Source organism: Luteimonas colneyensis (assembly GCF_014836665.1).
Classification (GTDB): domain Bacteria; phylum Pseudomonadota; class Gammaproteobacteria; order Xanthomonadales; family Xanthomonadaceae; genus Luteimonas; species Luteimonas colneyensis.
This window is the reverse complement of sequence record NZ_JACSQJ010000001.1, coordinates 491,235-545,179: the sequence shown is the minus strand read 5'-3', so window position 1 is coordinate 545,179 and position 53,945 is coordinate 491,235. Positions and strand designations below refer to the sequence as shown.

55 protein-coding genes, 1 tRNA gene and 1 pseudogene (2 of these 57 cut by a window edge) are annotated in these 53,945 nt (G+C 71.6%); 33 read left to right on the top strand and 24 right to left on the bottom strand.

What is annotated here, in order from left to right; translation table 11 throughout:
* Positions 1–330: the 3' portion of a PH domain-containing protein gene (locus tag H9645_RS02455; protein ID WP_191728131.1), read on the top strand. Its footprint begins 48 nt before the window's first position; the window shows 330 of its 378 coding nt (coding positions 49–378); its start codon lies off the left edge, out of view; it ends in the stop codon at positions 328–330.
* Here the strand turns inward: H9645_RS02455 and H9645_RS02450 are convergent.
* The 4 genes from H9645_RS02450 to H9645_RS02435 form a co-directional block, all read right to left on the bottom strand.
* The gene (locus H9645_RS02450; RefSeq protein ID WP_191728130.1) at positions 327–2,303 is read right to left on the bottom strand and encodes a hypothetical protein; all 1,977 of its coding nucleotides are present in this window, start codon (positions 2,301–2,303) and stop codon (positions 327–329) included. The genes H9645_RS02455 and H9645_RS02450 overlap by 4 nt on opposite strands.
* A gap of 201 nt (positions 2,304–2,504) precedes the next feature.
* Entirely contained in the window at positions 2,505–3,290 is a 786-nt protein-coding gene (locus H9645_RS02445) for an oxygenase MpaB family protein (RefSeq protein ID WP_191728129.1), read from the bottom strand.
* Positions 3,287–3,979, bottom strand: a complete 693-nt coding sequence (locus H9645_RS02440) for a Rossmann-fold NAD(P)-binding domain-containing protein (RefSeq protein WP_225217915.1) — start codon at positions 3,977–3,979, stop codon at positions 3,287–3,289. Before H9645_RS02440 ends, H9645_RS02445 begins: the two co-directional genes overlap by 4 nt.
* 19 nt (positions 3,980–3,998) lie before the next feature.
* Positions 3,999–4,436: a VOC family protein gene (locus H9645_RS02435; protein ID WP_191728128.1), complete on the bottom strand. Its 438-nt coding sequence runs from the start codon at positions 4,434–4,436 to the stop codon at positions 3,999–4,001.
* Positions 4,437–4,636: 200 nt separating this feature from the next.
* On the opposite strand from H9645_RS02435, the gene H9645_RS02430 reads away from it, so the two are divergent.
* Both H9645_RS02430 and H9645_RS02425 read left to right on the top strand, forming a co-directional pair.
* Positions 4,637–5,803: a GGDEF domain-containing protein gene (locus tag H9645_RS02430; protein ID WP_191728127.1), complete on the top strand. Its 1,167-nt coding sequence runs from the start codon at positions 4,637–4,639 to the stop codon at positions 5,801–5,803.
* 67 nt (positions 5,804–5,870) lie between these two features.
* Positions 5,871–6,707, top strand: a complete 837-nt coding sequence (locus tag H9645_RS02425) for an alpha/beta fold hydrolase (RefSeq protein WP_191728126.1) — start codon at positions 5,871–5,873, stop codon at positions 6,705–6,707.
* Between the two features lie 99 nt (positions 6,708–6,806).
* Here the strand turns inward: H9645_RS02425 and H9645_RS02420 are convergent, their stop codons facing one another.
* Positions 6,807–8,906: a tetratricopeptide repeat protein gene (locus H9645_RS02420; protein ID WP_191728125.1), complete on the bottom strand. Its 2,100-nt coding sequence runs from the start codon at positions 8,904–8,906 to the stop codon at positions 6,807–6,809.
* 116 nt (positions 8,907–9,022) lie between these two features.
* Here H9645_RS02420 and H9645_RS02415 point away from each other — a divergent pair, with 116 nt between their 5' ends.
* The 10 genes and pseudogenes from H9645_RS02415 (at position 9,023) to H9645_RS02370 (ending at position 15,009) form a co-directional block, all read left to right on the top strand.
* Complete coding sequence (locus H9645_RS02415) at positions 9,023–9,718, top strand: hypothetical protein (RefSeq protein ID WP_191728124.1); 696 nt, start codon at positions 9,023–9,025, stop codon at positions 9,716–9,718.
* Between the two features lie 138 nt (positions 9,719–9,856).
* The gene (locus H9645_RS02410; protein ID WP_225217914.1) at positions 9,857–10,810 is read left to right on the top strand and encodes a glutaminase; all 954 of its coding nucleotides are present in this window, start codon (positions 9,857–9,859) and stop codon (positions 10,808–10,810) included.
* A gap of 141 nt (positions 10,811–10,951) precedes the next feature.
* The gene (locus H9645_RS02405) at positions 10,952–11,782 is read left to right on the top strand and encodes a hypothetical protein (RefSeq protein WP_191728122.1); all 831 of its coding nucleotides are present in this window, start codon (positions 10,952–10,954) and stop codon (positions 11,780–11,782) included.
* Between the two features lie 21 nt (positions 11,783–11,803).
* A complete protein-coding gene (locus tag H9645_RS02400) occupies positions 11,804–12,163 on the top strand; it encodes a hypothetical protein (protein WP_191728121.1) in 360 nt (119 codons plus the stop codon).
* Between the two features lie 19 nt (positions 12,164–12,182).
* Positions 12,183–12,551: a YajD family HNH nuclease gene (locus H9645_RS02395; protein ID WP_191728120.1), complete on the top strand. Its 369-nt coding sequence runs from the start codon at positions 12,183–12,185 to the stop codon at positions 12,549–12,551.
* Positions 12,552–12,658: 107 nt separating this feature from the next.
* The gene (locus H9645_RS02390; RefSeq protein ID WP_191728119.1) at positions 12,659–13,099 is read left to right on the top strand and encodes an HhH-GDP family DNA glycosylase; all 441 of its coding nucleotides are present in this window, start codon (positions 12,659–12,661) and stop codon (positions 13,097–13,099) included.
* Positions 13,100–13,220: 121 nt separating this feature from the next.
* Complete coding sequence (locus tag H9645_RS02385) at positions 13,221–13,826, top strand: hypothetical protein (RefSeq protein WP_191728118.1); 606 nt, start codon at positions 13,221–13,223, stop codon at positions 13,824–13,826.
* 109 nt (positions 13,827–13,935) lie between these two features.
* Positions 13,936–14,250: a hypothetical protein gene (locus tag H9645_RS02380; RefSeq protein ID WP_191728117.1), complete on the top strand. Its 315-nt coding sequence runs from the start codon at positions 13,936–13,938 to the stop codon at positions 14,248–14,250.
* Between the two features lie 52 nt (positions 14,251–14,302).
* Positions 14,303–14,476: pseudogene (locus H9645_RS02375) on the top strand (DUF1428 family protein); the annotation flags it as partial.
* Between the two features lie 62 nt (positions 14,477–14,538).
* The gene (locus H9645_RS02370) at positions 14,539–15,009 is read left to right on the top strand and encodes a YehS family protein (protein WP_191728116.1); all 471 of its coding nucleotides are present in this window, start codon (positions 14,539–14,541) and stop codon (positions 15,007–15,009) included.
* A gap of 47 nt (positions 15,010–15,056) precedes the next feature.
* On the opposite strand, the gene trmY is transcribed toward H9645_RS02370, so the two are convergent.
* Together trmY and H9645_RS02360 are read right to left on the bottom strand one after the other, a co-directional pair.
* Positions 15,057–15,665, bottom strand: coding sequence for a tRNA (pseudouridine(54)-N(1))-methyltransferase TrmY (trmY, locus tag H9645_RS02365; RefSeq protein ID WP_191728115.1), 609 nt, complete (start codon positions 15,663–15,665; stop codon positions 15,057–15,059).
* A gap of 8 nt (positions 15,666–15,673) precedes the next feature.
* Positions 15,674–16,396: an rRNA pseudouridine synthase gene (locus H9645_RS02360; protein ID WP_191728114.1), complete on the bottom strand. Its 723-nt coding sequence runs from the start codon at positions 16,394–16,396 to the stop codon at positions 15,674–15,676.
* A 350-nt stretch (positions 16,397–16,746) separates the two neighbouring features.
* Between H9645_RS02360 and lplB the strand changes: the two genes are divergently transcribed.
* The 4 genes from lplB (at position 16,747) to H9645_RS02340 (ending at position 19,589) form a co-directional block, all read left to right on the top strand.
* Positions 16,747–17,079 carry a lipoate-protein ligase small subunit gene (lplB, locus tag H9645_RS02355; protein WP_191728113.1) on the top strand — a complete coding sequence of 111 codons (333 nt, stop codon included), beginning with the start codon at positions 16,747–16,749 and terminating at the stop codon, positions 17,077–17,079.
* Complete coding sequence (locus tag H9645_RS02350) at positions 17,076–17,864, top strand: lipoate--protein ligase family protein (RefSeq protein WP_191728112.1); 789 nt, start codon at positions 17,076–17,078, stop codon at positions 17,862–17,864. The genes lplB and H9645_RS02350 overlap by 4 nt, the downstream gene beginning before the upstream one ends.
* A 95-nt stretch (positions 17,865–17,959) precedes the next feature.
* Positions 17,960–18,652: a DUF5666 domain-containing protein gene (locus tag H9645_RS02345; RefSeq protein ID WP_191728111.1), complete on the top strand. Its 693-nt coding sequence runs from the start codon at positions 17,960–17,962 to the stop codon at positions 18,650–18,652.
* A 22-nt stretch (positions 18,653–18,674) separates the two neighbouring features.
* Entirely contained in the window at positions 18,675–19,589 is a 915-nt protein-coding gene (locus tag H9645_RS02340) for a pseudouridine synthase (protein ID WP_191728110.1), read from the top strand.
* Between the two features lie 13 nt (positions 19,590–19,602).
* On the opposite strand, the gene fabR is transcribed toward H9645_RS02340, so the two are convergent.
* Positions 19,603–20,238 (bottom strand): HTH-type transcriptional repressor FabR, encoded by a 636-nt coding sequence (gene fabR / locus H9645_RS02335; RefSeq protein WP_191728109.1) that lies wholly within the window; start codon positions 20,236–20,238, stop codon positions 19,603–19,605.
* 106 nt (positions 20,239–20,344) lie between these two features.
* Between fabR and H9645_RS02330 the strand changes: the two genes are divergently transcribed.
* The 3 genes from H9645_RS02330 (at position 20,345) to H9645_RS02320 (ending at position 22,142) form a co-directional block, all read left to right on the top strand.
* On the top strand, positions 20,345–20,722 hold the full coding sequence (locus H9645_RS02330) for a hypothetical protein (protein WP_191728108.1): 378 nt from the start codon (positions 20,345–20,347) through the stop codon (positions 20,720–20,722).
* A gap of 95 nt (positions 20,723–20,817) precedes the next feature.
* The gene (gene gntA, locus H9645_RS02325; RefSeq protein ID WP_191728107.1) at positions 20,818–21,522 is read left to right on the top strand and encodes a guanitoxin biosynthesis heme-dependent pre-guanitoxin N-hydroxylase GntA; all 705 of its coding nucleotides are present in this window, start codon (positions 20,818–20,820) and stop codon (positions 21,520–21,522) included.
* Positions 21,519–22,142 carry a DUF1989 domain-containing protein gene (locus tag H9645_RS02320; protein WP_191728106.1) on the top strand — a complete coding sequence of 208 codons (624 nt, stop codon included), beginning with the start codon at positions 21,519–21,521 and terminating at the stop codon, positions 22,140–22,142. The genes gntA and H9645_RS02320 overlap by 4 nt, the downstream gene beginning before the upstream one ends.
* A 42-nt stretch (positions 22,143–22,184) precedes the next feature.
* Here H9645_RS02320 and H9645_RS02315 read toward each other — a convergent pair whose 3' ends face one another.
* Positions 22,185–22,928 carry a DNA-formamidopyrimidine glycosylase family protein gene (locus H9645_RS02315; RefSeq protein WP_191728105.1) on the bottom strand — a complete coding sequence of 248 codons (744 nt, stop codon included), beginning with the start codon at positions 22,926–22,928 and terminating at the stop codon, positions 22,185–22,187.
* Between the two features lie 182 nt (positions 22,929–23,110).
* Between H9645_RS02315 and H9645_RS02310 the strand changes: the two genes are divergently transcribed.
* Both H9645_RS02310 and H9645_RS02305 read left to right on the top strand, forming a co-directional pair.
* Positions 23,111–23,674 (top strand): DUF4142 domain-containing protein, encoded by a 564-nt coding sequence (locus H9645_RS02310; RefSeq protein ID WP_191728104.1) that lies wholly within the window; start codon positions 23,111–23,113, stop codon positions 23,672–23,674.
* Between the two features lie 204 nt (positions 23,675–23,878).
* Positions 23,879–24,640 (top strand): outer membrane protein, encoded by a 762-nt coding sequence (locus H9645_RS02305; RefSeq protein ID WP_225217913.1) that lies wholly within the window; start codon positions 23,879–23,881, stop codon positions 24,638–24,640.
* Positions 24,641–24,698: 58 nt separating this feature from the next.
* On the opposite strand, the gene H9645_RS02300 is transcribed toward H9645_RS02305, so the two are convergent.
* The gene (locus tag H9645_RS02300; RefSeq protein ID WP_191728103.1) at positions 24,699–25,874 is read right to left on the bottom strand and encodes a DUF3667 domain-containing protein; all 1,176 of its coding nucleotides are present in this window, start codon (positions 25,872–25,874) and stop codon (positions 24,699–24,701) included.
* Positions 25,875–25,971: 97 nt separating this feature from the next.
* Positions 25,972–26,454 (bottom strand): lipocalin family protein, encoded by a 483-nt coding sequence (locus tag H9645_RS02295; RefSeq protein ID WP_191728102.1) that lies wholly within the window; start codon positions 26,452–26,454, stop codon positions 25,972–25,974.
* Positions 26,455–26,570: 116 nt separating this feature from the next.
* Here H9645_RS02295 and H9645_RS02290 point away from each other — a divergent pair, with 116 nt between their 5' ends.
* The 3 genes from H9645_RS02290 (at position 26,571) to H9645_RS02280 (ending at position 29,920) form a co-directional block, all read left to right on the top strand.
* Entirely contained in the window at positions 26,571–27,623 is a 1,053-nt protein-coding gene (locus H9645_RS02290) for a S66 peptidase family protein (RefSeq protein ID WP_191728101.1), read from the top strand.
* A 49-nt stretch (positions 27,624–27,672) separates the two neighbouring features.
* Entirely contained in the window at positions 27,673–28,230 is a 558-nt protein-coding gene (locus H9645_RS02285) for a DUF3228 family protein (protein WP_191728100.1), read from the top strand.
* A gap of 142 nt (positions 28,231–28,372) precedes the next feature.
* Positions 28,373–29,920 carry an N-acyl-D-amino-acid deacylase family protein gene (locus H9645_RS02280; RefSeq protein WP_191728099.1) on the top strand — a complete coding sequence of 516 codons (1,548 nt, stop codon included), beginning with the start codon at positions 28,373–28,375 and terminating at the stop codon, positions 29,918–29,920.
* A 5-nt stretch (positions 29,921–29,925) separates the two neighbouring features.
* On the opposite strand, the gene H9645_RS02275 is transcribed toward H9645_RS02280, so the two are convergent.
* Genes H9645_RS02275 through H9645_RS02265 form a run of 3 tightly spaced genes read right to left on the bottom strand, consistent with a single transcriptional unit; the run spans position 29,926 to position 33,061 of the window.
* Positions 29,926–30,987, bottom strand: a complete 1,062-nt coding sequence (locus H9645_RS02275; RefSeq protein ID WP_225217912.1) for a glutathione synthetase — start codon at positions 30,985–30,987, stop codon at positions 29,926–29,928.
* Positions 30,984–32,186, bottom strand: a complete 1,203-nt coding sequence (locus H9645_RS02270; protein ID WP_191728098.1) for a peptidase MATCAP family protein — start codon at positions 32,184–32,186, stop codon at positions 30,984–30,986. Before H9645_RS02270 ends, H9645_RS02275 begins: the two co-directional genes overlap by 4 nt.
* 17 nt (positions 32,187–32,203) lie before the next feature.
* Positions 32,204–33,061 carry an N-formylglutamate amidohydrolase gene (locus H9645_RS02265; protein ID WP_191728097.1) on the bottom strand — a complete coding sequence of 286 codons (858 nt, stop codon included), beginning with the start codon at positions 33,059–33,061 and terminating at the stop codon, positions 32,204–32,206.
* Positions 33,062–33,326: 265 nt separating this feature from the next.
* Here H9645_RS02265 and H9645_RS02260 point away from each other — a divergent pair, with 265 nt between their 5' ends.
* Positions 33,327–33,545, top strand: coding sequence for a hypothetical protein (locus H9645_RS02260; RefSeq protein WP_225217911.1), 219 nt, complete (start codon positions 33,327–33,329; stop codon positions 33,543–33,545).
* 38 nt (positions 33,546–33,583) lie between these two features.
* Complete coding sequence (locus H9645_RS02255; protein WP_191728096.1) at positions 33,584–36,082, top strand: diguanylate cyclase; 2,499 nt, start codon at positions 33,584–33,586, stop codon at positions 36,080–36,082.
* Between the two features lie 45 nt (positions 36,083–36,127).
* On the opposite strand, the gene H9645_RS02250 is transcribed toward H9645_RS02255, so the two are convergent.
* Entirely contained in the window at positions 36,128–37,720 is a 1,593-nt protein-coding gene (locus tag H9645_RS02250) for a M20/M25/M40 family metallo-hydrolase (protein ID WP_191728095.1), read from the bottom strand.
* Between the two features lie 175 nt (positions 37,721–37,895).
* Here H9645_RS02250 and H9645_RS02245 point away from each other — a divergent pair, with 175 nt between their 5' ends.
* A complete protein-coding gene (locus tag H9645_RS02245; protein WP_191728450.1) occupies positions 37,896–38,777 on the top strand; it encodes an acyltransferase in 882 nt (293 codons plus the stop codon).
* A gap of 39 nt (positions 38,778–38,816) precedes the next feature.
* On the opposite strand, the gene H9645_RS02240 is transcribed toward H9645_RS02245, so the two are convergent.
* Complete coding sequence (locus tag H9645_RS02240) at positions 38,817–38,978, bottom strand: hypothetical protein (protein ID WP_191728094.1); 162 nt, start codon at positions 38,976–38,978, stop codon at positions 38,817–38,819.
* A gap of 331 nt (positions 38,979–39,309) precedes the next feature.
* Between H9645_RS02240 and H9645_RS02235 the strand changes: the two genes are divergently transcribed.
* The 5 genes from H9645_RS02235 (at position 39,310) to H9645_RS02215 (ending at position 43,845) form a co-directional block, all read left to right on the top strand.
* On the top strand, positions 39,310–40,170 hold the full coding sequence (locus H9645_RS02235) for a phosphate/phosphite/phosphonate ABC transporter substrate-binding protein (protein ID WP_189494701.1): 861 nt from the start codon (positions 39,310–39,312) through the stop codon (positions 40,168–40,170).
* A gap of 10 nt (positions 40,171–40,180) precedes the next feature.
* Positions 40,181–41,299, top strand: coding sequence for an acyl-CoA dehydrogenase family protein (locus H9645_RS02230; RefSeq protein ID WP_191728093.1), 1,119 nt, complete (start codon positions 40,181–40,183; stop codon positions 41,297–41,299).
* Positions 41,300–41,316: 17 nt separating this feature from the next.
* The gene (locus tag H9645_RS02225; RefSeq protein ID WP_191728092.1) at positions 41,317–42,528 is read left to right on the top strand and encodes a diiron oxygenase; all 1,212 of its coding nucleotides are present in this window, start codon (positions 41,317–41,319) and stop codon (positions 42,526–42,528) included.
* A 79-nt stretch (positions 42,529–42,607) separates the two neighbouring features.
* The gene (locus H9645_RS02220) at positions 42,608–43,033 is read left to right on the top strand and encodes a hypothetical protein (protein ID WP_191728091.1); all 426 of its coding nucleotides are present in this window, start codon (positions 42,608–42,610) and stop codon (positions 43,031–43,033) included.
* Entirely contained in the window at positions 43,030–43,845 is an 816-nt protein-coding gene (locus H9645_RS02215) for a DUF2071 domain-containing protein (RefSeq protein ID WP_225217910.1), read from the top strand. Before H9645_RS02220 ends, H9645_RS02215 begins: the two co-directional genes overlap by 4 nt.
* A 53-nt stretch (positions 43,846–43,898) precedes the next feature.
* Here H9645_RS02215 and selD read toward each other — a convergent pair whose 3' ends face one another.
* The 8 genes from selD to fdnG form a co-directional block, all read right to left on the bottom strand.
* Entirely contained in the window at positions 43,899–44,957 is a 1,059-nt protein-coding gene (gene selD / locus H9645_RS02210) for a selenide, water dikinase SelD (protein ID WP_191728090.1), read from the bottom strand.
* Positions 44,958–44,976: 19 nt separating this feature from the next.
* A tRNA-Sec gene (locus H9645_RS02205) sits at positions 44,977–45,072 on the bottom strand.
* 40 nt (positions 45,073–45,112) lie between these two features.
* Positions 45,113–47,053: a selenocysteine-specific translation elongation factor gene (gene selB / locus H9645_RS02200; protein ID WP_191728089.1), complete on the bottom strand. Its 1,941-nt coding sequence runs from the start codon at positions 47,051–47,053 to the stop codon at positions 45,113–45,115.
* The gene (gene selA, locus H9645_RS02195) at positions 47,050–48,504 is read right to left on the bottom strand and encodes an L-seryl-tRNA(Sec) selenium transferase (RefSeq protein ID WP_318240477.1); all 1,455 of its coding nucleotides are present in this window, start codon (positions 48,502–48,504) and stop codon (positions 47,050–47,052) included. The genes selB and selA overlap by 4 nt, the downstream gene beginning before the upstream one ends.
* Positions 48,483–49,412: a formate dehydrogenase accessory protein FdhE gene (gene fdhE / locus H9645_RS02190; RefSeq protein WP_191728088.1), complete on the bottom strand. Its 930-nt coding sequence runs from the start codon at positions 49,410–49,412 to the stop codon at positions 48,483–48,485. The genes selA and fdhE overlap by 22 nt, the downstream gene beginning before the upstream one ends.
* Before the next feature lie 116 nt (positions 49,413–49,528).
* Positions 49,529–50,188 carry a formate dehydrogenase subunit gamma gene (locus H9645_RS02185; protein ID WP_191728087.1) on the bottom strand — a complete coding sequence of 220 codons (660 nt, stop codon included), beginning with the start codon at positions 50,186–50,188 and terminating at the stop codon, positions 49,529–49,531.
* Entirely contained in the window at positions 50,181–51,149 is a 969-nt protein-coding gene (fdxH, locus tag H9645_RS02180; protein ID WP_191728086.1) for a formate dehydrogenase subunit beta, read from the bottom strand. Before fdxH ends, H9645_RS02185 begins: the two co-directional genes overlap by 8 nt.
* A 10-nt stretch (positions 51,150–51,159) precedes the next feature.
* Positions 51,160–53,945, bottom strand: the 3' portion of a protein-coding gene (gene fdnG / locus H9645_RS02175) for a formate dehydrogenase-N subunit alpha (RefSeq protein WP_191728085.1). 283 nt of this gene lie beyond the right edge of the window; only the last 2,786 of its 3,069 coding nucleotides appear in the window; its start codon lies off the right edge, out of view; its stop codon occupies positions 51,160–51,162.

Genomic DNA, 53,945 nt, shown 5'->3' with positions numbered 1-53,945 from the left:
GCACAGATCCAGCAGGAGTTCGCCAAGGTGCTCGTGCCCGGCGAGCGGGTCGAGCACGCCTACAAACTGATCCGTGATTACTTCGTCTTCACCGACAAGCGCTTCGTGATCGTGGACAAGCAGGGACTGACGGGCAGCAAGGTCGAGTACCACTCGATTCCCTACCGGAGCATCACCCACTTCAGCGTGGAAACCGCCGGATCCTTCGACCTCGACGCTGAACTGAGGATCTGGATCTCGGGCATGCCCGCGCCGGTGCAGAAGCAGTTCAACAAGCAGCTGAGCATCTACGAGGTCCAGGCGGTGCTGGCGTCCTACGTCCTGCGCTAGTCCGCCCGCAGCAGGCCAGCGCTCTGCTCCCCGCCGCGCTTCGAGCCGGCAGGTGGAAGCGTGCGATGTCCTGTGTACGGCCTTGTCGCGCCGTCGGCCTCCACGCCTTCCGGCATCTCCCGGCGCTCGTGGAACTGCGGTCGCGAGTAGACGGCGGGCGGGAGGACGTTGCCGTCGATGTCGGTGCCGCCGGGGGAGTACATCTCCTCGATGCCGTGGATGCGGTCGCCGACGCGCGCGAGCGGGCGGAAGTAGCGCACCACCTCGGGCCGGCATTCGGAGGACGGCGCCAGGCAGGTCGGACGGGAATAACGCGTGGAGTACAGACGGCCCCACGCCGTGGTCCAGCGCTCCACAATGCCGGTATAGCCGGCCTCCCACGTGACGGAGCGGCCCGATGTGTCGCGCAGGATGCGGACCTCGCTCGCCCCGCTGTCGATGGTCGGCGTGGTGATGGCATCGAAGGTAGCGTACCCCCAGGCACCGGGGACGGTGCGGGCGCCATAGGTGTCGGTGACGCCGACGCGGATCATCGGGCTGTACCCGGCCAGGCTGGCATATCCGGTTTCGCGCTCGGCATCGCTGACATGGACGACACCCAGGGCCGTACGGTCACCGCCGTCGAGCACCCAGTAGCGCGTGCGTTCCTCGCCGGCCTGCACGTGCATGGCGCCATCGGTCCCCATCGTCCATGCGAACGGCAGGCGTCCGTGGGCCTGGATCGGCTGGAAGTCGTCGTCGACCTTGTGGCCGAGCTCGAGGATCTCGCCGCTGCCATTGCGCGCGAAGCGGTGCACGGCGTAGCCACAGTCGCCCATGGGGACGCCGTTGTGCTGGCCCGCGGTGCTGCAGAAGATGGGCAGCGCCCGCTCGCCGTGGAAGCGGCGCGCATCGGTCAGCAGGCCGGTGCGGGCCAGGTCGAAGGCCGGCATGAACTGGGTCCAGCGCTCGACGTAGCCCTCAAGGTAGGGGCAGTCGGGGAAGCTGACTTCGCTCTCGCTGGTCACGCGCCAGATCTCCATGCCGTCGCTGGCCCACTGGCGCTGCAGCACGGTGCCGGTGGCCTTCCAGTGCCGCTCGGTCCAGAGCTGGCCTGGGCCCGGGCAGCGGTGATGCGGGTTGACCAGGGCGATCTCCCCGTCGGGCACCATCACCAGGGCATCGCCGTCCGCGTGACCCAGGTACGAGACGCCGAGGCTGCCCGAAGGGGCGTGCATCCTCAGCGCGTCGCCTTCGTGCTCGACCACGAGGGCGGTGGTCGGTGTGGGCCTGCCCACGTCCAGCAGCGGGCCGACCAGTGCGAAGCGCTCGGGCAGGCCGGCAGCGTCCATCTCCGCCGCCGGAATCAGGTCGAGCGCGGCCGACTCGTCGTTGAGCAGCGTGTAGTACGTCGAGGACAGGTACTCCACGAACGCAGGACGATCGCGCAACAGGGCCAGGCCGGTGTCGTGGCTTGGCGGCAGCAGGGTCGGATCGGCGGCCAGGCGGACGAGGACCGTCGCCGAGCTGCCGAGATTGCCTCCGGCCTGGCGCACCGCGTTGCGGAATTCGCCGTCGTTGCGCGCCGGGCGCCCCAGCATGGTCTCGGTGGCATGCTGCAGGGCGGTGCTGAACGCCGAGATGCGCGTGCACTCGCAGTCATCGCGGGTCAGCCGGCCATCGGCACCGGCCATGCGCGCCAGGCTGGCATACGAGCCCAGCGGCGACACGAAGTGGATGCCGGGCTGCACGTACTCCAGCGTGATCATGCCGGAGGTGGAGGCCGGCACATCGATGGCGAAGCCGTCCGCGGTCGCCGCAACCTGCTGCACGAGCTGTCCGTCGACATGCACCCTCAGCATTCCGCTGGCGCCAGGTGCCACGCCGACCACGTCGCCCTGGACCTGGATGACCGGTGTCGCCGCCGGGCGCCTCCGGACCTGGGCCTCGACCTTCGCCGGAGCGGTCAGCGGAGCCGGCGCCCGGGCCTCCATGCGTCCCACTGCTGCACCCACCAGGATGACACCGGCCAATCCCAGCCAAACGATCGCTCTCGCCATGGAGTCCCCCCTGGACATGATGGCGCCCCGGCGCCGAAGGCCATCATACCCGCGGTGCGCGGCCGATCCCGTTGCATCGCAAGCGTGATGCGTGCCGCCATCGCCACCTGTGCGGTCGAGCCGGACGGGTGGGGTCTACTGCTCGACCTGCGCCAGGTAATGCTTCGCCGGCCAGTGCCGCAGCACCCGTGGCGTCATCCAGTAGAGCCTCGGCGCCCATCGCGTGAACCGCTGCCAGCGCCGCTCGTCGCGTGCGCTCCACGGCAGGCCGAACATCGCGCGCAGCCCGGGTGGCAGCAGGCCGCGGGTCACGAAGCGCTGCAGCGGCATGGCCGGACGCAGGTACCAGGGCGCGTGGCCGCCGTCGAGCACGGCGTGCATGTAGCGGCGGACTTCGTCGTCGACCGACAGCTGCGCCACCTGCGCGTCCCACCAGCGGTCGAACGCGGCCGCATCGGGCGGCCAGCGGCCGTCGTCGACCTGGAGGGTGCGGCCGAAGGCCCAGGCCTCGCGGTACAGGGCGTCGCGTCGTTCCTCGGGCACGGACCCCTCGAAGAGGCGGTAGACGTCCAGCGCGCCGCGGTAGAGCGTGGCCGCCACCCAGAGCTGCAGGTCGGGGTCGAACGCGCTGTAGCCCGGGCCCTTGACCGGCACGTGCGCGCGATTGACGTGGCGCGCGATCGCCGCGCGCTGGGCGTCGCTGCCCAGGGTGACGGCGTAGACGTAGGCCATGGTGGCACGCAGGCGTTCGAGCGGCCGCTCCAGGGTGGCGCTGTGCCTGGCCACGCCGCGGCCGACGCCGGGTCGCGCCATCTGCCAGGCGACCGTGGCGCCGGCACCGAAGTAGATGTAGGCCTCGCGATTGATGCTCGCGAGGGTGGGGGGAGCGGGGTCGCGCCGCGGCGACGCGCGTGCGGTCATCGTGGACGGGTGTCGGCGCCAGCCCGGAGGCCGCCACCCCCCAGACGGTTGATCGCGGCGTTCTCCACCACCGCCGGCGGCTGCGCCATCGCCGCCAGCGCCAGCATCGCGCGGCCGACGTGGGCGGTACTGGTCATCAGCGACGGCATCGCGCGCACCCCCAGGCCCATGGCCGGGGCGGCCAGGGCGTAGAACGGGCGCATCCACGCGTGGGGGCTGCGCTCGCCGTGCGCGGGCTGGATGCCGCCGGGGCGCAGCATCACGGTGGTGATGGGCAGCGCCTGCAGGGCGGCTTCGGTCTCGCCCTTGATCCGCAGCGGCATGATGCGGCTGTCGGGGTCCGCCTTCGCACCGGAAACGTAGAGGAAGCGCCCCCTCGGATTACGCGCCGCATACGCGCGCGCCACCTGCAGCGTGAGGTCCAGCGTGACGTGCCGGTAGTGCGGCTCCGGCGTGCCCAGGGGCGGCGCGCCGGCGCAGTAGAAGCAGGCATCCCAGGGCGCGAGCCGGTCGGCCACGGACGCGAGGTGGTCGAAACCGGCCACGACGATGTCGTCCACGCGCGCATCGGCGTGCTCCAGCGCCCGGCGGCCCAGCACGCCCACCCGGGACACGCGGGCGTCGGCCAGGGTCTCCACCAGCACGCCCTGGCCCACGAGTCCCGTACCGCCTGTCATGAGGATGCGCATGGTCGTCAGGCCGGCGCCTTCAGCCGGCAGCCGGCGCCTGACCACCCTCGGCGCGCATCCCGCAGTTCACCATCCACGCCACGCCGAAGCGGTCGATGCACATTCCGAAGCGTTCGGCCCAGAACGTCTTCTCGAGCGGCATGGTCACCTTTCCGCCTTCGGAGATGCCGGAGAACAGGCGCTCTGCCTCCGCCACGTCCTTCGCGTTGATCGACAGCGAGAAGCCGCCGAACGGCGTGGCGTACTCCGGCGGGCAGTCGGCGCCCATCAGCAGGGAGCCGTCGGGGAAGCGCAGCGTCGCGTGCATGATCCTGCCGCCGTCCCCGCCCGGCGCCTGGTCGGCCATCGGCGATTCCGCCCAGGTGTGCGAGAACAGGCATTCGGCGCCGAGCGCGCGCTGGTAGAAGTCGAAGGCGGCCCTGCAGTCGCCGCTGGGGAAATTGAGGTAGGGGTTCATGGTGGGCGGTCCTGGTGGCGACGGCGAAGATGCCGAGTCTAGCCACGTCCGCCGGCGTGAGGTACCGGCGCGCGGGGCGCTTCGGGGCCGGCGCACGGCCCGTGCGCCACGCACTGCTGGCACGCTCGCTTGTTGCGTGGGACTGCGCGTCCTCCACGGAGGGCCTCTCGGGCGGCATCCGTCGCCATCGGTCCTGTGTCATGCACGCCGTCGATATGCCATTCAGCTACGTGATCGGCGGCTTCGGCCCCTGGGCCGCGGCGCTGATGATGCTGGCCGCGGTGCAGAGCGAATACCTGCACCGGGGCGCATTGTCGCGCTGCGCGCTGGGGTTCGCCCTGCTCGGGGCGGGCCTGGTGGCCAACGGTTGGTCGGATCCCGCGGCGCGCTGGCCCATCCTCACCCTGGCGCTCGCGGCGGTCGTGGGCACGGCGGTGATCTATCGCGCGCTGCGCCAGCTCGTGGGCGCACGGCCGACCCGCATGCCCCGGCTGGCCCTGGAGGTCGCCCTGCCGTGCCTGGCCCTACTGCCGGCCTGGACCGCCGGTCCACGCAGCTTCGCGCTGACCTTCCACGTGCTGTGCCTGGCGGTGTCGCTGGGCATCGCCTGGACCGTGCGCCGGGCGCTGGTGGCACCACGCAATACCGCCGAGGCCGCGGTGGCGGTGATCCTGCTGCTGTATGCCGGCACGTGGGTGTACGCGCTGTACGCGATGCTGCGCCACGACGGTCCGGAACACCGGCACCTGCTCTATGTCGAGCCGCCGTTCCTGGCCGGCTATGCCGTGCTCTACGCACTGCTGCCGCTGCTGGTGGGGGTGCTGGTGTTCAACCTGGCCAATGCGCGGCTGCACCACCGCCTGCGCCGGCACGCCAATACCGACGACCTGACGGGCCTGATGACGCGGCGGGCGCTGCTGGAACAGGCCGGGCCCTGGCAGGACGACGTGCTGGAGCGCGGACGCCAGCCGGTGGTGCTGCTGCTGGACGTCGACCACTTCAAGCCGATCAACGACACCCACGGCCACGAGCGCGGCGACGAGGTGCTGCGCGCGGTGTCCGACCGGCTGGCGGGCACGCTGCGGGCCGGCACGCCGCTGGCGCGCTGGGGCGGGGAGGAATTCCTCGTGCTGATGGACGTGGCCAGCCTCGACCAGGCCGCCGCGGCGGCCGAACGCATGCGCGCAGCGGTGGCGGAGCGGCCGTTCGCGTCCGGCGAGTCCCGCCTGAAGGTCACCACCAGCATCGGCGTATCGGCATGGCCGGCCGGGGTCGACCTCGCGCAGGCCGTGGCCAACGCCGATGCCGCCCTGTACAGCGCCAAGCGCGAGGGCAGGGACCAGGCGCGCATGGCCGGCCCGGCCTAGCGGCAGAGGCCGCCGCCACCGCCCGGTCGCGTTGGAACCTCAGTCCGCCAGAAGGAGGCTTCGCGCCATGCCGTCCATCGCCCCGTGCCGCCTGCTGCTCGCCGCGCTCTGCCTGTGGTTGCCTTCGGTCGACGCCGCCACGTCGCAGACGGTCCGCGCCAATGGCGTCGAGATCGCCTACGACGAAACCGGCAGCGGCGCGCCCCTGGTGCTCATCCACGGCTTCGGCGACTGTGCCGCGGCCTGGGAGCCGTTCACCGCGGAGTTCGCGAAGCACTACCGCGTGATCTCGATGGAGCTGCGGGGGCACGGGGCGTCGGGTGGGTTCGACGGGCCGTTCCTGTTCGAAGCGTCCGCGGGCGACCTGCTGGCGCTGCTCGACCACCTCGGCCTGGAGCGCGTGCGTGCGCTGGGCATCAGCGCGGGCGGCATGACCCTGCTGCACGCGGCCGTGCGCGAGCCCGGGCGGATCGAGGCGATGGCCGTCATCGGCGCGGCGCACTACTTCCCCGAGCAGGCGCGCGAGGTGATGCGCGGCGTCCCGGGCAACGTCCCGCCGGACGTGCGCGCGTCCTTCGACGAATGCGCCAGCCGCGGCCCGGCGCAGGCCGCCGGCCTGCTGCAGCGCTTCCATGAGCTCAAGGACAACCACGAGGACATCGAACTCCTGCCGGCGGAGCTGGGCACGATCGCGGCGCGCACGCTGGTCGTGCACGGCGACCGCGACGTGTTCTTCCCGGTGGACATCCCGGTCGCGATGTACGGCGCGATCCCCGGTGCGCAGCTGTGGATCGTGCCGGGCGGCGACCACGTGCCGATCTATGGCCCGCACCGGGCGCACTTCGTCGAGACCGTGCTGCGGTTCCTGGCGGAGCCACCCGAGGGCCCCGGCGCGCCGCCGTGAAGCGGCCGCGCTCCGCTGCACGCGGACGGAGGGCCGTGCCGACCAGGTGACGTGCGATGCGGAAGATCCGCTGCAGCTGATCCTCATCCGCCCGGCGCGTCACTCCATTTCCGGGTTGCGCATCGGCGCCAGCGTCGACAGGTCGGCCCCGGATTCGATCTCCGCGATCCGCGCCTCCATCAGGGCGCGGAGGTCGGCATCCAGCGGCATCTTGGTCTGCGCCAGCGGCCGCCGCAGCGCGCGGATGGCGGCCGCGCCGTCGCCCAGGCGGATGTGTGCGTTGGCCAGCTCGATGCCGAGGCTGGCCGACTGCGGGTAGTAGCCGGCGACTTCCTCCAGCCGACGGGCAACCAGCGCCCAGTCGTCGCCCTTGTGCTTGTGGATGTATTCGAACACCTGGCCTGCCAGGCTGCCCGCGCGCGTGCGCGGCAGCACCTGGCGACCGCGCCAGACTTCCGCGAAGCCGAACTGCGCCACGCGCTCGAGGCCGTGGAAGACCTCGTCCGGATTCCAGTCCCACGACGGCCAGGGGCGATGGTCGGCCCGCGTGTAGACGAACCAGCCGTCGTAGACGCCGTCGACGTTGGCGTCGTCCAGGCTTTCGACGCGCCGCCGGTAGTTGAAGCCGGCCGCGCGCATCTGTTCCTCGCCCACCCAGTAGTTGGTGTACATCGGCAGCCCGGAGGGCCGGATCACGCGGTCGTGGAAGGCGCGCAGCTCGCCGAAGCGCTGGCCGAGGTCGCGGCCTTCGTTGGCGAAGTAGTCCCAAGCGCCATCGGTGCCACCCACCAGTTCGTTGTGGTATTCCCAGGCGCGCTTCTCGCCCAGCGTCATCGCCAGCGTCGCGCCCAACAGCAGCGCCACCGTGGCCAGGCGCGCGCGCGCGAACGGAGGCGGCGCGCGCCGGGTCCAGGCCAGCGCGACCGCGCCGCCGGCCGGGATCGACAGCGCGACCACCAGTGGCATGGCGTGGCGGATCCCGCCCCAGCTGCCTTCCGATCCGAGCAGTGCGGCAAGGTAGGCGGCATTGCCGCCGAGCACGCTCCACAGCACCCACTGTGCGCGCCGCGGCAGCCCGGCGCGCCGCAGCACGATCATGGCGGTGCCCAGCAGCGCGAGCAGCATCAGCGCCAGCGGCACCTTGGACAGGATGATCGCCGGCCAGGAGAACCATGGCGCCTCGCCGTCGTACAGCCTCCCCCAGATCAGGTGCTGGCTGATGCCGCGGCCCTCGATGCCGGTGCGCACGGTGTCGGCCAGTCCCCACAGGTAGCTGCGCGGCAGCACGTGCAGGCGATCGGCCAGCGCGATGCCTTCGCGCCAGGCCGGGCTGCCGACCTCGGCGATCTTGTCGGCGAGGTCGCGGTTGAAGCCATCGCTGCCGTCGGGTCCGGCGTGGAAATGGAAGCCGTACTGCGCCCACAGCACCGCCAGGCCCAGCAGCCCCGCGAGCAGCAGCCTGCCCGCGCGCGCGAGGGCGTCGCGCGGACGCCCGTGCAGGGCCGGCCACACAGCGGCCACCGCGAGCACGGCGACGATGCCGGCGATGCCGGCCAGCGCCGAGTGCTTGGCCCCCAGCGCCAGGCCCAGCGCGAGACCGGTGGCAACGACCCAGCGCCACCGCCAGTGCGCCGCCAGCAGCCCGCCGCAGACCGCGGCGACCAGCAGCGCCAGGCCCAGCGGCAGGTCGGTCATCACCACCGGCATGTGCGCGGCGACCGTCGGCTCGATCGTCAGGAACGCCAGGCTGCCGAGCGCCCACGGCAGGCCGAACGCGTGCCACAGCAGCAGGCCGAGAGCGAGCAGGAGCAGCCCGTGCAGGGTCCACATGGCGGCGCGCGCGATGCGCTGGGCGCGCGCCGGGTCGTTGTCGAAGAACATGGTCTCCTCGACCAGGTCGCGCTCCTGCAGCTTCTCCTGCAGCGCCGGCACCGGGCGCAGCCGGAAGTCACCCGGCATGGACGTGCCCACCCACAGTTTCGCCAGCGGCGGGTGCTCGGGATTGAGGCGGAAGTCGCCGGTGCGGACGTAGGAGGTGCCGGCGACGATATGCCAAGGCTCGTCGACGGTGAACGAATCCAGCCGCGTGCCCAGATGCGAGCGCGCGATGCCGAGCAGGATCAGGACGACCAGCGCCAGCGCGCCGGCGATGCGGCGGAGGGCGTGGCGGGACGGGGCAGGTCTGGAGGGGGTCGGCATGGGAGCGCCTGGACTGGCCGGTCTGGCAGGAGCAACGTGCCGTGGCGGCGCCGCCGGTCATGCCGTTCGCGCGCCCGGCGGGGGGCGTTCCGCCGGCGCACGCTGGACTCGCGGCCATGTCCTCCGACGACCATCCGCGCCAGGGCGGCGACGCCGGCATGCCGATCCTCGAGTTCGCCCGTGCCACCTTCCTTGCCGGGCGCAACACCACGGTCCGCCGGGGCACGCGCTGGCACGGCGTGCCCGCTGCGCGGCTGCGGCTCGCCGACGGTGGCCTGTCGCCGCCGGTCGCGCTGGAGACCGTGCTGCGCGTGTTCCGCGAACTGGACGAGGCCGACCTGCGCTTCGAGCACGATCCGGCATGCCGCACCCCGACCGGCCTGTCCGCCGCGCGAATGGTGCATGTGGGCGAGGTCTCGGAGCTTCCGGATGCGGAACTCGGCCACGCACTCGAGGCCATGACCAGGCCGCGGGACCCGACGCCCCGCCTGCGGGTGTACAACACCGTGGGCCATCTCTCCGACCAGGTCGGGTCCGCCGCAGCCTACGGGCGCTACATCGCGCGTGCCGCGGATCTCGAGGGTGTCCGCCGCGCCGCGCTGCTGGCCGCCACGCTGCGCGAGGAAGGCGTGCCGCGTGGCGACGTGGCCGCCGCCGTGCGCGCCGCGCCGCTGCGCCAGCCGCATGACGATGCAGCGTTCGAATGGGACGTGGCGGGAAGCACCATCGTGTTCCCGGGGCTGGAAGCGGGCCATCGCGGGCGGCACGCGCTGCTGCTGCAGCCGGCCGTCAACGCCGATCGAGGCTCCTGACTCCGGACGCCCGGTGGTGCGTGCGTGTGCGCCGCGTGCACGCCGCGCGCGCGGCGCAGCGGCGCGGGTGCTGCACAATCACCCGCCATGCGGGCAGTCCGGCGCCACGCCGGATTCCGCCACGGACACCAGGACGCCATGCGCAAGCTTGCACCCAATCCCAAAGACCTCGGCCGCCTCGACCTCGTCGACATCCTCGGCACCATCAACGAGGAGGTGCGGCGGCGCTTCGGCGAAGGCGAGGTCGCCGACTACATCCCGAAGCTGGCCGAAGTGCCGAAGGATCGCTTCGGCATGGCCCTGGCGATGCTCGACGGCACGGTGCACGAGGTCGGCGATGCGCGCGAGCGCTTCTCGATCCAGAGCATCTCCAAGGTGTACACGCTGACCCTGGCGCTGGAGGCGGTCGGCGACGCCCTGTGGACGCGCGTGGACCGCGAGCCTTCGGGCGACCCCTACAACTCGCTGATCCAGCTCGAGCTGGAGAAGGGCATCCCGCGCAATCCGTTCATGAACGCCGGGGCGCTGGTGACAGCGGACGTGGTGCTGTCGAACTTCGACGATGCCGAACGTACGCTGCTGGGCTTCATGCGGGCGCGGTCGGGCAACCCGGAGGTTGGTACCGACGAGGTGGTCGCGAAGTCCGAGCGCGAGAGCGGCCACCGCAACGTGGCGATGGCGAACTTCATCCGCAGCTACGACAACCTGCGCAACGACGTGCAGGACGTGCTGGACTTCTACTACCTGCAGTGCTCGCTGTGCATGGACTGCGTGGACCTGGCGCGCAGCGTGCAGTACCTGGCCGACGGAGGCCGCTGCGGGGCCTCGGGCGAGGCGGTGACGACCGCGGAGGGCGCCACCCGCATCAACTCGGTGATGATGACCGCCGGCACCTACGACGCCGCCGGCGACTTCGCCTACTACGTCGGCCTGCCCGCGAAGAGCGGCGTGGGCGGCGGCATCGTCGCGGTGGTGCCGCGGGTGATGGGCCTGTGCGTCTGGTCGCCCGGACTGGACGATAAGGGCAATTCGCTGCTCGGCCGCTACGCGCTGCACCGCTTCACGCGGATGACGGGGCTGTCGGTGTTCTGAGGAACCGTCGGCGTGATGGAGGGAGCGACCCGCCCCGGCGCGCGCCGTCTCCTGAATGGGCGCCCCTCGGGTCATCCCCGGATTGATCGGGCGGGACGCGCCGCCTAGCGTCGGATCATTCCCCCGACGCGGACGGCCATCATGACCTTCATCGACACCGCTGCACGCATGTCCAACGCCGCGCTTGATGCGGCCGCCAGCTGGCGCGACGACGTGGCGTCGACGTCGCTGCAGCGTGCCCCGGTTGCCGACGGCGTCGGGCGCATGTTCGACGCGATCCAGCGCGGCGACGCTGCGGGCGGCAAGGCAGTGGACGCGGCCGCCAAGCCCGACAAGGCCGGCGGGCGCGAGCTGGTGGCCACCGAGGACAGCGTGGACGTCGGCGGCCATCGCGACGCGTACGAACTGCGGCTCTACCGCGAGGCGGACGGCACCTACACGCTCGAGCTGCACATGAAGATCGAGTTCAACTTCGAGGACGGCGCCAACGGCCTGGACTGGACGCCGGAGGAGAAGCAGGCGTTCATGGAGGACTACGTGCGCGAGGTCGAGAGCGCGTGGGACGGCCACTCGTTCACCACCGACGACGGCCGCGAGGTCACGCTGGACATCCAGCTCGAGGTCAGCGAGCAGGAAAGCGGCTTCATGGGGCGCATCCGCGACTTCATGGATCCGAGCGAGAACTACAACATCAACGTGCTGCGGATCCCGGAGGGCGACTTCCACCGCAGCTCGGTGGGTCCGGGCAACGTCTCCCACCTGGACAGCGAAGACAACCGCGCCGTGCCCAAGGGCGCCAGCATGGACCAGGTGGGCACGGCCCACGAGTTCGGCCACATGATCGGCCTGCCGGACGAATACCATCCCGGCCACGCCCACGAGTCCGACACCGACAGCATCATGAATTCCGGCATGGAGGTGCGAGAGCGCCACCTTGACCTGGTGGAGGATTGGGTGGAGAACAACAGCTGATCCCCGCCCTGGACGCATCGCATGAAGCCCATCGCAGTGGTCTGCGCCCTGGCGCTGCTGGTAGCCTGCGGCAGCCAGGTGATCGGAGGTGGCATGGCCACGGACAGTGAGTTCGACGGTGCATGGGAGCGCGTGCGCGGCGCGACGGATGCACAAGAGCAGGGCGACGCGGTGGCGGCCTTCCTGCGCCGCAACGAGGAGGCTGGCGCGCCGGCGCTGCAGGTATCGGTGCATCGCCGCGACACCGGCGCCAAGGCCGCGATCGACGATGCGCTCTGGCAGGATCCTTCGCAGTACGAAGTCACCCTGCGCTACGGCACGCGCAGCCACGTGTTCGTGCCGCTGTCATCGGCAAGCCTGCAGCCGCTGTTCCGCGAATAGGCCGTTGCGGCCTCCTTCCATGCCCACGCCCGACAGCGCCCGCCTGGACCGCATCGTCGCCGACGCCCGGCGCGCCGCCGAACGGCGCGGCCACGGCTATCGCGAGCGGGCGCTGAAGATGTATCCGTGGATCTGCGGCCGCTGCGCGCGCGAGTTCACCCGTGCCAACCTGCACGAACTGACCGTGCACCACCGCAACCACCACCACGACGACAACCCGGCCGACGGCAGCAACTGGGAGTTGCTGTGCCTGTACTGCCACGACAACGAGCACTCGCGCCAGCTCGACCATACCGGCGTCGCCGCCCTCGATGCCGAGGACGCGCCGGCCGCGGCGACGTCGACCCCGTTCGCGGGCCTGGGCGCACTGCTCAAGCGCGGCTCATGAAGCGGGCGTGACACGCGCCGGCCGCGTGGGCCGCAAGACGTGCCGCCGCCAACACCTGGAGTGCACCGCGGGCGTGCTTGGATGCCGTCCGCCCCAGGAGACCGTGCATGCGCCGCCAGCTGCTTCCCCGAGACCTCGGTTTCGATGTCCTGCCCCGGGACGAACCGACGCTGTTCAAGTGGTTCCTCGCCAGCTTCCTTTTCGGCAACCGGATCTCGCAGGCGGTCGCGGCCGACACCTGGCGCCTCATCGTCGTGGAGCACGGGCGCGACACGCCGGCCAGGCTCTGCGAGTGCTCGCACGCGGAGCTGGTGCGCATCCTGGGGGAGGGAGGCTACCGGCGCTACGACGAGTCCACCGCAACCCGCCTGCAGCGGCTGTGCCGTACCCTGCTGGATCACTATGACGGGCGCATCCTCGGCATCGCCGAGGTCGCCGGCAGCCGCGAGGAGTTCGAACGCCGCCTGCTCGAGTTCCGGGGCGTCGGGCCGGTGACGCTCGCCATCTTCATGCGCGAGGCCGGGCCGGCGGTGTTCGGGCCGGCATGACCCGGGCGAGCGGTGCGGATGGCCGCGGAGCGTCCGGCTTCGTCCCCGCTTCACCTGGCCTCCCTCATGCCTTCATCGGGGGCGCGCACGCTGGGCCCCCATCCAGGCTGAGGAGGCCGCCATGTCCACCGTCCTGAAGCCCTCGCCCCGCCGACGCGGCCAACGCCTGCGCGCCCTGGTCTGGGGCGGCGCCGCCGGGCTCCTGCTCCTGCCGGCGGTGGCGATGCACATGGGCGCCCCCGGCCTGCACTGGACCGGCAGCGACTTCGCGGTGATGGGGCTGATGCTCGCGACGGCCTGCGGACTGTACGAACTGGCCACGCGGCGCAGCGCGAGCACGGCGTATCGCGCCGGATTCGCGCTGGCGGTGGCGACGGCGTTCCTGACCGTCTGGACCAACCTGGCGGTGGGCATGTTCGGCCGCGAGGACGATCGCTTGAACCTGGCGTTTGGCGGGGTGCTCCTGGTGGCCGTGGTGGGGGCGCTGCGGGCGCGGCTGCGCGCACGGGGAATGGCGCGGGCGATGGCGGCGACAGCGGCCGCGCAGCTGCTGGCGGCGCTGGTCGGCCTGGGCGTGGGGCTGGCGTCGGCGGGCCGCGCGCCGGACGCGCCGTCGCTGGTGCGCGAAGTGCTGCTCGTGGCTGCGTTCGCGTTGCCCTGGGCGGGCTCTGCGCTGCTGTTCCGCCGCGCCGGCGACGCAGGACGTCAGTTTCCGCCGCGCGGGTGATCCCGCGGCGTGATCCGGTCGCGCGCGCGGGCGCGTGGACGGGCGCCGCGCTGGCACATCTCCTGCTTGGAGCTCCGATGAAGGAATGGAGCGGGACGCAGGGCAAGGGATGGCGACGTCGATGTGGAACCTGGTGGTGGCCGGCGTGGCCGCCGGACTCCTGGCCGCGTGCGCCCGGGGCGAACCCGCGCCGTCGCGGCAGACCGGAGCCGACGGCGTGGTGGACGACGCGGCCCGTGCCGCGCGGACCCATCGCCACGCCGCCCGGCCCGATGAGCCGTCCGCGCGCACGGCGCTGATGTACCGGCCCGGGCCGATGCGCGCGGTGGCCGCGGCGATGCGCGCAACGCAGCGGCGGGCCCAGGCGGCGGCGGGGGCGAAGGGCGGGGCAGCCGCCAGGCCGGGTCGCGTCCGGGGCTCCTGACCCGTCGCGGCCGGCCGCTGACAGACGCCGCCGCCGTGCCAAGCGCGCAGTCAAGCTGGAGGAGGGCGAGCAGGTGGTCTTCTCCTGGGTGACCTGGCCGGACAAGGCCACCGCCGACGACGCCTGGGAGAAGATGCAGAACGATCCCGCGATGGAGGAGTTCGACATGCCCTTCGACGGCCGGCGGATGATCTGGGGCGGATTCGAGGCGGTATTCGAACGCTGAGCCGCGGCCACGCCGCGCGCGGGCGCCGGTAGACTGCACGCCTCTCCACGCGTGCCGGTTCCATGATCAACAACGACGTCCTGCGCAGCATCCGCTACATGCTCGACCTGGGCGACCAGCACGTGGTCGAACTCGCCCGCCTGGCCGACCCGGCGTTCGCGCTGGACAAGGACGAGGTGCGCGCCTTCCTGCTGAAGGAGGACGAGCCCGGCTACCAGCCCTGCAGCGACGCCGTGCTGGCGCACGTGCTCGACGGGCTGATCGTGCACCTGCGCGGCCGCGACGACAGCGTGGCGCCGCGCCCGGTGGAGAAGCGCATCAGCAACAACGTGGTGCTGAAGAAGCTGCGCGTGGCGTTCGAACTCAAGGACGTGGACATGCACCAGGTGTTCGCCGACGCCGGCTTCCCGGTGTCGAAGCCGGAGCTGTCGGCGCTGTTCCGGCAGCCGGGGCACAAGAACTATCGGGCCTGCGGCGACCAGCTGCTGCGCAACTTCCTCAAGGGGCTGACGTCGAGGGTGCGGGGGAGCTGAGGGGTCCGGCGAGGATGTCGCGGGGTGGGTCGCGGCTGTAGCCGCTCCTACAGGGGAGCGGGAGCCGAGTGGTCCAGCGCGTGGTGGATCAGGACCACGCACTGCGAGGCGAACAGCATGGTCGGGCCGAGGCTGACCTTCTTCGCGCCCAGGCGCTCGAGGCCGGGGATCACCTTCTTCGGCATCGGGATGTGGTCGGTCAGCAGGAAGCAGGGATTGGCGTCGAACGCCTGCGCGTGGATCGGTGCGCCCTTGCGGTCCATCAGGAACAGCTGGTGGTCCACGGACAACTGCTGCACCAGGCGCTCGAAGCTCAGGGTCTGCACCGTGACGCCGGCCTCCACCGGGCGCGTCTCCTCCTTGCCCATGCCGCGGGAGGCGTCCAGCGCGTGCGCGACCCGGGCGAGCAGCCGGCGCTCGTCGAAGCCGCCGATGTCGCGCATCGCGTTGGACTCGAAGCGGATCGTCCGCGAGAAGTCGCGGGTGCTTTCCAGCACCAGGTAGACCACCACGTCCGCACGGTGCGACTGCGCCACGAAGATGGCGTTCATGAGCGTGTGCGCGAGGATCTCGGTGTGCGCGGCCTCGCCGATGGAGGCCAGCAGCGCCTGGCTGTCGGTCGGGGCCGCGCGCGCGCGGAGGACGAAGGTGCGCACTCCGGGCCTCAGAAGCGCTCGCCGACGGGCAGGTAGCGCCATTCGCCGACCGGCATCTTCGCCAGCGCCACCTTGCCGATGCGGATGCGCCGGATCGCGACCACGTCCAGGCCCACCTGCGCGCACATGTGGCGCAGCTGGCCGCCCTGCACGCCCTTGATCGCGAAGCGCAGGCGCACCTCGTTCTGCCAGCTGACCTTGCACGGGGGCAGGGCGCGGCCGCCGTAGGAGAGGCCGTGCTGCAGCCGGGCCAGTCCGTAGGGCGCGATCTCGCCGGCGACCTCGACCACGAACTCCTGTTCGATGTCGTCGCGGTCCTCGGTCAGCCGCCGCCACACCCGGCCGTCCTGGGTCAGCACCACCAGGCCGCTGGCCTCGGCGTCGAGCGGCATCAGCGGCGTCAGGCGCTGGAAGTGGCGCTGCAGCAGGCGCACGCCCGACGGGTCGTCGGCCCAGCGGCTGTCGCGCACCACCAGGTCGGCCGCGGGGCGCGGCCCGCTGATCGCGTCATGGCCGGCGGGCTTGTGCAGCAGGATGGTGGCCGGCTCGATCGCCTCCTGGCGGGCGGCGGGATCGAGCACGACCGTTTCGCCCGCCACCGGCATGGCCGGGTTCTCGACGACGTGGCCGTCGACCGACACCCAGCCCCCCTTGATGTACTGCTCCGCCTCGGTCCGCGAGCAGCCGGTCAGGGCAATGAGGCGTTTCGCCAGTCGAACCGGATCGGACATGGGCCAGTGGCGTCGAACGGGGGCAGGCAGTGTACCCGCTGGCAGGCGCGCGGCCCGGCGACCGGCGGCGGCACATGGACGGGCCAGGGCGGAACAGGGCGGAACAGGCCCGGCGTGGCCGGGCGTTCCCATCGGTGACGCCGTGCCCCTCAGGCGGGGGCGAACGGCTTGGCCGCCGCCTTCTCGCGCTTCTCCGCCTTCTTTTCCTTGGCGGTCTTCAGCGGCTTCTTCTTCTGTTCCTTCTTCTGGTTCAGGCCCTTGCTCATGCTCGTGCTCCTCGCGCTGGCGCCGGATTGCGGCGCAATCCCCGCCCGCAGTATGCGCCCGCGGGCTTTGGATAGACTGCGCGCATGGACAGGTCCCGCGACGCCGCCCACGGCGAGTACAAGATTCCCGGCGGCAAGCTGGTGGTGGTCGACCTGGCGGTGTCGGGCGGCCGGATCGCGGCCATGCAGGTCAGCGGGGATTTCTTCCTCGAGCCTGCGTCCGCGCTGGATTCGATCAATGCGGCCCTCGTCGGCCAGCCGGTCGATGCCGGCGAGGCCGCGCTGGCGGCCGCGGGCGCCAGCGCGCTGGATCCGGACGCGCAGCTGTACGGCATCACGCCCGAGGGCGTCGCAGTCGCGGTGCGCCGCGCGCTCGCGCTGCCGGGCGACGTCGCGGACGGTGGGGGTAGCGCATGAACGCCCCCGTACGCAGCGACTGGCGCGACCACGCCTGGCAGCTGGTGCACGCCGGGCCGCAGGCGCCCGCGCTGCACATGGCGCTGGATGACGTGATGCTCGACGACGTGGCCGCGGGCCTGCGCCCGCCGACGCTGCGGGTCTGGGAATGGGCCGGCCCCGCGGTGGTGATGGGGCGCTTCCAGTCGCTGCGCAACGAGGTCGACGCCGCGGCCGCGGCGCGCCACGGCATCGAGGTCGTGCGCCGGATCAGCGGCGGCGGCGCGATGTTCATCGAGCCGGGCAACACCATCACCTATTCGATCGTGGGCCCGGAGTCGCTGGTGGCGGGCATGTCCTTCGAAGAGGCCTACGCACACATGGACGCGTGGGTGATCGAGGCGCTGGCCGGGCTGGGCATCGAGGCCTGGTACCAGCCGCTCAACGACATCGCATCGCCGGCCGGCAAGATCGCCGGCGCCGCGCAGACCCGGCGCCGCGGCGCGGTGCTGCACCACGTCACCATGGCCTACGACATCGATGCAGTGAAGATGCTCGACGTGCTGCGCATCGGCCGCGAGAAGCTGTCCGACAAGGGCACCACCAGCGCGGCCAAGCGCGTCGATCCGCTGCGCAGCCAGACCGGGCTGCCGCGCGCGGAGGTGATCGCCCACATGATCGGGACCTTCCGTCGCCGCCACGGCGGGCTGGTGTGCGGCGAGCTGCGTGACGACGAGCTGCAGCGCGCCGGGCTGCGGGTGCGCGAGCGCTTTGGCACGGCCGAATGGACGGCGCTGCTGCCCTAGGCCGGAGCGTCGCGCCGCAGGCCCGGTCCGGCTGCTAACCCGGAGTTCACGGGCGCGGACGCATATGGGCCTGACCACCGGACTGGAGCATGCCCATGACCCGCACCCTTCGCGGCACCGCCATCACGCTGGCCTCCGGCGCGCTGCTGCTGGCGGGCTGCGCCAGCACCGGCGGCTACGGCGCCCCGGACGGCCATGGCTATCCCGACCAGGGCTATCCCGACCGGGACTATCCGTCGCCGTACGCCAGCCGCGTGCAGGGCACGGTCGACCGCATCGACACCGGCCGCGACCGCATCCTGCTCATGGTCGACGACCCGCGCAGCGGCCGCGGGCTGCAGCGCGAAGTGCGATACGACCAGCGCACGCGCCTCTTCTACCAGGGCCGCGAGAGCGCGGTGGAAGGGCTGGAGCGCGGCGACGTGGTGAGCATCGACGTGGTCGAGTCGGGGCGCGAGTGGTGGGCGCGTTCGATCGACGTGGTGCGCAACGTGCGCGACGGAGGCTACGGCGGCGGCTACGACCCGGGCTACGGCGTCGGCGACACCCTGCGCGGCTCGGTGTCGTACGTGGATGCGCGCGCGCGGATGATCCGGCTGGACGGTGCGGATTACGGTGGCCGCGTGCACGTGGCCTACGACGACCGGACCACGGTCGAGTACCAGGGCCGCCGCTATCGGCCGGAGGACCTGGAGCGCGGTGACCTGGTGCGCGTGCAGGCGCGGCGGCTCGGCCGCGACCAGTGGCTGGCGGAGCGCATCATCGTCGAGCGTTCGGTCGGGTACTAGGCGCTGCGGCTAAGCTGCGCGGATGAGGACGCGCCCCACCCGCGACGGCATTCCCGCCAGCCGCCTGCAGCTCCCGCCGGGCCCGTGGGCCACCGTGTTCGAAGCGCTGTGCGCGCGTTTCCCGCAGGTGCCGCAGCACACCTGGCACGACCGCTTCGAGCGTGGCCGCGTGCTGGATGCCGAAGGTCGCGAGCTGCCCGCCTCGGCCGCCTGCAGGCCGGGCGCGGAGGTGCACTACTTCCGCGAGGTCGCCGACGAACCGGCCATCCCCTTCGTCGAGACCATCGTGCACGCCGACGCGCACCTGGTGGTCGTCGACAAGCCGCACTTCCTGCCGGTCGCGCCCACCGGCGCCTGGGTGCGGGAGACGCTGCTGACCCGGCTGGTGCAGCGGCTCGGCAACCCGGCGCTGGTGCCGCTGCACCGCATCGACCGCGAGACCGCGGGACTGGTCATGTTCTCGGCCGATCCCGCAAGTCGCGGACGCTACCAGGCACTGTTCCGCGAGCGCCGGATCCGCAAGCGCTACCTCGCGCTGGCGCCGCCGCTGCCCGGCCTGTCGTTCCCGCACGTGCGCCGCAGCCGGCTGGAGCGCGGTGAGCCGTTCTTCCGGATGCGCGAGGTGCCCGGCGAGCCCAACAGCGAAAGCGTGGTCGAGGTGGTCGAGCGTGGCGACGCGTCCTGGCGCTACCGCCTCGAGCCGGTGACCGGGCGCAAGCACCAGCTGCGCGTGCACATGGCGGCGCTGGGTGCGCCGATCCTGGGAGACCATACGTATCCCGCGCTGCGCGAACGCGGCGACGACGACCACGCCCGTCCGCTGCAGCTGCTGGCGCAGGCACTGCACTTCGAGGATCCGCTGACCGGTGCACCACGCAGCTTCGTGGCACTGCAGGGGACGTGCGCGCTGCGACGTGCAGTGCCGGCGGCTCCCTGACCCGGAACCGCGCTCAGCGGTGGCCGGCGTGCATCCGGCGCGCGCCCACCACGATCATCCGGACCATGGTGGTCAGGGCGTCGATCTGTTCCCGGTCGCGCTCGGGCGGCAGGTCCATCGCGCTTGCGCCGACGGCGAAGACCAGGCGGGTGATGGCGCGCGCCACGAGGTCGGGCGCGTGCAGCGGCGTGCCGGCGGCATCGGCGAGCCGGACCAGGTCCACGCACAGCTCCTCCTCGAAGAAGCGCAGCTGGGCGTCGACGGCCTGCTTGTAGGCGTCGGATCCGGCCAGCCCTTCGCGAAGCAGCAGGTGCAGGAAGCGGTCGTCGGCGCGCAGCCGCTCGAAGAAGGCCTCGACCGAGCCGCGGACCACGCCGTGGCCGCTGGTGGCCCGGTGGCGCGCCTGGCCGATGACCGCGCGCAGCGAGGTGCCGGCGCGTTCGATGAGGGTGACCGCCAGTTCGTCGATGTCGCGGAAGTGGCGATAGAAGCTGTTGGGCGCGATGCCCGCCTCGCGCGTGACCTCGCGCAGTCCCAGCGTCGAGACGCTGCGGTTGGGGCCGAGCAGCGCCAGCGCGGCGGCGATCAGGTCTTCGCGCGTGATCGAGGGCCTGCGGCCGAGGCGCTTGGGGGAAACAGGGTCGGGCACGGCAGAACGTCCGGCGAGGTGCGCCCATGATCGCGCACTTGCCGCCTTGACGCCGCCTGCGCGCGCGGACGCTAAGCTCGCGCCACCGTCGATCCCGGGAATTCCGATGCTCCTCGCTGCCCTGCCTCGCCATCCCGCCCTTGCCCTCGCCGCGACCGTGCTGCTCGCATCCTGTGCCACGACCGGGCAGGCGCCTTCAGCCGGCGCCGCGCAGCTGGAGGGCACGATCGTGTCGATCGACCTGCAGCCCTGGACCTACGACGGCAACGCCGTGATCCAGGTCGACGCCGGCGACCGTGGCCACGTGCCGGTGGAGCTGCCCGCGCGCTGGAACCTCTGCAAGGCGGCCGCCGTGGACGCGCAGGCCCTGAGCGTGGGCATGCGCGTGCAGGTGGTGGGCGAAGCATCCACGGATGGCGGGGTGGTGGTGTGCAGTGATGCCTCCCACAGGCTTTCGCCAGTGGGACCGGCGGCCAGACGGTGAATCGAGGCTGACCCACCTCCTTGCCGGGCGCGCGTGGGTGGTTCGCCACCGGTGGACTCACCTTACGCTCGCGCCGCCACCGCTAGGGTGGAGGAATGAAGACCCTCCCCCTGCAACGCCCCGTGCACCGCGGCGGCCACCTGACACAGACCTTCCTCGACCATGTCGCCGATCCCGCGTTTCCCTGCGTGGGGTCCAAAGCGGCGCTTGCGCGAGGCGCGATCGAGACGCTGGAACTCGACCGCCTCGGCGAGCGCGACAACGACGCTCCACTGCTTGGTGCGCTCGCGGCCTTCGGTCGCCACCTCGACGCCGAGCGCGATGGCGCCACCACGGTGAGGTCGTTCGCCGCGCTGTTCGACGGCCCGGGCGACACCGGGGAGCAGCGCTTCGAGGCCCTGCTCTGGTCGCAGCTGCAGCGCCTGCACGACCTGGATGCTGCGCGCGGGACCCGCTGGGCACCCGACGTCACGCCCGATCCGAGCGACCCGCGCTTCAGCCTGAGCCTCGCGGGCCATCCGTTCTTCGTGATCGGCCTGCATGGAGGCGCTTCGCGCCTGGCACGCCGCCTGCCGTTCCCGGCGTTGGTCTTCAATTCCCATCGCCAGTTCGAGCAGCTGCGCGCGGACGGCCGCTACGCGAAGATGCAGGCCGCCACGCGCGGGCGCGACATCGCCCTGCAAGGCTCGATCAATCCCAACCTCGCCGACTTCGGCCGTGCGTCGGAAGCGCGGCAGTACAGCGGCCGCGCGGTCGATTCCGGCTGGGTCTGCCCGTTCCGCGCGAGGTCCAGGCGATGACGGGCGCGGCGCAGGCCGGGGCGGTCGAGCGCATACCGCCCTGTTCGGGCCGAGCGATCGAACTGGCGGCCGGCGACGAGCTCGTCGTCATCGACCCGATGGGCCAGCAGGTCAGCGACCTGACCGCCTTCGCCCGCGACGACCTCGAGGAATACCTCTCCTCCGGCCGGTCGATCGACTACGCGTCGAAGCTCTGGCTGAGCACCGGCGACATGCTGTACTCCAACCGTAGCCGACCGATGTTCACCATCGTCGAGGACACCTGCGGGCGCCACGACTTCACCCTGACGCCGTGTTCGAAGGAGATGTTCGAGAAGCTTTACGGCGAGCAGCCAGGCCGTCCGGGCTGCGAGGGCAACCTTGCGGCAGCGCTGGCCCCGTGGGGCATCGGGCGCGACCGGGTGCCGGTGGCCTTCAACATCTTCATGCACGTCACCATGGACCCCGCCACCGGCGCCGTTGCCGTGCTTCCGCCGCTCAGCCGCCCTGGCGACCACATCCGCCTGCGTGCCGAAATGCCGCTGGTGGTGGCGATGACGGCCTGTTCGGCCGGGCAGTCGAACAATTTCAGCTACAAGCCGATCGACTTCCGGGTGGAGCGCGCCGACGCGCGCGCCTGACCGGCGGGTGGATGGTCCGCCGCGGTCGCGAACCGCGTGACTTCAGCTGCCGTCGTACAGCCTCTGGCAGGTGTCGCACCAGAACGCGCGGCGCCTGGTCTGGCCGAGGTGCTTGCGATACGACAGGCGGGTGCCGTCGCGCGGGCAGGTCGTCTTCGTATGAACCTGGTAGTGCTTTTTCAGCTCGAAGGCCTTCTTCCAGCGGTAGAAGTCGAGGCTGTATTCGCGCGCCTGGGTGACCAGCTCACCCAGCTTGCGGGGCGGCAGCGCGCCAACCGGGCTTTCCGGGTGCACGCGGATGCGATGCAGTACCTCGTTCTTGATGATGTTGCCGACGCCGGCGAACACGTCCTGGTCGAGCAGCGCGTCGGCGGCGATCACCCCGGGCTCGGCGCGCAGCTTGCGACGCGCGGCGCCGGCGTCCCATGCGTCGGCCATGACGTCGGCGCTCCAGTCGTAGTGGGCGTCGAGGTCGCCCTCGAGGAAGCGCACCGAACAGGCATAGAAGTTCAGCGTCTCGCCCTTGCTGAAGCCGAGCGACAGCCGTGGCGGACGCTCGCGTTCTTCATCGATGCGCCAGCTGCCGAACAGCAGGAAGTGGATGCGCAGGCCGAAGCCGTCGAACTGCAGCAGGAAATGCTTTCCCCAGCTGCATACGGCCAGGACCTTGCGCCCCTGCATGCGCGCGATGTCCTGCGTACTGTTGCCCGAGACCCGCAGGACCTTGCGACCTGCGAACTTCGCCGCGGCCTCGCGGAGGATGACGATGGAAGGGCCTTCGGGCATGTCCGCAGTATCGGCGTGGCCGATGAGACATGCGTCAACGCGAGCCGTGTGAAGAATGCGCGAGCGTCCTTGCGGGGACTGTTCATCGTCGTCGCGGCGCGGATAACGGCGGCTTCACGCCTCACGAATCCACCGGCTGGTGTTCTGGTTGTCCCCACCGCAACAAGTCCCAGGAGACCTCCATGCTCGGACGACTCATCAAGCTCGGCGTCGTCGCCGGTGCCGGTTACGCCGCCTGGAAGGCGCTTTCGAAACAGCCGCCGAAGCAGTCCTTCTTCCAGCAGGCGCTGCAGTCGGGCATCGCCGACGTCGCCGCGGCGCAGTCGGCCCAGCTGCGCGCGGCCTCGGCGGACGTGCGCGCGTTCGCGCAGCAGCTGGAGCACGACCAGGGCGGGCATAACCGCGACCTCGCCGACGCGTCGGGCCTGGACCTGGCCGAACCGGACGACCGCCAGCTCGCTGACCTGCACGCGATCGACCTGCTGCAGGGCGAGGCCTATGACCGCGCCTGGCTGAAACACATGTCGAAGTGCCATCGCAGGACCATCCGCCTGTACGAGCGCGAGGTCGAACGGGGTGGCGCGGGCGGGCCACTGGCCGAGGAAGTGCTGCCTAGGCTTCGGGCCCACGCCGAGCGCATTGGCCAGCTGCAGGCGCCGGCGGCGGGGGGCGATGCCGATGCGGTCGTCGCGTCTGCTGAGCCGACGGAAGCGGTCGGCTACGATGGACCGCGCGCGGTGATGTGACGGCGGCGGCGCAAGACCGGGGCGGCCAGGCGCGGCGCTCAGGGCGCGGCGTGCATGACCTGCTACGACGCTTGTTGCCATCGTGGGTCCAGCGCCGCCGCCCTGCGCAGGGCGGCGGCGCTGGCACGTCTCCTGCTTGGATGCGGCTGCACGCCAGGAAGGCAGGCATGCCGACCGTGCACGACATCCATTGAAGGGGACGACATGAAGTACAGCAGACAGGCGGCCGCGACGGCCGCCTTTATCGTGGCCGCCATGGCCGCATCCGCGTCGGCGAGCGCCCAGACCCGACCCGTGGAGGCCTGGCAGCCTCCCGCCCGGCAGGAACCCGATCCGGCCAAGCGCATCCCGGCGCCGGTCGAGACCGCGCCCACCGCCACTGCTGCGCAGGCGGCGCCCGCCGCCGCCACCGCCGCGCAGGTGGCGCCCGCCGTCCACGTCGACGCGCCCCCGGCCGCTGTCCAGGATGCGGGATACGCCTACGAAGAGGGTCGCGGCGGATTCTTCCTGGGGGCCAAGGGCGGCCGCGGCTGGGTCTACGACGACATCGACCAGTCGGCCCGCGAACTCAACGCCGGCTATCGCTGGCAGGCGGGTTCGGTGACCCTGGTCGGGATCGAACTCGCCCGCGGTGAACTCGGCGCGGCGTCGGAGGGCGGCTTCGAGGTCGCGGAGGTGGACTACGGCAGCATCGGCGTCAACGCCCGCTTCAACTTCGGACGCAGCAGCCCGGTCTACGCCCTGGTGCGCGCCGGATACTGGAGCGCCGAGGAGAAGGGCGACTACGGCATGGACGTCGACGGCGGCTACTTCGGGCTCGGCCTGGGCGTCGACATCAACCGCCACGTCAACCTCGGCCTGACCTACACGAACTACGTGTACTTCGACAGCTACTACTGGGGCGATGGGTACTACGAGGTCAACCGTGCCGACACCCTGATGTTCGGGGCCGAAGTCCGGTTCTGAGGGGGGGCGGCGGGCCTGCTGACGGGCCCGCCGCGCGGCGGGGCCGCGCCCGCCTCGATCAGGCCGTGGTCAACCGGGCCAGGAACACCAGCATCGTCGCCACCAGCAGCATCATGAAGTAGATGGTGCCGATCACCAGGTACTTGAGCAGGGTCAGCCACCAGGCCTGGCCGTAGACGCGCTTCTGCATCAGCAGCAGGTAGAGCGGCATCCACACCATGACCGCGGCGGAGCACGCGCGCAGGGCCAGGCTGCCGGCGGTCGATGCGACCCAGCTGTTGGCCGCCGAGAGCACGAAGGCCAGGGTCAGCATGATCAGCAGGAAGATGTGGCTGTACAGCGCCACGACCAGGTGTTCGAGATAGACGCGGCCAGTGAACAGGTAGGCGATCCTGAGCAGGAGCGCGAACACCGGCACCAGCAGGAACAGCGCGGACGGCGCGGCGGCCATCATCTCCTGCACCCACCTGTCCGCGCTGCCGTCGCCAAGCGACTGCATGTTTTTTTCGAGGTTGCCGAGCTTGCGGTTGAGCCAGTCGTTGGCGAACCCGGGCCACCAGCCGACGATGAAGGGATTGTCCGTGGGATGCCATTCGCCGCGATGGCCGAGCATGTTCAGCTGCAGGCGCCGCGGCGTCCGTGCGGCGGGCGCGCTGCCGGCGTCTGCGTCGGCGCCGGCCTGCACCGGCGGCTTGCCTTCGAGCTCGAGGATGCGGTTGGCGGCGGCGCTCTGGATGCGCACTTCGGCCACGACCAGCGCGGGGTCGACGCCCGGCGTGTTGCCGGCTTCGATGCGCGCCTGCTCGATGCCGGCCAGCAATCCGTCGCGGACGCGCTCGACCTCCGCCACCGTCGTGGCCGAGGCGATGCCCTCGACGGCGTTGGTGTCGATGCCGCCGTCGTCCACGTGCACGACCACCGCGCCGACGAAGAAGGTGAGCACGCTGAGCACCACGAACATGCGCAGCGGCGCGATGTAGCGCGCGCGATGGCCCGCCAGGTAGTTGATCGCGACCTTGCCCGGCGACCACAGGTCGCGCAGGGTGCGGAAGACGCGCCCGTCGAGATGCCAGAACGCCTCGAAGAACTCCTCGACCGCATGGCCGAGGTGCCGGATCGGGTTGTGCACGGACTGGCCGCAGGCATGGCAGAACTCGCCATGCAGGGTGGCGGCGCAGTTCTCGCAGCGGGTGGGCGCGTCGTGCGCGACCGGATCGGCTGCCTGCTTGCTCACGCGTCTGTTCCCGGTGCCGTCGTCTGGGCGGGGCGTCACGATAACGGCGCGGGCCTCCGGGCGCCAGCGTCGGGCGCGCTGGCGCGGGTGCGGGAACTCAGGCGCTCTGCGGGGTCTCGATCAGCGGCGAGAGGTCGAAGCCCTGCGCGCGTGCGAGCGCAAGGTAGCGCGCACGGGTGGTCGGCTCGATCCGCGGCGTGCGCGCCAGCAGCCACAGATACTTGCGGTCCGGGCTGCCGACCAGCGCGACGCTGTAGTCCGGCTCGAGGCCGATGATCCAGTAGTCGCCCTTGGTGAAGGGGATCCAGCGCAGGCCTTCAGGCAGGAAGCTGACCTCGAGGCGGCTGGCGGAATCGTCCAGCGCCGTGGCCTCGCCGATGGCCTCCTCGATCTCGCCCCGCCGGCGCATGCGGTTGCGGACCTCGACCTTGCCGTCGTCCTTGAGCGAGTAGGTGGCGGTGACGTCGGTCGCGTCCTCGGGCTCGTGGCGCATGGGCAACCTGGCGATCTCGTACCAGGTGCCCATGTAGCGCTCGATGTCGACGCTGGCGACGGTGGCGAGTTCGGGGTGGGAGGTCATTGGGGGGCCTGTGCGATGCGAACGGGAGGGACAGGCTAGGGCGGTGCCCGTGAACACGCCGTCCCGCGGCGGCGCGTGCCGCTACACTGCGGCGCTGGCACGTGCAGGAGCGGGACATGGACAGGCGGAACTTCCTCGGTGGCGTCGCGCTCGCGGGCCTTGCGCTGCCTCTTGCCGGCATCGCGGGCGGTGTCGCGGACGCGCCGGCGGCGTCCCCCGGGCGCCTGCTGCCCGTGCCGCTGCGCCGCGGCGACACCGTCGCCCTGGTCAGCCCCTCCTCGGCAACCGACGAACGCCTGAACCTGCAGCTCGCGCGCGAGGTCATGGAAGCGCTCGGCTTCCGGGTGAAGACCGGTGCGCACTACGCCGCGCGCCGCGGCCACCTGGCAGGCGACGACGCCGCGCGCGCGGCCGACCTCAACGCCGCGTTCGCCGATCCAGGGGTGCGCGCGGTGGTCGCGGTGCGCGGTGGCTCCGGCGCCGCGCGCCTGCTGCCGCTGCTCGACTACGACGCCATCCGCGCCCATCCGAAGGTGCTGCTGGGCTATTCCGACATCACCGCCCTGCACAGCGGCATCCACGCGCGTACCGGGCTGGTGACCTTCCACGGCCCGAACGGCACCGGCAGCTGGAACGGCTTCAACGCCGACCAGTTCCGACGCCTGTTCCTCGAGCGCGAGGCGATGGTGTACCGCAACCGCGTCGAGGCCGGCGACGAGCTGGTGCCGCGCCGCAACCGCACGCTCACCATCACCGGCGGCCGCGCGCAGGGCGAGCTGGTCGGCGGCAACCTGACGGTGCTCACGGCGCTGGCGGGATCGCCGTACCTGCCGGACTTCCGCGGCAAGGTCCTGTTCCTCGAGGACGTGTCCGAAGCGCCTTACCGCATCGACCGCATGTTCAGCACGCTCAGGCTGATGGGCGCGCTCGATGGCCTGGCGGGCTTCATCTTCGGCGAGTGCACCGACTGCGACCCGGGCGACGGCTACGGCTCGCTGACCATCGACGAGATCCTCGACGACTACATCCGTCCGCTCGGCATCCCGGCCTATCGCGGGGCGATGATCGGCCACATCCGCGAGCAGTTCATCGTGCCGGTGGGTGGCCGGGTGGAAATGGATGCGGACGACGGCAGCTTCCGGCTGCTGGAGCCGGTATTCCGGGACTGATCCGCCGCGCAGCCGGTCGCCCGGCGCGCGGGCCGGCTAGTATCACGGCATGTCCATCGTCCTCACCGGCTTCGCCCGCACCCGCCTGTTCCCGCGCGAATCGCGGCGCAACACCATCCAGGACTGCACGCCGGAGCAGTTCGAACGCCATCTCAACGACGTCGCGCCGCTGAAGGTGCTCGACGGCTACGCGCCGTTCTGCAGGCTGCACGTGCACCGCAACTGGACCTCGACCCGCTGCCTGGCCGTGCCGGTCACCGATGCCAACCGCCACCTGCTGCGCTCGGCCTACGAGGCCCGCACGCGCGACGAGCTGCCGGTGCTGGTGCGCTGGTTCGAAGGCCTCGAGCCGCCGGTGGCCGACTACCTGGTGGTGATCCTCTACAGCCGCGAGCAGATGGCGAAGGAGGGCACGCCCATCGACGCCGACTGGGGCGTGGTCGGCTGCATGTACACCGCCGAACCCGAGGAAATCCCGATGGCGCCGATCACGATGATGCGCAACGCGCTGGGCGTGGAGGAGGGCGGTTCGGGTGTTCCGATCGATCGCGAGGCCTACCGCCGCGCCGTGGCGTTTTGGGACGCGCACGCCAACTGGCGGGGCTGACGGCCAACCCATAGGCGGGGCCTGCAGCGGGCCGGCACCCGATGTGACCCGGCCGCGCCTCGGCTAAGGTGGGCTCCGGTCCACCAGGAGGGGCGGCACGATGTGGCAGCGGACGTGGTCCAGGCGCGGGGTGCTGGCGTCGATGGCGGCAACGGCCGCCTGCCTGGCGCTGCCGGGGATGGCCGGCGCGCGCGGGATGCCGGTGGCCGGCGCGGGCGTGCTGCTGCGCGACGTGCGGCTCATCGACGGCAGCGGCGCGCCTGCGCGAAGCGCCGACGTGCTGGTGCGCGGGAACAGCATCGAGCGCATCGGCCGCGTGCCGGCGGCCGACGCACGGGGACTGCGCGTGGTCGACGGCGGCGGTCGCGTGCTGGCGCCCGGCTTCATCGACCTGCACACGCACGGCGATCCGCTGGAGGTGGCGTTCGCGCCGTTCCTCGCGATGGGCGTGACCACGGTGGTGCTCGGCCAGGATGGCGGCAGCCCCGCGCTGCCCGACACCGCGCGCGAGGCGGGCAGCCTCGCCGCCTGGATGGACGCGGTCGAGGCCGCCACGCCCGGCGTCAACGTGGCGACGCTGTCCGGCCACGGCGCGCTGCGCCGCCGCGCCGGCATCGACGACGGCACGCGCCGGCCTTCGGACGCGCAGCTGGCGCGGCTGCAGGCGGTGCTCGACGCCGACCTGCGCGCCGGCGCCTTCGGCCTGTCGACCGGGCTGGAGTACGTGCCCGGCCGCTACGCGGAGATGCGCGAGCTGGCCTCGCTGGGCCCCGTGGTCGCGCGCGCCGACGGCGTGGTGATGAGCCACATGCGTTCGGAGGACGCCGGCGACGTGCGTGCCTCGATCCGCGAACTCATGCAGGCCGCGGGGCCGGCGCGCGCCCACGTGTCGCACCTGAAGATGGTCTACGGCCAGGGCGAAGCCGCCGCGGAGGCGCTGCTGGACTTCCTGCGCGGGCTGCGCGGCACCGGCAACAGCCCGACCGCGGACGCCTATCCCTACGAGGCGAGCTACACCGGCATCGGCATCCTGTTCCCCGAGTGGGCGCTGCCGCCGAACGACTATGCGGCGGTGGTGGCCGCGCGCGGCGACGAGCTGCGCGCGCACCTGGCCGCGCGGATGCAGCAGCGCAACGGCCCCGGCGCGCTGCTGTTCGGCACCGGGCCGTACGCCGGCCGCACGCTGGCGCAGGTGGCGGAGGCCGAGGTCCGGCCCTTCGTCGAGGTGCTGGTGGCGCAGGGTCCGGGCGGCGGCCAGGCCGCGCACTTCGTCATGGACCGTGCGCTGCAGGACCGCCTGCTGCTGGAGCCCTTCGTCGCGATCGCGAGCGACGGCTCGCCCGGCGGCAGCCATCCGCGCGGCGCGGGGACCTTCGCGAAGTGGATCGAGTCCTTCGCCACCGCCGAGGCACGGGTGCCGCTGGAGGAGGCCGTGCGCAAGGTGACTTCGCTGCCGGCGTCGATCCTCGGGCTGCGCGACCGCGGCCTGGTGCGCGAGGGCGCGAAGGCGGACCTGCTGCTGTTCGATCCGGACCGCGTGCACGCCCGCGCCGACTACGTGGACCCCACGGCGATGGCCGAAGGCTTCGACCTGGTGCTGGTGAACGGACAGGCCGCCTTCGAGGCCGGCGTCGCCGGTGCGAACGCCGGCCGCCTGCTGCGGCGTGCCGCCACGCCCGCCAGCGCCTGAGGCCGCTACATCACCGCGAGCTCGGCGTTCGACAGGATCCCACGGTACTGCTCGCGCAGCCGCACCTTGCGCGCCATGTCCGCGATGATGGCGCTGCTGAAATCGACGCCGGTCAGCTCCTCGGCCATGTTGATGCCGCCGGGCGTGTCCACGTTCACCTCCATCAGCTTGTCGCCGACGATGTCGAGGCCGGCCAGGTACATGCCGTCGCGGATCAGCTTCGGCGCCACCGCTTCGGCCAGCCGCAGCGCGTCGGCGTCGGGCTCGGCCAGCTCGATCTTGCCGCCGGCGCTGATGTTGCTGCGCGCGTCGCCGCTGTCGTTGTAGCGGCGGAAGCAGGCGTAGCGCCCGTCGACGCGCAACGGCCGGCCGTTGAGGGTCAGCAGCCGCAGGTCGCCCTCGGCGGCGCCTGGGAGGTACTCCTGCGCGATCGCGTAGCCGTCGCGGATCACCGCCTCGATCATCTGGTTGAGGTTGGCGGCATCGCCATCCTTCACCACGAACACGCCGTGTCCGCCCGAGCCCTGCAGCGGCTTGATCACGCCGCGGCCGCCGTGGGTGGCGATGAAGGCGCGCAGCTCGTCGGCGTCGCGGCTGATGCAGGTGACCGGGCGCACCTCCTCGGGGAAGTGCTGGAAATAGGTCTTGTTGGAGGCGTTGGTGAGGTGGAAGGGATCGTTGAGCACGATCACGCCGCGCCGCGTCACCAGCTGCGCGAACAGCAGGGCGCTGTTCGAGGCCCATGGTCGCTCAACCAGTTCTTCGGCCGGGTCGCTGCGCAGCATCAGCACGTCCAGCTCCTCGACGTTGATGCGCTGGGTGGCGGCCTCCTCGCCCTGGATCTCGTCGAGCAGCGCCTGGTCGTCGGCGTAGCTGTCACCGGCGGGCAGATGCGCCATCGCGCAGACGGAGCCGTTGGCGTCATAGATGAAGTCGGCCAGGCCGATCAGCGCCACCTGGTGGCCCTGGTTGGCCGCGGTGCGCGCCAGGCGGATGGTGGTGTAGTTGTCCTGTTCGGTGGCGACGTCGTTGACGACGAAGCCAAGCCGCAGGGGGCGGTCGCTCATGGCACGGATTCCTCGGGGGCAGGGGAAGGGGGATGGACGTGGTGCAGGTCGGCGACGCCAACCTGCCGTCCACGCGCCAGCACGTCGTCGAAGCCGTCGGCCAGCGCGTAGCGGGGCAGCAGGGCGGGCGGCAGCACCCAGCCGGCGGCCGCGAGCTGCTCCAGCACCGCGAGATGATCGAGCGCGAACTTGCCGGAGAACAGCAGCTCGAAGCTGCCGCCTGAGCGCAGGTGCCCGAGCAGGTCGCGCAGGCCGCGCAGGTAGACCGCGTCCTTGGTGAGGCCGCCGCCGCGGAGCGCGCGCACCGCGATGTCGAAGGCATCCGCGGTGGAGAATCCGTGCGCATCGTGCAGGCAGGCGAAGACGGCAGGGATGTCCTCGCCGTGGATCGCCATGTCGGCGGCCACCACGCGCGCGGCCAGCACCCGCAGCCGTTCGCCCGGCAGGTAGCCGGACAGGTACTCGGCCAGCACGCCCAGCCCTTCCTGCAGCGGGTCGTAGCGCGCAAGCCCCACCGAAAGCTGGCGCAGCGGCTGCTGCAGGCCGTTGTGGCGCGTGAGCACGTGGGTGCCGACCTCGTGCTGCACCAGCGGCTGCAGCCGCGCGCGCGGCAGGCGCAGGCGGGCATCGAGGTAGAGGCGGCCGTGGGACACCATCATCAGCGAGCCGATGTCGGCGTCGACCACCACGTCGAGGCTGAAGCCGGGCGCGCGCCCGCGGTACCAGTCCACTTCGTCCTCGACCGCGGCGACCACCGCGTCGACGCCGGTGTCGGCTTCCAGCGGCTCGCTGTCGGCGACGGTGGCGAGGATGTCGCGGGCCAGCGCCAGCAGCCCGGCCTCGACGCCGCCGAACAGGTCGATGCTCGCGCCGACGAAGCCGTCGGTGCCGCGCAGGCGCACAAGTTCGATCATGCGCGCGAGTTCGCGCTGCTTCTCGCCGAGCACGCCGGCCAGCAGCGGCGACTCGATCCGCTCCACCGGCAGCGCCAGCAGTTGCTCGCGCATCGCGTCGAGGCCCGCCGGCGGCTCGGCATAGCGCAGCGGGGCCACCCGCCGGCGGCCGGAGGCTTCGAAGTCCTCCCAGAGCGCGTCGGTGCCCAGCGGCGTGAGCGCGATCAGCCAGTCCAGCCCGGCGTCGAGCTCGATCAGCGCCGCGTCCACCGCGGCAGCGACCGGCGGCAGGGGACGTGGCTTCACAGCGTCGTGCTCCGCGCTCACCCGACGGCCCTGAAGTCGTCGCGGACGGCGTCGACCGCGGCCTGCAGCCCGTCGCGCATGGCGTACAGCGCGGCGATGTCCGCCTGGCCGCTGTGCTCGTCCATGAAGATCTTCTTGTATTCGGGCGAGATCGTGCATACGCGGTGGCCCCAGCGCGCGTATACCCATTCCGGGAAGTCGCCGCCGGTGGGGAAGCGCACGTTCGCGCGCACGTCCGGCACGCGGCCGGCGATCGGCGTGGCGCGCAAGGCGTCGGCGAAGCGGGCGGTCACGTCGCCCCAGCGCGCTGGATCGGCCGTGGTCAGTCCCAGTTCGATGTCCGGATTGTCGTCCTGCGGCGCGGCGCCGGCATCGGGTCCGTCGCGGCGGTGGTTATAGCTGTGGATGTCGACCAGCAGCACGGCGTCCCAGCGTTCGAGCAGGTGGTCGAGGAGCTCCGCGAACATCGAGCGGAACCGGTCCCAGCCGGCGAGTGACTGCGCGATCTCGGCCTCGGGCAGTGGTCGTCGCCACACCTCCAGGCCCCAGCAGTCGTCCGGTCCGGCGTACACCGCGCCCTTGCGGGGCCGGTTGTGGTCGAGCTCGAAGCGCGAGGTCGGGACCTGGACGCGTACGTCGCCAACGGCGGTGAGCAGGCCGGTGAGCGGATCCTCCTCGCGGAAGCGTGCCGCGTCGGACAGCGCCAGCAGGGGCCGCAGCGCGGGCCGGATGCGGTGGCCATCGTGGATCGCGGTGGCGACGACGGGGCCGTCGGACACCGCGATGTTCCATTCGCGTGTCGCGGGGGTGGGGATCGGCAGGTCGTCGCCGGCGAAGTAGCGGCCGCGCGCGGCGGTGATGTCTCGCAAAGCCATGGCGCCGATGCTCGCAGCGCCGCAATGATCATGCCGTGACCATCGCGCCGCGTGCCCACGCGCCGGGCATGGAGCGCCTGCGAGCATGCCCCCATGTCCGCACGCACGCATGCGCTGCCGATGGCCGCGATGCTGGTGGTCGCGATGCTCGCCGCTGCGACCGCCGGGAGTCCGCCTTCGTGTGCTAATGTCGGCGGATGCCGAGGGCCGGGAAGGGGCTGGGGAGTCCCGGAGCGGCCATGGATGTTCGCACATCAACGGGGACATGAAGATGCTGACGCTGCTCGACCTGATGAGGAAGCTTGCGAGTGATGCCGCGCTGGCCGCGGAGTACGAGAAGGACCCCGCCGCCGTGGTAAGCCGCGCCGGCCTCACGGACGAAGAGCAGAAGGCCATGCTGGCGAAGGACTACGCGTCCATCAAGAAGCTGACCGGGCTGAGCGACGGCCAGTTCGCGACCAACCACATCGTCAAGGCGTACTGACCGCCGTCTTCGCCGCCGTCCGCCGACGCCCCGCGCCCATGTGCCGGCTGGCCCGCATTGCCGCCGTCCTCGTGCTGGTGCTGGCAGCCGCGCCGGTGCTTGCCGACGACGGGCTGGAAGCGGAGGTCGCGGAGATCGAGCGGCTGGCGATCTCCACGCACTGGCGTGAATCCGATCGCAGGCTCGACGACCTGGCTTCGCGCCTGGATGAACTCACGCCGGAGCAGCGCGCCCGGATCGAGTTCGTGCGCCTGCGCAACCTCGGGCTGGCCGGCAAGGAGCCTGCCGCGCTGCAGGGCTTCTCCCGCCTGCTGCAGCAGGCGGAGATGCCGGCCGCGCTGCGGGTGCGCGCCTACACCACCGCGATCAGCATCGCCGCCAACGTCGAGGACTGGCCGCGGGCCTTCGGCTGGCTGAGCGAGGGCCTGGAATACCTGCCCGATGCGCCGGAAGGCGCCCCCGGCCTGCTCGGAGCCGCCAGCTACCTGCATACGCTGGTGGGTGAGATCGGCAAGGCACGCGACCTCGCGCGACAGGCCCTGGATGCGGTCCAGGCGGAGGGTGATGCGCGCGGGCGCTGCCTGGCGCTTGCCGACCTCGCGATGGCCGAGGACCATGCGGGCAACTACGTCGAAGCCGAGGGCTGGAGGCGGCGCCAGATGGACGCCTGCCAGGCCGCCGGCGACCGCGTCTTTGTCGCCAACGCCAAGTACGGCGTCGGCAAGATGGTCGCGGCCCAGGGCCGCCCCCTTGAGGCCCTGGACTGGTCGCGCCAGGCGCTGGCCGAATTCGAGGCGACGGGCTTTGCAGCCGGCAGCTGGAGCGCGCGGCTGGAGCTGGCCGGCAACCTCATCTCGCTGGACCGGGAACTCGAGCACGCCGAGTCCATGCTGCTCGAAACGCTGGAGTACTACCGCGGACAGAAGACCGAGCTCGCGGTGGCCGAGACCGAACGCCTTCTCGCGAGGCTTGCGGAGCAGCGCGGCGACGAAGGCGGGGCGCTGACCCATCTGCGTCGGGCGATGGACGCCCAGGAAGTCGCCGAGCGTGAATCCCGAGAGCGCCGCCTGGCCTATCTCCAGGTGGAATTCGACACGCAGCTGAAGGAGCACCAGATCGCGCTGCTCGAAGCCGAAAAGGAGCTGGCCGCGCTGCAGGTCACCGCCACCCAGCGCCGGCAGTGGCTGCTCGGCATGGGCATGTTCGGCCTGATGGTCACCGCGCTGCTGCTGCTCCTGCTGCTGCGGCACAGTTCGCGCGAGCGCGGCCGCTACCGCCATCAGTCCGAGCGCGACGGGCTGACCGGCCTGTTCAACTACCAGCAGGTGCGCAAGCGCGGCGGCGAGGCCTTCCGGCGCGCGCGCCAGGAGGGCCGTCCGTTCACCGCCGTCATCGCCGACATCGACCTCTTCAAGCAGGTCAACGATCGCTACGGCCATGCGGCGGGCGACGAGGCGCTGCGTTCGCTCGGTGGCTGGATCAGCGGGATCGTCGGGGCCCGTGCGATCGCCGGCCGCAGCGGCGGCGACGAGTTCACGATCCTGTTGCAGGGAACCGCCGCCGACGCCGAAGCGCTGCTGCAGCGCCTGCGCGAGCGGATGGAGCCGATCACCGTGTTCGGGCAGACCTTCAGCTTCAACCTCAGCGCCGGCGTGAGCCAGTACGACGGCAGCACACCCACGCTCGAACAGCTCATCCACAACGCCGACCAGGCGCTGTACCGCGCCAAGCACGGCGGGCGCGACCGGGTGGTGCGCGCGCGCGGGGTGGAGCAGCCGGAGGCGGGGCCCAGCGGATCGCTGGTGGTGGTGGGCAGCGGCATCCAGTTCGGGCGCCACGCCAGCGAGCGCACGCTGTCGGAGATCCGCGAGGCCGAGGTGGTGTTCTGCCTGGTCGATCCGTTCGCGCTGGGGATGATCCACGGCTTCCGGCCCGACGCCGTCAACCTCGGCGTCCACTACGCGCCGGGCAAGGACCGTCGGGAGACCTACCGCGAGATCGAGGCCGCGATCATGGCCGCGGTCGAGGCCGGTCGGCGGGTCTGCGCGGTGTTCTACGGCCACCCGGGCGTCTTCGCCGACGTGCCGCATGCGGTGGTGCGCAGGACGCGCGCGCTGGGCCTGCCGGCGCGCATGGAACCCGGGATCTCCGCCGAAGCCTGCCTGTACGCCGACCTCGGCCTGGACCCGGGACTGCGCGGCGTGCAGTCGCTCGAGGCCACGCACTTCATGATCCACGACCGCGAACCGGACACCGCCGCGCTGGTGCTGCTGTGGCAGGTGACGCTGGCCGGAGATCTCTCGTGCACCCGGCTGCACGCCGAACCGGAAGGTCTGCAGGCCCTGGTCGACAAGCTGCTGCGCTGGTATCCCGCCGACCACGAGGTGGTGCTGTACGAGGCGGCGCAGCTGCCGATCGATGCGCCGCGGATGGACCGCCTTGCGCTCGCGGACCTGCCCTCGGCGCATTACGAGGAATACACCACCCTGGTGATCCCGGCGCTGAGCGTGCCGCGCAGGGTGCAGGCCGGCGCCTGAGGCGTGGTGGCCGCCGCGGACCCGGGGGCCGCGGCGGCGCAGGCGTTACTTCGGATCGAGCAGCGGCTTGCGCGGCATCCGCTCGTCGCGCATCGCCGCGTGGTAGGCGAACGAGGCCACGATGGCCGCGGCCTGCTTGAGGTCCTCGGGCTCGGCGTGGTCCCAGGTGTCCAGGTGGGTGTGGTGGACGTTGGTGAAGTAGTCCAGCCGGTCCTGGATGAACTGGAAGCCGGGCAGGCCGACGCGGTCGAAGGCGATGTGGTCGGTGCTGCCGGTGTTGCGGGTGGCGACCGTGGTGGCACCGACGTCGTGGAAGGGCTTGAGCCAGGCCTCGAAGATCGGCATCGCCGCCAGGTTTTCCTGGGCGTAGATGCCGCGGAAGCGGCCCGAGCCGTTGTCCATGTTGAAGTAGACCGAGAAGCGCTCGTAGTCGCGCAGCTTGCGCAGCGGGCCGGTCGGCTCGCGCAGCGACGCCGGCAGCGCCTTCTGCGCCGGGTCGGTGGGCTCGGGGTAGTGGGCGAAGTTGCGCGCCACGTAGTCCTGCGAGCCGACCAGGCCCTGTTCCTCGCCGCTCCACAGCGCGACGCGGATGGTGCGCTCGGGGCGTGCGCCGACGGCCTTGAGGATGCGCATGGCCTCCATCATCACCGCCACGCCGGCGGCGTTGTCGGCGGCGCCGGTGCCGGTGTGCCAGGAGTCGAGGTGCGCGCCGATCATCACGATCTCGCCGGCCTTGCCGCCGCGGCCGGGGATCTCGGCGATGGTGTTGTGGCCGGGCTGGTTGGCTTCGTCGGTGAAGCGCGCGGCGACGTTGACGCGCAGGCGCACCGTCTGGCCATCGTCGAGCGCGCGCACCAGCGGATTGAAGTGCTCGGCGATCATGGCCAGTTCGGGGATCCCGACCGGCTCACCGGCCTTGCGCGGGCCACCGCCGGCGACGCGGATGATGCCGTTGTCCCAGCTGCTGATGCTGATCGCGGCCAGCGCGCCTTCCGCGGCGAAGAATTCGTTGACGGCGCGGCTGAGCTGCTGGCGCTCGCCGTACTCCTTGACCCGCTTCGCGCGGTCGGCGGCGGCGGTCTTCGGCACGGTGAATTCCTGCAGCCCTTCCAGCGAGGTGGCGTCGTGGCGGTGCGAATCCGGCTCGGTGCCGCGCTTGTACTCGCGCGCATCGCCCAGCAGCAGGACCTTGCCGCCGAGCTTGCCGCGGTACTTCTCGATGTCGGCCAGGGTCTTGATGTCGACCTTCACCAGCTCGCCCTCGACGGGACCGTCGGTGCCGGGCGTCCAGGCCTTGGGCAGGGCGTGCAGCGGCTGCACGCGCCCGCCGAGCATCTCGACGCTGGCGGCGCTGAACTCCCAGCCGCGGCCGAAGTCGTCGAAGGCGTCGTCATGGACGTTGGACAGGCCCCACTCGCTGAACTTGCCGCGCGTCCAGGCGTTGGCTTCGGCCATCTGCGGCGAGTTGCTCAGGCGCGGGCCGATGGTTTCGGTGAGGTGGCTGAAGGTCGCCATGACCTGGGAGTTGTGGAAGGCCTCCTGGCGGATCCGGCTGACCATGTCCAGGTCCACCGGTTCGTTGGCCATCGCCAGGCCGCTGGCGGCAAGGAGCAACGCCATCACGCAACGCTTCGACATCATGGTTCCTTCGCGCCGGGACGGGGCGCTGCAAACGTCGACTCTAGCGGCCGTGGCGTCGGGCTTCACCCGCCTTTAGTCACGCCGGCGCGGACCGCGCGGGCCGCGCACTGGTCCGCCGCCGCTGTTTGCTACGCTTCGCGCCCCCGCCACCGGATCGTCCGCCGTGCCCCTGATGTCCTCGCTGCGCGCCGCCCTGGTCCTGCTCCTGATCATCCTGCACACGCTGGTGCACGCGCTGCCGCTGCTGCTGCTGGCGCTGGTGAAGGCGCTGCTGCCGTTCCCCGGCCTGCGCCGTGCGCTGGGCGGCGTGCTGGCGGCCATCGCCGAAAGCTGGATCGCGGCCAATACCTGGATGGTAGACCACCTCACCGGGACCCGCTTCCACGTCGCCGGCGACGACGGGCTGCTGGCCGACGGCCACTACCTCGTGCTGGCCAACCACCAGAGCTGGGTCGACATCGTCGTGCTGCAGAAGGTGTTCAACCGCCGCATCCCGCTGCTTCGCTTCTTCCTCAAGCAGCAGCTGTTCTGGGTGCCGGTGCTGGGCCTGGCCTGGTGGGCGCTCGACTTCCCCTTCATGGGCCGCTACAGCCGCGCGGAGATCGCGAAGAACCCGGAGCTGGGCCAGCGCGACATCGAGGCCACGCGCCGGGCCTGCGCGAAGTTCCGCGAGATACCGGTGGCGGTGATGAACTTCGTCGAAGGCACCCGGTTCACGCCGGAGAAGCACGCGCGCCAGGCCTCGCCCTACCGCCACCTGCTCAAGCCCAAGGCCGGCGGCGTGGCCTTCGTGGTCGACGCCATGGGCGATGCGCTGCACGCGGTGCTGGACGTCACCATCGCCTATCCGGGCGGGCGTCCGACGATGATGGACCTGATGGGCGGGCGGATCCCGGACGTGCACGTGCTGGTGCGCCAACGCCCGATCCCCGACAGCGAGGCGATGGGGGGGCGCTACCAGGACGACCGCGCGGCGCGCGCGCGCTTCCAGCAGTGGCTCAACGGGATGTGGCGGGACAAGGACGAGGCGCTGACGCGCCTGCTGGGCGACTGAGTCCCGTCGCGCGCCCTGGCGTGCGACCCTGGCGGAGCTTCAGCCCGCCTGGTCGGAATCGGGCTCCGGTTCGGGAGCCGGCCCGGCCGCCGCGGCCCGGGCCTCGCGTTCGGCGCGCTTCTTCGCTTCCTTCTCGTCCTGCTTCTTCTTCTTGGCCAGCTCGCGCTGCCGCTTCTCGAACGAATAGTTCGGCTTTGCCATGGATCACCGTGGGGAAATAGGGCGTCCAGTGTAACCGCCGGTTCCGCGGAGGCCGCGGTGGCCGTCCATGCCGTCCTCGAGGAGGCGTGGCCGTCGCAGGAATCCGATAGACTCCGGGAACGCCGACGTGACAGGTCCTGTCCGTTTCCCGGCGCCGGCGATGCCCCCGCATCCCGCCGTCGGTCCCGCCGAGCCAGCACGCGCATGGCCCGGGAAACCCGGCCGCCGTGCCCTTCCGCGCGCGGTGCGACTCCATCCCGATTCCTTCAACCGCGTCCGCCGCCGGATGTGTCCGGCTGCGTGCGTCGATCAACACCATTGGCAGGAGCTCATGTCCGAATCCGTCATCCGCATGGGGGCCGTGTCCTACGCCCCGAAGGTCGTCACAATCTGGGAGGGCTTCAAGCCGTGGCTGAAGGCGCGCGGTTTCGCCTTCGACTACGTGCTGTATTCCAACTACGAAGCGCTGGTCGAGGCGCTGATGGCCGGCCAGCTGCATTTCGCCTGGAACTCGCCGCTGGCCTTCGTGCGCGCGCAGCGCATGGCGCGTGCGCTCGGGCAGGAGGTCGAGCCCATCGTCATGCGCGATACCGACATGGACCTGCAGTCGGTGCTGGTGGTGCCCGCCGGCAGCGACGTCCGGGGCGTGGAGGACCTGCGTGGCAGGACGCTGGGCTTCGGCGCCATCGATTCGCCGCAGGCCACGCTGATCCCGCTCGATCACCTGCGCCAGCACGGCCTGGTCCGGGGGCGCGACTACAGCGCGCGGCTGTTCGACGTGCTGGGCGGCAAGCACGGCGACCACATCGGCGGCGAGCGCGATGCGGCCGAGGCCATGGTCAAGGGCGACATCGACGCCGCGTGGATGATCGCCGGCAACTACCAGGCCTTCGCCCAGGAGGGCACGCTGGCCGCCGGGTCGACCCGCATCGTCGCCACCACCGGCGAATTCGACCATTGCAACATGACCACCGCGCCCGGCCTGGATCCGGCGCTGGCGCAGCGCTTCGCCGACCTGCTGCTGGGCATGTCCTGGGACGACCCGGAGGTGCGGCCGCTGCTGGAGCTGGAAGGCCTGAAGGTCTGGCATCGCGGCCGCAGCAGCGGTTACGCCCTGCTCGAACGCGCCGTGGACGACGAGAAGTTCTACGACGCCCAGGGCCGGATCACCGAATCGAAGTACGACTACTGAGGGCGCCGCGATGAGCCAACTGGAGAAGCTTGAGCCGATCGTCGAGACGATCATCCTGCCGCGCGCCGCCGAACTCGACCGCGAGGCGCGCTTCCCGCGCGAGGCGATTGCCGCACTGGGGGAGGCCGGCCTTCTCAGCCTGATCAGCGCGAAGGACGTCGGCGGCATGGGCCTGGGCCTGGCCGAGGCGACCGAAGTGGTCGAGCGCATCGCCCGCGACTGCCCGGCCACGGCGATGGTGGTGACGATGCACTACGCCGGCGCCACCCTGATCGAGATGCACGGCCCCGCGGATATCCGCCGCGAGATCGCCGCCGGGCGCCACCTGACCACGTTGGCCTGGTCCGAGACCGGCTCGCGCAGCCACTTCTGGGCGCCGGTCAGCACCGCCACCGCCGATGGTGACGATCATGTGCTGCTCGACGCCAGCAAGAGCATGGTGACCTCGGCCGGCGAGGCCGATTCCTATGTCTGGTCCTCGCAGCCGCTCGCCGCCGGGGGCGCCAGCACCATCTGGCTGGTGGACGCCAGGAGTGACGGGCTGTCGTCGCCCAGGCCCTTCGATGGCCTCGGACTGCGCGCCAATGCCTCCGCGCCGTTGGCGGCGAAGGGCGTGCGCGTGCCGCTGGCGCACCGCCTGGGCGGTGACGGCGAAGGCCAGGGTGTGATGTTCAACGACGAGCTGCCGACCTTCGTCAACCTGATCGCCTCGGTGTCGATCGGGCTGATGGAGGGCGCGCTGCAGCGCGCGGTGGCGCACGTGACGAAGACCGGTTTCGCCGCCGGCGGCACGCTGGCCGAGCTGCCGACCCTGCGCGCGCAGCTGGCGCAGGCCCGCAACGCGCTCGACGGCGCGCGCGGCGTGCGCGCGGTGGCGCTCGACCGCATCGCCAACGGCGGCGATGACACCTTCATGCGCGTGCTGCAGACCAAGGCGGTGGCCGCCGAGGCCGCGCTGCTGGTCACCGATACCGCGATGCGGGTGTGCGGCGGCGCCGCGTTCCGCAAGGACGTGGGCATCGAGCGGCTGTTCCGCGATTCGCGCGCTGCGGCGGTGATGGCGCCGACCACGGATGTCATCAACGATCTGCTGGCGCGGATGATGTGCGGCATGCCGCTGATGGAGTGAGGCCGGACGTGGACACGATGGAACCCCGCAAGGCCGGTGATGCGGCCGGCATGGTGGACCTGGCCGGCCTCGGCTTCGACGCCGGCGCACACCTGCTGGTCAAGCACGCGCTGAACCAGGTCGGCGTGGGCGAAGCGGTCACCGTGCGCGGCACCGCGCCAGGCTGGCAGGCGCAGCTGTCCGCGTGGTGCCGCAGCCAGGGGCACGTGATGGAGGCCGGTGCGGGCGTCGTCCGCGTGCGCCGGGGCTCGGCGCAGGCCGGCCGCTGGCGCGACGCCATGCCCACCGGCCACAGCGATCCGCGCGCCGAGGACGCGATCGCGTCGCGTGCGCATCCGCGCTGGGGCCTGGCCGCGCGCGGTGCTGTGGTGGAGGCGGGCGCGCCCGAGATCCATTTCCGCCTGTCCGACCGCGACGAGCTCTGGAACGGATCGGCCGCCAGCCTCTACCGGCAGGCCGTCGCCGCGCAGTGGGATCCGGAGGCCATCGACTGGGACGACGCACCCGTGCTGCCCGACGAGATCGAGGACGCCGTCGTCCAGGTGATGACCTTCATGGTCGAAAACGAGAACGCCGCGCTGGTGATCCCCGCGCGCTTCCTCGGCCAGCTGCATCCGCATTACCGCGAGCTGCAGGCCGCGCTGGCGATCCAGATCGTGGACGAGGCCCGCCACATCGACGTCTTCACCCGCCGCATCCGCCGCCACGGCCGCGAGCCGGCGCTGTCGACCGCCGGCGGGCAGGAGTCGCTGAAGAGCCTGCTCGATGAGACCGACTATTCGGTGGCCAGCTTCCTGCTGTCGGTACTGGGCGAGGGCACCTTCGTCTCGCTGCTGAAGTTCATCCAGGCCGAGGCGCCGGACCCGCTGACCCGACAGATCGCGCGCTACGCGGCGGTCGACGAGGCCCGCCACGTGGCGCTGGGCATGTCGCACCTGCTGTACCGGCTGCAGCGCGAACCCGACTTCCGCAACCGCCTTGCGCGCGCGGTGGAGGAGCGGCACGAGGCGCTGCGCCACACCGGCGGGCTCAACGAGGAGGTGTTCGACGCGCTGGTGGTGATGGCCGCCGGCGCGCTGACGCCCGAGGCCATCGCGGAGGGCTCGCGCAAGGTGCAGGCGCTGATGAAGGACATGGCCGACAGCCGCTACGCCAAGCTGGTGCGGCTGGGCTTCGACCCGGAGCGCGCGCACCACCTGTCGAGCCTGCATACCCGCAACTTCATGTAGGCGGCCCGACGCCTGCGGTGGCCGCGGCGGCGCTAGAATCCGGCGGACGCTCCGCACGGGGCACGACCGGGGAAGCGGGATGAAGCACTGGGTGCGCAACGTCGCGGCCGTGGTCGCGGGGCTCGTGGTGGGCAGCGTGGTCAACATGGCGATCGTGGCCGCGGGCCCGGCGATGGTGCCGCCGCCGGCGGGCGTGGACACCACCACGGCCGAGGGCATCCACCTGTTCCAGCCGAAGCATTTCCTGTCGCCGTTCCTGGCGCATGCGCTGGGCACGCTGGCCGGCGCCTTCGTCGCCTTCCTGGTCGCCGGCAGCCGCAAGGCGGCGTTCGCCTGGACCATCGGCGTACTGTTCCTGGCCGGCGGCGTCGCCGCGGCGGTGATGATCCCGGCGCCGGCGTGGTTCATCGCGCTGGACCTGCTGCTGGCCTACCTGCCGATGGCGTGGCTGGCGATCCTTGTCGGGCGGCGGTTGTCGGCGAGCGGGTCGCGGGCGGACGCATGATGGCGGACGGCGCCGAGGGAGGCGCATCGACGCTGCGCCTGCGCTTCCAGGACTGCCTGCATCCGCGCCCGGCTCCGTCGGGTGTCGACGTGCTGTGCAAACTGCAGCACTTCGCCATCGTCAGCTACGCGTTTGACCCGGCGCGCTTCGCAGGGGTCATGCCCGGACGCTTCCGCCTGGACACGGTGTCCATCGACGGGCAGGAGCGCGCGCTGGTCTCGGTCGTGCCCTTCATCGATGTCGACTTCACTTCGGCGGTGTTCCCGTTCCCCAAGTTCCGCATGGGACAGACGAACTACCGCATCTACATCGTCGACAACGAAACCGGCGAGCGCTGCGTCTGGTTCCTGGGCACGACCCTGGACTCATGGACCCGGATCGTTCCGCACCGGCTGTGGAACCTGCCGTGGTACGGGGGACGGGTGCGCTTCGACTGCGCACAGGCCGCGGACGGGCGCTACCTGCGCTATCGCATGGATACGGTTGCGCAATGGGCGCCAGCGTCGCTGTCGCTGGTGGGCGAGGCCGGACCGGTGGAGCGGCTGCCCGGCTTCGCGGATGTCGAGACCGGACTCGTCTACCTGACCCATCCGCTGCGCGGTTTCTACCATCGCCGCGACGGGCGCCTGGGCACCTACCACGTCTGGCACGGGCGCTTGCAGGTCGCGCCGGCGCGGTTGGAGCAGGCGCGCTTCGGGCTGCTCGATCGGCTGGGCCTGGTGACGCCGGAGGAGCAGCAGCATCCGCACAGCGTGCTCGTCGAGCCGGTCAACGAGTTCACCATCTACCTGCCGCCGAAAGTCCTGGCCTGAGCTGCGGCGCGGCCGGCGGACGTGCAGGTCCGGCCGGAAGGCCCGCTCCGGGCTCAGGCGACTTCGACGCGCGCCTCGCCGGCGCGGGTCTCGCCGATCACCGCCGCCTCGGCGAAGCCGCCGGCGTGGAAGATTTCCAGCACTTCGCCCAGCGCCTGCGGCGCGCAGGACACCAGCAGGCCGCCGGAGGTCTGGGGATCGGTGAGCAGGTCGCGGGCAGGCTTGTCGATGCCGGCGCCGAGCTCGACGCCGTCGCCGTAGGCGGCCCAGTTGCGCCCCGAGGCGCCGGTGACCACGCCCTCGGCGGCCAGCGCCTGCACGCCCGGCAGCCAGGGCAGGTCGTCATGGCGCAGGCGTACCGTGAGCTTGGCGCCGCGCGCCAGCTCCAGCGCGTGGCCGAGCAGGCCGAAGCCGGTGACGTCGGTCATCGCGTGCACGTCGGGCAGCGCCGCCAGCGCGGGCCCGGGCCGGTTGAGGCGGGTGGTGGCGTCGATCATCGCGCGGTAGCCGGCGTCGTCGAGCACGCCGCGCTTGAGCGCCGCAGACAGCACGCCCACGCCCAGCGGCTTGCCCAGCACCAGCAGGTCGCCGGGGCGCGCGTCGGCGTTGCGGCGGATGCGGTCGGGGTGGGCGATGCCCATCGCGGCCAGGCCGTAGATCGGCTCGACCGAATCGATGCTGTGGCCGCCGGCGACGGGGATCCCGGCTTCGGCGCAGGCGTCCTCGCCGCCGCGCAGGATTTCGGCGATGACGTCATGCGGCAGCACGTTGATCGGCATGCCGACCAGGGCCAGCGCCATGATCGGCGTGCCGCCCATGGCGTAGACGTCGGACAGCGCGTTGGTGGCGGCGATGCGGCCGAAGTCGTAGGGATCGTCCACGATCGGCATGAAAAAGTCGGTGGTGGCGATCAGCGCCTGCTGGTCGTTGAGCCGGTACACCGCGGCGTCGTCGGCGGTGTCGTTGCCGACCATCAGCTGCGGCCAGACCGGCGCCGGCGCGGCGCGCTTGAGCAGGTCGGCCAGCACGCCCGGCGCGATCTTGCAACCGCAGCCGCCGCCGTGGGAGAGCGAGGTGAGGCGGGGCGTCGTGGTATCGGGAGAGTCGGTCATGTCGGGCACACGTGCGGAATGGCGGAAGGCAACAGGAGTCGAACCTGCCTGGGAGCGGCTGACGCCCCCAACCGGGTTTGAAGCCCGGCCGCGCCACCGGGCGCGCTTGCCTTCCATCGGGCGCCGCGGAACCCCCGCGGCGCCGGGGCACGCTATCACAGCGCTTGCGGAACCGGGCGCAGTTCGCGCAGCCACGCGCTGTCCTCGCGCAGCACGTGGCTGTCGCGGACGCGGCGGGTGAGGCCAGTGCGGTCGAAGTGTTCGAGGATCTGGATCGCGCGCTTGCGCCCAAGGCCGGTGGCGTCGCGAAAACCAGCGGCGGCGATGGCGCCGGTGGCGTCGGCGATGGTGGTCGCCAGCGCCGCCAGCGCCTGCATCCGTTCGCGGTGGTAGAACAGGTCGCGGACCACCTGGTGCGCATCGCCCTGCAGGGCGAGCATGCGCAACAGGCGGCGCACGCGCTCCTCGGGCTCGGCTTCGATGCGCGCGAGGTCGCGCACCCAGGGCGGCTCGAAGCCGCCTTCGTCCAGCCGCGCGAGCAGGCGCTGCGACAGCGCGGCATCGTCGGCGTCCATCGCCACCGTGTGCCCGGGTAGATGCAGCCATGGGCCCTTGCGCTGGATGCGGCCTGCGTCGGCGAGTCCGTCGAGCAGCGCCTGCCACAGCCCGGCCGAAACCGTGGGCACGGCGATGCGGCGCAGGCGGGTGGCTTCGGGGCCGGGTTCGTCCGGCGCCTCGAGGTGGAAGGCGGCCAGCGCCTGTTCGATGCGCGCGTCCAGCGCCTGGACGGCGGCATCGGCGATCGCGATGCGCGCGCCGCCGCGCGGTGCCAGCCAGCGCGCGCCGTCCGGCAGCGCCAGCTGCTCCGGAGGCCGGCCGGCCAGCCGCGCCAGCGCGGCCTCGTCGATGCCTTGCGCGGCTTCGCGCAGCAGGGCCTCGAGGCCGCCGCCGTCGAGCATGGCGGCGACGCCGTCCAGCCAGGCCAGGCGCTGCGGCGAGCGCCGGCGCCGCGCGGGTGCATCGGGGTCGAGCACGCGGCCGCCGCCGATGGTGCGGCTGGCCTGGGCGTCGCGGACGATGAAGCGGTCTCCCGGGGTGGCGCACAGTGCTTCGTCGACCACCAGCTGCACGCGGCTGCGCGCTCCGGGGGCGACGCCGTCGTCCGACAGGGGCACCGCATGCGCCAGGCGCCGGGCCGTGCCCAGGTGCAGGTGCAGCGGCGCCCAGTTGCCGAGCGTGGTCGCGGCGTCGGGCAGCAGCTCGAGGTCGACGTCGAGGTTGCGTGTCGGCCGGAAGGCGCGCGCGTCGGCGATCCAGTCGCCGCGTGCGATCGCGTCACGGCCGGTGCCGGCGAGGTTGAGCGCGCAGCGCTGGCCGGCGCGCGCGTCGTCGCTGGGCCGGTTCTGGGCATGGATGGAGCGCACGCGCACCGGCGTGCCCGCGGGCGCCAGCACCAGCCGGGCGCGCTCGTCGCCTGACGCGGTGCGCCCGGAGAAGACCGTGCCGGTCACCATCGTGCCGTGGCCGGGCAGGGTGAAGACGCGGTCCACGGCGAGGCGGAACAGGCCATCGGCATTGCGCGCGGCCGCCGCATGCGCGCGGTCCTCCAAGTGCCGTCGCAGGGCGTCGACGCCCGGGTCGCCGTCGCGGGTGGCGTCGGTGGCGAACATCGGCGCGCCGGCCAGCGGGCCGCCCTGCAGTAGCGTGGTGACGTCGGCGCGCACCGCGTCCAGCCGCGCCGCGTCCACGCGATCGGCCTTGGTGATGGCGACCGCGCCCTGGTCCACGCCCAGCAGACCGAGGATCGCCAGGTGCTCGCGCGTCTGCGGCATCACGCCGTCGTCTGCGGCCACCACCAGCAGGCCGAAGTCGATGCCGCAGGCGCCGGCGGCCATGGTGTGCACCAGCTTCTCGTGGCCGGGGACATCGACGTAGCCCAGCACCTCGCCGTCGGGCAGCGCGGCATAGGCGTAGCCGAGCTCGATCGAGATGCCGCGCGCCTTCTCCTCCTTCAGGCGGTCGGTCTCGACGCCGGTGAGCGCGCGCACCAGGCTGGTCTTGCCGTGGTCGATGTGGCCGGCGGTGCCGACGATCATGCGCGCAGGCCGTCCAGCTGGGCGGTGAATGCGGCCTCGTCCGCGTCTTCCAGGCAGCGCAGGTCGAGCCACAGGGCGTCGTCGGCGATCCGGCCGATGACCGGGCGCGGGAGCCCACGCAGCGACCTGGCCAGCCGCTGCAGCGCGCGGCCGTGGCTGCCCTTGCCGGCGTGGCGCAGGGTCAGGCCCCAGCTGGGCAGCGCCTCCACCGGCATCGCGCCGCTGCCGATCTGGCTGGACATGGGCGCGGCGGCGACGCTCCAGTCGTCGCCCAGCGCGGTCTGCAGCGGTGCCAGCAGGCGCTGCGCCTGCGCCTGCATCGCGGCCTGCGGGCGCAGCAGCAGGCGCAGCGTGGTGAGGCGTTCGGGCAGTTGCTCGGGCGCGCGGTACAGCGCCAGCACCGGCTCAAGCGCCGCCAGGGTCAGCTTGCCCACGCGCAGGGCGCGCTTGAGCGGATTCCTGCGGATCTTCCGGATGAGGTCGGCGCGACCGACGATCAGCCCCGCCTGCGGGCCGCCGAGCAGCTTGTCGCCGCTGAAGGTGACCAGGTCCGCGCCGGCGGCGAGGGTCTCGCGCACGGTGGGCTCGCGCGGCAGGCCCCAGCGCGCCGGATCGACCAGCGAGCCGCTGCCGAGGTCCACGCCCACCGGCAGGCCGCGTGCGCGTGCGATCCCCGCCAGCGCCGGCGTGTCCACGCTCGCGGTGAAGCCGCTGATCGCGTAGTTGCTGCAGTGCACCTTCATCAGCATGGCGGTGCGCGGGCCGATCGCGCCGGCGTAGTCGGCCGGATGCGTGCGGTTGGTGGTGCCGACCTCGACCAGCTTCGCACCGGCGCGCGACATGATGTCGGGGATGCGGAAGGCACCGCCGATCTCGACCAGCTCGCCGCGCGAGACGATCACGTCGCGGCGGTTGGCGAGGGAGTTGAGCATCAGCAGCACGGCCGCGGCGTTGTTGTTGACGACGGTGGCGGCCTCGGCGCCGGTGAGTTCGCACAGAAGGCCCTCGACCAGGTCGTCGCGGTCCCCGCGGCTGCCGCGTTCGAGGTCGTACTCCAGCGCCATCGGCGCCGACAGCGCCTGCACCACGGCCTGCACCGCGGCATCGGGCAGCACCGCGCGGCCCAGGTTGGTGTGCAGCACGGTGCCGGTGAGGTTGTGGACCGCGCGCAGGCGCGGCCGCGCCTCGTGTTCCAGCGCCGCGCCGAGGTCGGCGGCAAGCGTGCCGGGCGCGAGTGCGCCGCGCTGAAGCGTGCCCGCGCGCGCTTCGTCGCGCAGCGTCGCCAGCCTTGCGCGCAGGGCCGCGGTCACCCGCGACGGCCCGTGCCCGGCGACCAGCGCCGCCAGCGCCGGGTCCCTCAGCAGGCGGTCGAGCGAGGGGATGTCGCTGGCGGCCGCCCGCGCGCCGTCGTCGTCGACCGCGTCCAGGGTCAGTCCCCGGTGTCCTGCCACAGCAGCGGACTGCCGCTGCGGCGCGCATAGCCTTCCTCTCCCATCAGCATGTCGAGGGCGAGGCTGCCGAGGTCGTCGGCCACCGGCTCCATGAACGGATCCTTCTCCTGGTAGAAGATCTTGCGGTAGCTGCGGCAGCCGTCGCAGGTCTCGGCCTTGACCCCGTCGCGGCCGCCTTCGATGTAGTGGTAGGCGATGCCCTTGGTGGCGGCGCAGTGCGAGCACTTCACCCGCTCGAGGTGCCACTCGCAGCTGCACAGCGGACAGCACAGGTAGCGGTAGCCGTCATGTGCGCCGCCGATGCGCACCACGCTGGCCACCGGCGACGTGCCGCAGGTGGGGCAGAGGCCGAAGGCGCCGACCGGCAGCTGCGATTCGCGCAGGCCGGAGGCCATCGCGGTCCAGTAGACCTGGAGCGCGGCCATGACGAACGGCGCGGGCGCCACGTCCGCGCCTTCGACGCGTCCGGCGAGCAGGGCGTCGGCCATCTGCTCGACGCGCCCGGGCGCGGTGTCCAGGGTACGCGCGAGCGCGTTGCAGGCCGCCACCGCCTGCGCGGGCGTGCCGGGGTCGCCGGCGACCTCGTCCAGCAGCCGGGCGAGCAGGGCGCGCCAGACGGGATCGCGCGCCAGGCCGGTGGCCGGCAGGGGCGGCATCTCGTACCGCCTGGCCTGTGCGAGCACGTCGTCGTCGATCGATGGCGCCTCGAACTCTTTCAGCGCGCGCTGCTGCGCCTCGGCCAGGCGCGCCATCAGCCGCAGGTAGCCCTCGATCGTGCTGGAGTCCGCGAGGCTGCGCAGGCGCGCGGCGCGATCGGAGAACACGCCGGCGCGCTCGGGGATGCGCAGGCGCGGGATGCGGGTGTGGTCGAGGTTTTCGATCTCGCCTCGCGGCAGGATGCGCGGCACGTTGCCTCCGTCGGCAGTGGAAAAAGGACGGCGCGCCGCGGGGCGCGCCGGTGTGCCCCGTGGGGCAGGTTAGGCCATCGGTGCCGGCCGCGGCAAAGGCCGTGGCCGGCGTGTCGTCACTTGGCGCCGGCGTCGCGGTCGACCTCGCGCAGCCACTCGCGGTGGTGCTTCCAGGCCCAGCCGCGCGTCACCCGTCCGCGCACCATCGCGCCCATCGAGCCCTTGACCCAGAACGCCGAGTAGGCGTGGAAGATGATCAGGCAGATGAGCACCGTCGCCAGGATCGCGTGCACCACCGAGCCGAGGCGGACGACGGTGACCGGGAAGGCCGGCGCGAACCAGGGCTGCCACATCACGATGCCGGTCGCCAGCAGGCCGAGCATGCACAGCACGAGCACCCAGAACAGGACCTTCTGGCCGGCGTTGTAGCGCCCGACCTCCGGCAGCTTCTCTTCGCGCCCGGCGGCGACGTCGTCGATCTGCCGCAGCCACTGGCGGTCGCGCGCATCGATCCGGTTGGACCCGCCCATATGCCAGGCGAACAGCACGAACACCACGAACATGAAGACGCCGAAGAACGGATGCAGCACGCGCGTCCACGGCCCTCCGCCGAACAGGGCGTAGAGCCAGCTCATCGCCGGGTGGTACAGGGCCAGCCCCGACAGGCCGGCCAGCAGGAAGCCGATCGCGATCAGCCAGTGGTTGGTGCGCTCGTTGGCGGTGTAGCGGACGATTTCGCGCGGATGCCCGCGGTCGGCCGGGGTGCGCTCAGTCATGGCGGTGCTCCTCTTCGCGTGCGCGCTCGAAGGTGCCGGGCGGGTAGGCGCCCGCGGGACGGCCGTCGGCCAGCGACGCTTCGGCTTCCGCCTCGTCCACCTCGGTCACCACCTGTCGGCCGGTGCGGATGAAGTGGAAGAACCCGATCACAGCGGTCACGGCCATCGCCGCCAGCCCGATCGGCTTGGCCACGCCCTTCCACAGCGCCACCATCGGGCTGATGGTCGGGTTTTCGGGCAGGCCGCTGTACAGGGCGGGGCGGTCGGCGTGGTGCAGCACGTACATCACGTGCGTGCCGCCGACGCCCTGCGGATCGTACAGGCCGGCGTTCTCGAAGCCGCGCGACTTCAGGTCGACGATGCGGCCGGCGGCGTGGTCGGTCATCGCCTCCTTGGTGCCGAACACGATCGCCCCGGTCGGGCAGACCTTGGCGCAGGCCGGCGACTGGCCCACCGCCACGCGGTCGGAGCACAGCGTGCACTTGTAGGCCTTGTTGTCCTTCTTCGAGATGCGCGGCACGTCGAACGGACAGCCGGTGATGCAGTAGCCGCAGCCGATGCAGTTCTCCTCGTGGAAATCCACGATGCCGTTGGCGTACTGGATGATCGCGCCCGGCGAGGGGCAGGCCTTCAGGCAGCCCGGGTCCTCGCAGTGCATGCAGCCGTCCTTGCGGATCAGCCACTCCAGGCCGCCGTCCTCGGTCTCGTGCTCGGCGAAGCGCATGACCGTCCACGACTGCGCGGTGAGGTCGGCCGGGTTGTCGTAGACGCCCACGTTGCTGCCGATCTCGTCGCGCAGGTCGTTCCACTCCATGCACGCCACCTGGCAGGCCTTGCAGCCGATGCACTTGGTGGTGTCGATCAGCTTGGCCACCGAGCCGCCGGCGTGCGGCTCGCGCACGGCCGGTGGTGCGTAGGTGGTCGCGGAGCGCCGCTTGATGTCGAGTGATTGCAATGCCATGCCGGGGCTCCTATGCCTTTTCCACGTTCACCAGGAACGACTTGAACTCGGGTGTCTGCGAGTTGCCGTCGCCCACCGATGGCGTCAGGGTATTGGTCAGGTAGCCCGGCTTGGTGAGGCCGGTCAGACCCCAGTGCAGCGGGATGCCGACGTGGTGCAGGGTCTTGCCGTCGACCTGGAGCGCGCGGATGCGCTTGGTCACCACCGCCACCGCCACGATGTGCCCACGCTTGGACGTGACGCGCACGCGGTCGCCGTGGGACACGCCGATCTCCTTCGCAAGGCCCTCGCCGATCTCGACGAACTGCTCCGGCTGCAGGATCGCGTTGAGGCGGACGTGCTTGGTCCAGTAGTGGAAGTGCTCGGTCAGGCGGTAGGTGGTGCCGACGTACGGGAACTCGTCGACCTTGCCCATCGTCGCCAGGTCGGCCTCGAACACGCGCGCGGCCGGGTTGCTGGTGGCCTGCGGGTTGTCGGGGCTGAGCGGGTTGTAGCCCAGCGGCGTCTCGAACGGCTCGTAGTGCTCGGGGAACGGGCCTTCGGCCATGCCGTCGCGGGCGAAGAACCGTGCGACGCCCTCGGGGTTCATGATGAAGGGGCTCATTCCGCCGGCGGGGTCCTCGTCGGCCTTGAAGTCCGGCACGTCGGCGCCGGTCCAGGCGGTGCCGTTCCACCACACCAGCGGCCGCTTCGGGTCGAAGGGCTTGCCGGACGGATCCGCGGAGGCGCGGTTGTAGAGGATGCGGCGGTTGGCCGGCCACGCCCAGGCCCACTTCAGGGTCTGGCCGATGCCGGTCGGGTCGCTGTTGTCGCGCCGCGCCATCATGTTGCCGTCCTGGGTCCAGGCACCGGCGTAGATCCAGCAGCCGCTGGACGTGCTGCCGTCGTCGCGCAGCTCGCCGAAGCCCGAGACCTGCTCGCCGCGGCGGCGGGTGATGCGGGTCGGGTCGCGCGGGTCGGCCAGGTCCTGCAGGGCCCGCCCGTTGTACTCCATCGCCAGCTCCGACGCGCTCGGGTGCGCGGGCTGTGCGTACTGCCAGGTCAGGTTGAGGATCGGGTCCGGGAACGCGCCGCCCTCGGCCTGGTACAGCCCGCGCATCCGCAGGAACAGCCCGGCCATGATCGCGATGTCGGTCCTGGCCAGGCCCGGCGGCTCGGCGCCCTTCCAGTGCCACTGCAGCCAGCGGCCGGAGTTCACCAGCGCGCCTTCCTCCTCGGCGAAGCAGCTGGTCGGCAGGCGGAAGACCTCGGTCTGGATGGCCGACGGGTCGACGTCGTTGGCGTCGCCGAAGTTCCTCCAGAACTCGGAGGTATCGGTCGCCAGCGGGTCCATGACCACCATGAACTTCAGCTTCGACAGCGCCGAGATCATCTTGGCCTTGTTCGGCGCCGCCGCCAGCGGGTTGAAGCCCTGGCAGATGTAGCCGTTGACCTTGCCCTGGTCCATCAGCTCGTAGGTCTGGAGCATGTCGTAGGGCTTGTCGAGCTTGGGCAGGTAGTCGAAGGCCCAGTCGTTCTCCGCGGTGGCGGCGTCGCCATACCACGCCTTCATCAGGCTGACGTGGAACTTCGGGTAGTGCTGCCAGTAGCTGAGCTGGTTCTCACGCAAAGGCTTGAGCGTGCGCGAGGCGATGTAGGTGCCGTACTCCTGCTCGTGCTCGTTGGGCAGCGTCAGGTAGCCCGGCAGCAGGTTCGACATCAGCCCCAGGTCGGTGAGCCCCTGGATGTTGGAGTGCCCGCGCAGCGCGTTCATGCCGCCGCCGGCGATGCCGATGTTGCCCAGCAGCAGCTGCAGCATCGCGCCGGTGCGGATGATCTGCGAGCCGATGGAGTGCTGGGTCCAGCCCAGCGCGTACAGGATGGTGCCGGCGCGGTCGGGGCTGGCGGTGGACGCCAGCAGGTCGACCACGGCGTGGAACTGCTCCTGGGTGGTGCCGCAGACGCGTTCGACCATCTCCGGCGTGTAGCGCGCGTAGTGCTTGCGCAGCAGCTGGTAGACGCAGCGCGGGTGCTGCATCGTCGGGTCGGTGACCACGAAGCCGTCGTCGCCGCGCTCGTAGTCCCAGGTGGCCTTGTCGTAGCGCCGGCGCTCCGCGTCGTAGCCGGAATAGAGGCCGCCGTCGAACGCGAAGTCCTCGCGCACGATGAAGGTCATGTCCGTGTAGTTGCGGACGTACTCGTGCTGGATGCGGTCGGTCTCGATCAGGTTGCTGATCGCCGCGCCCAGGAACACGATGTCCGTGCCGGTGCGGATCGGCGCGTAGTAGTCCGCGACCGACGCCGAGCGGTTGAACCGCGGGTCGACCACGACCAGCTTGGCGCCGTTGTGCGCCTTGGCCTCGGTGACCCATTTGAACCCGCAGGGATGGGCCTCGGCTGCGTTGCCGCCCATGATCAGGACCACGTCCGCGTTCTTGATGTCGACCCAATGGTTCGTCATCGCTCCACGGCCAAACGTCGGGGCAAGACCTGCCACCGTCGGGCCGTGTCAAACGCGGGCCTGGTTGTCGAATGCGAGCAGGCCGAGCGAGCGCGCGACCTTGTGGGTGATGTAGGCCGTCTCGTTGCTGGTGGCCGAGGCCGCGAGCATGCCGGTGGTGATCCAGCGGTTGACGGTGCGGCCCTCGGGCGTCTGCGCCACGAAGTTGGCGTCGCGGTCGTCCTTCATCAGGCGTGCGATGCGGTCGAGCGCGTCGTCCCAGCCGATCGGCTCCCAGGTGTCGGAGCCGGGCGCCCGGTATTCGGGCTGCTTCAGCCGGTTCGGACTGTGGATGAAGTCGATCAGTCCGGCACCCT

What these genes read in the sequence shown, in the direction of transcription:
- H9645_RS02400 (WP_191728121.1), top strand. Translation starts at nt 11,804, where the DNA reads ATGAAGCCCATCGCAGTGGTCTGCGCCCTGGCGCTGCTGGTAGCCTGC.
- H9645_RS02370 (WP_191728116.1), top strand. Translation starts at nt 14,539, where the DNA reads ATGATCAACAACGACGTCCTGCGCAGCATCCGCTACATGCTCGACCTG.
- H9645_RS02430 (WP_191728127.1), top strand. Translation starts at nt 4,637, where the DNA reads ATGCACGCCGTCGATATGCCATTCAGCTACGTGATCGGCGGCTTCGGC.
- H9645_RS02420 (WP_191728125.1), bottom strand. Translation starts at nt 8,906, where the DNA reads ATGCCGACCCCCTCCAGACCTGCCCCGTCCCGCCACGCCCTCCGCCGC.
- H9645_RS02405 (WP_191728122.1), top strand. Translation starts at nt 10,952, where the DNA reads ATGACCTTCATCGACACCGCTGCACGCATGTCCAACGCCGCGCTTGAT.
- H9645_RS02425 (WP_191728126.1), top strand. Translation starts at nt 5,871, where the DNA reads ATGCCGTCCATCGCCCCGTGCCGCCTGCTGCTCGCCGCGCTCTGCCTG.
- fdxH (WP_191728086.1), bottom strand. Translation starts at nt 51,149, where the DNA reads ATGGCATTGCAATCACTCGACATCAAGCGGCGCTCCGCGACCACCTAC.
- H9645_RS02275 (WP_225217912.1), bottom strand. Translation starts at nt 30,987, where the DNA reads ATGAGCGACCGCCCCCTGCGGCTTGGCTTCGTCGTCAACGACGTCGCC.
- H9645_RS02185 (WP_191728087.1), bottom strand. Translation starts at nt 50,188, where the DNA reads ATGACTGAGCGCACCCCGGCCGACCGCGGGCATCCGCGCGAAATCGTC.
- H9645_RS02345 (WP_191728111.1), top strand. Translation starts at nt 17,960, where the DNA reads ATGACCCGCACCCTTCGCGGCACCGCCATCACGCTGGCCTCCGGCGCG.
- selD (WP_191728090.1), bottom strand. Translation starts at nt 44,957, where the DNA reads ATGACCGACTCTCCCGATACCACGACGCCCCGCCTCACCTCGCTCTCC.
- H9645_RS02230 (WP_191728093.1), top strand. Translation starts at nt 40,181, where the DNA reads ATGAGCCAACTGGAGAAGCTTGAGCCGATCGTCGAGACGATCATCCTG.
- H9645_RS02240 (WP_191728094.1), bottom strand. Translation starts at nt 38,978, where the DNA reads ATGGCAAAGCCGAACTATTCGTTCGAGAAGCGGCAGCGCGAGCTGGCC.
- H9645_RS02390 (WP_191728119.1), top strand. Translation starts at nt 12,659, where the DNA reads ATGCGCCGCCAGCTGCTTCCCCGAGACCTCGGTTTCGATGTCCTGCCC.
- H9645_RS02315 (WP_191728105.1), bottom strand. Translation starts at nt 22,928, where the DNA reads ATGCCCGAAGGCCCTTCCATCGTCATCCTCCGCGAGGCCGCGGCGAAG.
- H9645_RS02255 (WP_191728096.1), top strand. Translation starts at nt 33,584, where the DNA reads ATGTGCCGGCTGGCCCGCATTGCCGCCGTCCTCGTGCTGGTGCTGGCA.
- H9645_RS02280 (WP_191728099.1), top strand. Translation starts at nt 28,373, where the DNA reads ATGGCGGCAACGGCCGCCTGCCTGGCGCTGCCGGGGATGGCCGGCGCG.
- H9645_RS02450 (WP_191728130.1), bottom strand. Translation starts at nt 2,303, where the DNA reads ATGGAGGCCCGGGCGCCGGCTCCGCTGACCGCTCCGGCGAAGGTCGAG.
- H9645_RS02360 (WP_191728114.1), bottom strand. Translation starts at nt 16,396, where the DNA reads ATGTCCGATCCGGTTCGACTGGCGAAACGCCTCATTGCCCTGACCGGC.
- H9645_RS02305 (WP_225217913.1), top strand. Translation starts at nt 23,879, where the DNA reads ATGAAGTACAGCAGACAGGCGGCCGCGACGGCCGCCTTTATCGTGGCC.
- H9645_RS02290 (WP_191728101.1), top strand. Translation starts at nt 26,571, where the DNA reads ATGGACAGGCGGAACTTCCTCGGTGGCGTCGCGCTCGCGGGCCTTGCG.
- lplB (WP_191728113.1), top strand. Translation starts at nt 16,747, where the DNA reads ATGGACAGGTCCCGCGACGCCGCCCACGGCGAGTACAAGATTCCCGGC.
- H9645_RS02435 (WP_191728128.1), bottom strand. Translation starts at nt 4,436, where the DNA reads ATGAACCCCTACCTCAATTTCCCCAGCGGCGACTGCAGGGCCGCCTTC.
- H9645_RS02250 (WP_191728095.1), bottom strand. Translation starts at nt 37,720, where the DNA reads ATGTCGAAGCGTTGCGTGATGGCGTTGCTCCTTGCCGCCAGCGGCCTG.
- H9645_RS02380 (WP_191728117.1), top strand. Translation starts at nt 13,936, where the DNA reads ATGGCGACGTCGATGTGGAACCTGGTGGTGGCCGGCGTGGCCGCCGGA.
- H9645_RS02445 (WP_191728129.1), bottom strand. Translation starts at nt 3,290, where the DNA reads ATGACCGCACGCGCGTCGCCGCGGCGCGACCCCGCTCCCCCCACCCTC.
- H9645_RS02320 (WP_191728106.1), top strand. Translation starts at nt 21,519, where the DNA reads ATGACGGGCGCGGCGCAGGCCGGGGCGGTCGAGCGCATACCGCCCTGT.
- H9645_RS02330 (WP_191728108.1), top strand. Translation starts at nt 20,345, where the DNA reads ATGCTCCTCGCTGCCCTGCCTCGCCATCCCGCCCTTGCCCTCGCCGCG.
- H9645_RS02220 (WP_191728091.1), top strand. Translation starts at nt 42,608, where the DNA reads ATGAAGCACTGGGTGCGCAACGTCGCGGCCGTGGTCGCGGGGCTCGTG.
- H9645_RS02310 (WP_191728104.1), top strand. Translation starts at nt 23,111, where the DNA reads ATGCTCGGACGACTCATCAAGCTCGGCGTCGTCGCCGGTGCCGGTTAC.
- H9645_RS02215 (WP_225217910.1), top strand. Translation starts at nt 43,030, where the DNA reads ATGATGGCGGACGGCGCCGAGGGAGGCGCATCGACGCTGCGCCTGCGC.
- H9645_RS02225 (WP_191728092.1), top strand. Translation starts at nt 41,317, where the DNA reads ATGGAACCCCGCAAGGCCGGTGATGCGGCCGGCATGGTGGACCTGGCC.
- H9645_RS02265 (WP_191728097.1), bottom strand. Translation starts at nt 33,061, where the DNA reads ATGGCTTTGCGAGACATCACCGCCGCGCGCGGCCGCTACTTCGCCGGC.
- H9645_RS02440 (WP_225217915.1), bottom strand. Translation starts at nt 3,979, where the DNA reads ATGCGCATCCTCATGACAGGCGGTACGGGACTCGTGGGCCAGGGCGTG.
- selB (WP_191728089.1), bottom strand. Translation starts at nt 47,053, where the DNA reads ATGATCGTCGGCACCGCCGGCCACATCGACCACGGCAAGACCAGCCTG.
- H9645_RS02285 (WP_191728100.1), top strand. Translation starts at nt 27,673, where the DNA reads ATGTCCATCGTCCTCACCGGCTTCGCCCGCACCCGCCTGTTCCCGCGC.
- H9645_RS02245 (WP_191728450.1), top strand. Translation starts at nt 37,896, where the DNA reads ATGTCCTCGCTGCGCGCCGCCCTGGTCCTGCTCCTGATCATCCTGCAC.
- H9645_RS02385 (WP_191728118.1), top strand. Translation starts at nt 13,221, where the DNA reads ATGTCCACCGTCCTGAAGCCCTCGCCCCGCCGACGCGGCCAACGCCTG.
- H9645_RS02410 (WP_225217914.1), top strand. Translation starts at nt 9,857, where the DNA reads ATGCGCAAGCTTGCACCCAATCCCAAAGACCTCGGCCGCCTCGACCTC.
- H9645_RS02340 (WP_191728110.1), top strand. Translation starts at nt 18,675, where the DNA reads ATGAGGACGCGCCCCACCCGCGACGGCATTCCCGCCAGCCGCCTGCAG.
- H9645_RS02260 (WP_225217911.1), top strand. Translation starts at nt 33,327, where the DNA reads ATGAAGATGCTGACGCTGCTCGACCTGATGAGGAAGCTTGCGAGTGAT.
- H9645_RS02235 (WP_189494701.1), top strand. Translation starts at nt 39,310, where the DNA reads ATGTCCGAATCCGTCATCCGCATGGGGGCCGTGTCCTACGCCCCGAAG.
- gntA (WP_191728107.1), top strand. Translation starts at nt 20,818, where the DNA reads ATGAAGACCCTCCCCCTGCAACGCCCCGTGCACCGCGGCGGCCACCTG.
- H9645_RS02415 (WP_191728124.1), top strand. Translation starts at nt 9,023, where the DNA reads ATGTCCTCCGACGACCATCCGCGCCAGGGCGGCGACGCCGGCATGCCG.
- H9645_RS02395 (WP_191728120.1), top strand. Translation starts at nt 12,183, where the DNA reads ATGCCCACGCCCGACAGCGCCCGCCTGGACCGCATCGTCGCCGACGCC.
- H9645_RS02350 (WP_191728112.1), top strand. Translation starts at nt 17,076, where the DNA reads ATGAACGCCCCCGTACGCAGCGACTGGCGCGACCACGCCTGGCAGCTG.
- H9645_RS02295 (WP_191728102.1), bottom strand. Translation starts at nt 26,454, where the DNA reads ATGACCTCCCACCCCGAACTCGCCACCGTCGCCAGCGTCGACATCGAG.